The 57,671-nt window shown below is 59.7% G+C and carries 53 protein-coding genes (1 of these 53 running past the window's edge); 28 read left to right on the top strand and 25 right to left on the bottom strand.

Features of this window, described 5'->3' with window-relative positions; all coding sequences use genetic code 11:
- Positions 1–62, top strand: partial view of a DNA alkylation repair protein gene (locus J4E08_RS12125; RefSeq protein WP_502949268.1) — the end only. The gene continues 658 nt to the left of window position 1, outside the view; 62 of the gene's 720 nt are visible here — the last part of the coding sequence; its start codon lies beyond the left edge, outside the window; it ends in the stop codon at positions 60–62.
- Positions 63–98: 36 nt separating this feature from the next.
- On the opposite strand, the gene J4E08_RS12120 is transcribed toward J4E08_RS12125, so the two are convergent.
- Entirely contained in the window at positions 99–608 is a 510-nt protein-coding gene (locus J4E08_RS12120; RefSeq protein WP_349538716.1) for a hypothetical protein, read from the bottom strand.
- 97 nt (positions 609–705) lie between these two features.
- On the opposite strand from J4E08_RS12120, the gene moaA reads away from it, so the two are divergent.
- A complete protein-coding gene (moaA, locus tag J4E08_RS12115; protein WP_349538715.1) occupies positions 706–1,713 on the top strand; it encodes a GTP 3',8-cyclase MoaA in 1,008 nt (335 codons plus the stop codon).
- Between the two features lie 89 nt (positions 1,714–1,802).
- On the opposite strand, the gene J4E08_RS12110 is transcribed toward moaA, so the two are convergent.
- The gene (locus J4E08_RS12110) at positions 1,803–2,678 is read right to left on the bottom strand and encodes an NAD(P)-dependent oxidoreductase (protein ID WP_349538714.1); all 876 of its coding nucleotides are present in this window, start codon (positions 2,676–2,678) and stop codon (positions 1,803–1,805) included.
- Positions 2,679–2,780: 102 nt separating this feature from the next.
- Here J4E08_RS12110 and J4E08_RS12105 point away from each other — a divergent pair, with 102 nt between their 5' ends.
- Together J4E08_RS12105 and J4E08_RS12100 are read left to right on the top strand one after the other, a co-directional pair.
- Positions 2,781–5,255: a penicillin acylase family protein gene (locus tag J4E08_RS12105; RefSeq protein WP_349538713.1), complete on the top strand. Its 2,475-nt coding sequence runs from the start codon at positions 2,781–2,783 to the stop codon at positions 5,253–5,255.
- Complete coding sequence (locus J4E08_RS12100) at positions 5,252–6,112, top strand: phosphotransferase (protein WP_349538712.1); 861 nt, start codon at positions 5,252–5,254, stop codon at positions 6,110–6,112. Before J4E08_RS12105 ends, J4E08_RS12100 begins: the two co-directional genes overlap by 4 nt.
- Positions 6,113–6,343: 231 nt before the next feature.
- Here the strand turns inward: J4E08_RS12100 and hflX are convergent, their stop codons facing one another.
- From hflX to dusB, 10 genes are all read right to left on the bottom strand, one after another.
- Complete coding sequence (gene hflX, locus J4E08_RS12095; protein WP_349538711.1) at positions 6,344–7,597, bottom strand: GTPase HflX; 1,254 nt, start codon at positions 7,595–7,597, stop codon at positions 6,344–6,346.
- A gap of 17 nt (positions 7,598–7,614) precedes the next feature.
- Complete coding sequence (gene hfq / locus J4E08_RS12090; protein WP_005860899.1) at positions 7,615–7,851, bottom strand: RNA chaperone Hfq; 237 nt, start codon at positions 7,849–7,851, stop codon at positions 7,615–7,617.
- 126 nt (positions 7,852–7,977) lie between these two features.
- Positions 7,978–9,495 carry a TrkH family potassium uptake protein gene (locus tag J4E08_RS12085; protein ID WP_343055953.1) on the bottom strand — a complete coding sequence of 506 codons (1,518 nt, stop codon included), beginning with the start codon at positions 9,493–9,495 and terminating at the stop codon, positions 7,978–7,980.
- A gap of 39 nt (positions 9,496–9,534) precedes the next feature.
- Positions 9,535–10,911: a Trk system potassium transporter TrkA gene (gene trkA / locus J4E08_RS12080; RefSeq protein ID WP_183967501.1), complete on the bottom strand. Its 1,377-nt coding sequence runs from the start codon at positions 10,909–10,911 to the stop codon at positions 9,535–9,537.
- Positions 10,912–10,974: 63 nt separating this feature from the next.
- Complete coding sequence (locus J4E08_RS12075; RefSeq protein WP_349538710.1) at positions 10,975–11,583, bottom strand: hypothetical protein; 609 nt, start codon at positions 11,581–11,583, stop codon at positions 10,975–10,977.
- 27 nt (positions 11,584–11,610) lie between these two features.
- Complete coding sequence (gene ntrX / locus J4E08_RS12070; protein ID WP_183967497.1) at positions 11,611–13,029, bottom strand: nitrogen assimilation response regulator NtrX; 1,419 nt, start codon at positions 13,027–13,029, stop codon at positions 11,611–11,613.
- The gene (locus J4E08_RS12065) at positions 13,026–15,263 is read right to left on the bottom strand and encodes a sensor histidine kinase NtrY-like (RefSeq protein ID WP_349538709.1); all 2,238 of its coding nucleotides are present in this window, start codon (positions 15,261–15,263) and stop codon (positions 13,026–13,028) included. The genes ntrX and J4E08_RS12065 overlap by 4 nt, the downstream gene beginning before the upstream one ends.
- 195 nt (positions 15,264–15,458) lie before the next feature.
- The gene (locus tag J4E08_RS12060) at positions 15,459–16,829 is read right to left on the bottom strand and encodes a response regulator (RefSeq protein WP_349538708.1); all 1,371 of its coding nucleotides are present in this window, start codon (positions 16,827–16,829) and stop codon (positions 15,459–15,461) included.
- Positions 16,829–17,914, bottom strand: a complete 1,086-nt coding sequence (locus tag J4E08_RS12055; protein ID WP_183967493.1) for a two-component system sensor histidine kinase NtrB — start codon at positions 17,912–17,914, stop codon at positions 16,829–16,831. The genes J4E08_RS12060 and J4E08_RS12055 overlap by 1 nt, the downstream gene beginning before the upstream one ends.
- A complete protein-coding gene (dusB, locus tag J4E08_RS12050; protein ID WP_502949267.1) occupies positions 17,914–18,855 on the bottom strand; it encodes a tRNA dihydrouridine synthase DusB in 942 nt (313 codons plus the stop codon). Before dusB ends, J4E08_RS12055 begins: the two co-directional genes overlap by 1 nt.
- Positions 18,856–19,094: 239 nt before the next feature.
- On the opposite strand from dusB, the gene J4E08_RS12045 reads away from it, so the two are divergent.
- The 4 genes from J4E08_RS12045 (at position 19,095) to J4E08_RS12030 (ending at position 22,599) form a co-directional block, all read left to right on the top strand.
- Positions 19,095–20,225 carry a bifunctional 2-C-methyl-D-erythritol 4-phosphate cytidylyltransferase/2-C-methyl-D-erythritol 2,4-cyclodiphosphate synthase gene (locus J4E08_RS12045; RefSeq protein ID WP_349538706.1) on the top strand — a complete coding sequence of 377 codons (1,131 nt, stop codon included), beginning with the start codon at positions 19,095–19,097 and terminating at the stop codon, positions 20,223–20,225.
- Positions 20,222–20,704 carry a phosphatidylglycerophosphatase A family protein gene (locus J4E08_RS12040; protein WP_349538705.1) on the top strand — a complete coding sequence of 161 codons (483 nt, stop codon included), beginning with the start codon at positions 20,222–20,224 and terminating at the stop codon, positions 20,702–20,704. Before J4E08_RS12045 ends, J4E08_RS12040 begins: the two co-directional genes overlap by 4 nt.
- Positions 20,701–21,174, top strand: a complete 474-nt coding sequence (locus J4E08_RS12035) for a CinA family protein (protein ID WP_349538704.1) — start codon at positions 20,701–20,703, stop codon at positions 21,172–21,174. The genes J4E08_RS12040 and J4E08_RS12035 overlap by 4 nt, the downstream gene beginning before the upstream one ends.
- A gap of 246 nt (positions 21,175–21,420) precedes the next feature.
- A complete protein-coding gene (locus J4E08_RS12030) occupies positions 21,421–22,599 on the top strand; it encodes an ammonium transporter (protein WP_349538703.1) in 1,179 nt (392 codons plus the stop codon).
- 74 nt (positions 22,600–22,673) lie between these two features.
- On the opposite strand, the gene J4E08_RS12025 is transcribed toward J4E08_RS12030, so the two are convergent.
- Positions 22,674–23,219, bottom strand: a complete 546-nt coding sequence (locus J4E08_RS12025; RefSeq protein ID WP_349538702.1) for a hypothetical protein — start codon at positions 23,217–23,219, stop codon at positions 22,674–22,676.
- Positions 23,220–23,547: 328 nt separating this feature from the next.
- Positions 23,548–23,991, bottom strand: coding sequence for a type II toxin-antitoxin system RatA family toxin (locus J4E08_RS12020; RefSeq protein ID WP_183967478.1), 444 nt, complete (start codon positions 23,989–23,991; stop codon positions 23,548–23,550).
- A 79-nt stretch (positions 23,992–24,070) separates the two neighbouring features.
- Between J4E08_RS12020 and hpt the strand changes: the two genes are divergently transcribed.
- Together hpt and J4E08_RS12010 are read left to right on the top strand one after the other, a co-directional pair.
- Positions 24,071–24,613 carry a hypoxanthine phosphoribosyltransferase gene (hpt, locus tag J4E08_RS12015; protein ID WP_183967476.1) on the top strand — a complete coding sequence of 181 codons (543 nt, stop codon included), beginning with the start codon at positions 24,071–24,073 and terminating at the stop codon, positions 24,611–24,613.
- 137 nt (positions 24,614–24,750) lie between these two features.
- Positions 24,751–25,632 (top strand): c-type cytochrome, encoded by an 882-nt coding sequence (locus tag J4E08_RS12010; RefSeq protein ID WP_349538701.1) that lies wholly within the window; start codon positions 24,751–24,753, stop codon positions 25,630–25,632.
- A 55-nt stretch (positions 25,633–25,687) separates the two neighbouring features.
- On the opposite strand, the gene lipA is transcribed toward J4E08_RS12010, so the two are convergent.
- Complete coding sequence (gene lipA / locus J4E08_RS12005) at positions 25,688–26,647, bottom strand: lipoyl synthase (RefSeq protein WP_349538700.1); 960 nt, start codon at positions 26,645–26,647, stop codon at positions 25,688–25,690.
- Between the two features lie 293 nt (positions 26,648–26,940).
- Between lipA and J4E08_RS12000 the strand changes: the two genes are divergently transcribed.
- Complete coding sequence (locus tag J4E08_RS12000) at positions 26,941–28,434, top strand: catalase (RefSeq protein WP_349538699.1); 1,494 nt, start codon at positions 26,941–26,943, stop codon at positions 28,432–28,434.
- Positions 28,435–28,910: 476 nt separating this feature from the next.
- Here J4E08_RS12000 and J4E08_RS11995 read toward each other — a convergent pair whose 3' ends face one another.
- Positions 28,911–29,759 (bottom strand): DUF6456 domain-containing protein, encoded by an 849-nt coding sequence (locus tag J4E08_RS11995; protein ID WP_349538698.1) that lies wholly within the window; start codon positions 29,757–29,759, stop codon positions 28,911–28,913.
- Between the two features lie 522 nt (positions 29,760–30,281).
- On the opposite strand from J4E08_RS11995, the gene J4E08_RS11990 reads away from it, so the two are divergent.
- Positions 30,282–30,569: a DUF6477 family protein gene (locus J4E08_RS11990; protein ID WP_349538697.1), complete on the top strand. Its 288-nt coding sequence runs from the start codon at positions 30,282–30,284 to the stop codon at positions 30,567–30,569.
- A 70-nt stretch (positions 30,570–30,639) separates the two neighbouring features.
- On the opposite strand, the gene J4E08_RS11985 is transcribed toward J4E08_RS11990, so the two are convergent.
- Complete coding sequence (locus tag J4E08_RS11985; RefSeq protein ID WP_349538696.1) at positions 30,640–32,184, bottom strand: trimethylamine methyltransferase family protein; 1,545 nt, start codon at positions 32,182–32,184, stop codon at positions 30,640–30,642.
- A gap of 982 nt (positions 32,185–33,166) precedes the next feature.
- On the opposite strand from J4E08_RS11985, the gene guaA reads away from it, so the two are divergent.
- The 3 genes from guaA (at position 33,167) to bmt (ending at position 36,522) form a co-directional block, all read left to right on the top strand.
- Entirely contained in the window at positions 33,167–34,738 is a 1,572-nt protein-coding gene (gene guaA, locus J4E08_RS11980) for a glutamine-hydrolyzing GMP synthase (RefSeq protein ID WP_349538695.1), read from the top strand.
- Between the two features lie 50 nt (positions 34,739–34,788).
- Positions 34,789–35,415: a YdcF family protein gene (locus J4E08_RS11975; RefSeq protein WP_349538694.1), complete on the top strand. Its 627-nt coding sequence runs from the start codon at positions 34,789–34,791 to the stop codon at positions 35,413–35,415.
- 96 nt (positions 35,416–35,511) lie between these two features.
- On the top strand, positions 35,512–36,522 hold the full coding sequence (gene bmt, locus J4E08_RS11970; protein WP_349538693.1) for a betaine--homocysteine S-methyltransferase: 1,011 nt from the start codon (positions 35,512–35,514) through the stop codon (positions 36,520–36,522).
- A 22-nt stretch (positions 36,523–36,544) separates the two neighbouring features.
- Here bmt and J4E08_RS11965 read toward each other — a convergent pair whose 3' ends face one another.
- Complete coding sequence (locus tag J4E08_RS11965; RefSeq protein ID WP_349538692.1) at positions 36,545–37,630, bottom strand: PA0069 family radical SAM protein; 1,086 nt, start codon at positions 37,628–37,630, stop codon at positions 36,545–36,547.
- Positions 37,631–37,801: 171 nt separating this feature from the next.
- Here J4E08_RS11965 and J4E08_RS11960 point away from each other — a divergent pair, with 171 nt between their 5' ends.
- The 3 genes from J4E08_RS11960 to J4E08_RS11950 all read left to right on the top strand — a co-directional run bounded on the left by J4E08_RS11960 (position 37,802) and on the right by J4E08_RS11950 (position 39,429).
- Positions 37,802–38,506, top strand: a complete 705-nt coding sequence (locus J4E08_RS11960) for a cobalamin B12-binding domain-containing protein (protein ID WP_183967454.1) — start codon at positions 37,802–37,804, stop codon at positions 38,504–38,506.
- Positions 38,507–38,618: 112 nt separating this feature from the next.
- A complete protein-coding gene (locus tag J4E08_RS11955; RefSeq protein WP_183967452.1) occupies positions 38,619–38,792 on the top strand; it encodes a hypothetical protein in 174 nt (57 codons plus the stop codon).
- Positions 38,773–39,429: a DUF1638 domain-containing protein gene (locus tag J4E08_RS11950; protein WP_349538691.1), complete on the top strand. Its 657-nt coding sequence runs from the start codon at positions 38,773–38,775 to the stop codon at positions 39,427–39,429. Before J4E08_RS11955 ends, J4E08_RS11950 begins: the two co-directional genes overlap by 20 nt.
- Here the strand turns inward: J4E08_RS11950 and J4E08_RS11945 are convergent.
- Positions 39,426–40,871, bottom strand: a complete 1,446-nt coding sequence (locus J4E08_RS11945; RefSeq protein ID WP_349538690.1) for a divergent polysaccharide deacetylase family protein — start codon at positions 40,869–40,871, stop codon at positions 39,426–39,428. The genes J4E08_RS11950 and J4E08_RS11945 overlap by 4 nt on opposite strands.
- Before the next feature lie 172 nt (positions 40,872–41,043).
- On the opposite strand from J4E08_RS11945, the gene J4E08_RS11940 reads away from it, so the two are divergent.
- From J4E08_RS11940 to lexA, 8 genes are all read left to right on the top strand, one after another.
- Positions 41,044–41,625 carry an anthranilate synthase component II gene (locus J4E08_RS11940; RefSeq protein WP_349538689.1) on the top strand — a complete coding sequence of 194 codons (582 nt, stop codon included), beginning with the start codon at positions 41,044–41,046 and terminating at the stop codon, positions 41,623–41,625.
- Positions 41,622–42,638 (top strand): anthranilate phosphoribosyltransferase, encoded by a 1,017-nt coding sequence (gene trpD, locus J4E08_RS11935; protein WP_349538688.1) that lies wholly within the window; start codon positions 41,622–41,624, stop codon positions 42,636–42,638. The genes J4E08_RS11940 and trpD overlap by 4 nt, the downstream gene beginning before the upstream one ends.
- Complete coding sequence (locus tag J4E08_RS11930) at positions 42,635–43,279, top strand: uracil-DNA glycosylase (protein ID WP_349538687.1); 645 nt, start codon at positions 42,635–42,637, stop codon at positions 43,277–43,279. The genes trpD and J4E08_RS11930 overlap by 4 nt, the downstream gene beginning before the upstream one ends.
- Positions 43,276–44,079 carry an indole-3-glycerol phosphate synthase TrpC gene (gene trpC / locus J4E08_RS11925; RefSeq protein ID WP_349538686.1) on the top strand — a complete coding sequence of 268 codons (804 nt, stop codon included), beginning with the start codon at positions 43,276–43,278 and terminating at the stop codon, positions 44,077–44,079. Before J4E08_RS11930 ends, trpC begins: the two co-directional genes overlap by 4 nt.
- Positions 44,076–44,552 carry a cyclic pyranopterin monophosphate synthase MoaC gene (moaC, locus tag J4E08_RS11920; RefSeq protein ID WP_349538685.1) on the top strand — a complete coding sequence of 159 codons (477 nt, stop codon included), beginning with the start codon at positions 44,076–44,078 and terminating at the stop codon, positions 44,550–44,552. Before trpC ends, moaC begins: the two co-directional genes overlap by 4 nt.
- Positions 44,553–44,554: 2 nt before the next feature.
- On the top strand, positions 44,555–45,457 hold the full coding sequence (locus J4E08_RS11915) for a GIY-YIG nuclease family protein (protein WP_349538684.1): 903 nt from the start codon (positions 44,555–44,557) through the stop codon (positions 45,455–45,457).
- A complete protein-coding gene (locus tag J4E08_RS11910) occupies positions 45,454–46,629 on the top strand; it encodes a molybdopterin molybdotransferase MoeA (protein ID WP_349538683.1) in 1,176 nt (391 codons plus the stop codon). Before J4E08_RS11915 ends, J4E08_RS11910 begins: the two co-directional genes overlap by 4 nt.
- Before the next feature lie 99 nt (positions 46,630–46,728).
- Positions 46,729–47,424: a transcriptional repressor LexA gene (gene lexA, locus J4E08_RS11905; protein WP_349538723.1), complete on the top strand. Its 696-nt coding sequence runs from the start codon at positions 46,729–46,731 to the stop codon at positions 47,422–47,424.
- Here the strand turns inward: lexA and J4E08_RS11900 are convergent.
- A complete protein-coding gene (locus tag J4E08_RS11900) occupies positions 47,418–49,511 on the bottom strand; it encodes a ComEC/Rec2 family competence protein (RefSeq protein WP_349538682.1) in 2,094 nt (697 codons plus the stop codon). The two genes, lexA and J4E08_RS11900, sit on opposite strands and share 7 nt — an antisense overlap.
- A 90-nt stretch (positions 49,512–49,601) precedes the next feature.
- Here J4E08_RS11900 and gltX point away from each other — a divergent pair, with 90 nt between their 5' ends.
- Together gltX and gltA are read left to right on the top strand one after the other, a co-directional pair.
- Positions 49,602–51,008 (top strand): glutamate--tRNA ligase, encoded by a 1,407-nt coding sequence (gene gltX / locus J4E08_RS11895; protein ID WP_349538681.1) that lies wholly within the window; start codon positions 49,602–49,604, stop codon positions 51,006–51,008.
- A gap of 83 nt (positions 51,009–51,091) precedes the next feature.
- Entirely contained in the window at positions 51,092–52,387 is a 1,296-nt protein-coding gene (gene gltA, locus J4E08_RS11890; RefSeq protein ID WP_349538680.1) for a citrate synthase, read from the top strand.
- A gap of 578 nt (positions 52,388–52,965) precedes the next feature.
- Here the strand turns inward: gltA and J4E08_RS11885 are convergent.
- From J4E08_RS11885 to J4E08_RS11865, 5 genes are all read right to left on the bottom strand, one after another.
- Positions 52,966–53,742, bottom strand: a complete 777-nt coding sequence (locus tag J4E08_RS11885) for an enoyl-CoA hydratase-related protein (RefSeq protein WP_183967426.1) — start codon at positions 53,740–53,742, stop codon at positions 52,966–52,968.
- A gap of 130 nt (positions 53,743–53,872) precedes the next feature.
- The gene (locus J4E08_RS11880) at positions 53,873–54,340 is read right to left on the bottom strand and encodes a cytochrome c-type biogenesis protein (RefSeq protein WP_349538679.1); all 468 of its coding nucleotides are present in this window, start codon (positions 54,338–54,340) and stop codon (positions 53,873–53,875) included.
- On the bottom strand, positions 54,337–56,313 hold the full coding sequence (locus J4E08_RS11875) for a heme lyase CcmF/NrfE family subunit (RefSeq protein ID WP_349538678.1): 1,977 nt from the start codon (positions 56,311–56,313) through the stop codon (positions 54,337–54,339). The genes J4E08_RS11880 and J4E08_RS11875 overlap by 4 nt, the downstream gene beginning before the upstream one ends.
- A gap of 136 nt (positions 56,314–56,449) precedes the next feature.
- Complete coding sequence (locus tag J4E08_RS11870) at positions 56,450–57,025, bottom strand: holin family protein (protein WP_349538677.1); 576 nt, start codon at positions 57,023–57,025, stop codon at positions 56,450–56,452.
- Positions 57,016–57,636 (bottom strand): holin-associated N-acetylmuramidase, encoded by a 621-nt coding sequence (locus J4E08_RS11865; RefSeq protein ID WP_349538676.1) that lies wholly within the window; start codon positions 57,634–57,636, stop codon positions 57,016–57,018. The genes J4E08_RS11870 and J4E08_RS11865 overlap by 10 nt, the downstream gene beginning before the upstream one ends.
- Positions 57,637–57,671: the final 35 nt, after the last annotated feature.

Here is a 57,671-nt window from a genome sequence, read left to right as displayed (position 1 = left end):
GCAGCAAGATGAAGCCCTTCGCCCCAAAGGACGCTGCGCGCAAGTTGCCCGGCACAGCGTAGGGAGGACCGGCGCGCCCTCCCCTGGCCGGCCGCGTTTCAGCCGCCGACGAAGACCTGAACCGTGGGCAGGTCCGTGAGGGGCGCGCCGATCAGCTGCATCGCAGACAGCGACATGCGGCTGCCCGCCGTGGCCGCGCCATCAATAGGTCGCAACTCTATCTTGGCGCTCTCGCCCTTGTAAGCCACGCGACCCTGCTGCACGCTGGACACCAATGGTGTCTCCAGCCACAGCCCCGGCTTCGACGGATCGCCAAGCGACACCACCGTATCCCCCAAGGCGCGCTCGCCGGACGGATCAGCCGGGGCCGCCTTGGCTGCCTGCTTTTCCTCCTCGGACACCGTATCGAACTGCGCCGCCGTGCGTGCATTGGCCGGCGGCTTGGTCGCCGTCGACCCAGCGGGACGCGCTTCCGGGCGGCGTTGCTCCGCCGAGGCCTCCTGCACCGGCGCATTCTTCGGTTTGAACATGCCGCTGTCCGAACAGGCCCCCAGCGCGACCGCTGCCATCAGCCCAACCATCATTCCCGTCCGCATCGTATCCCTCATGTGCTGTTCTTGCGGTCCTCCATACACGTATCCGCCTTTCGTACACAATCGCGCGCAACCCCTTGCTCATAATATCGCCGAGCCCTACCTTGCCCTTATGACAGCACCCTTGATTGATCCGTTCCAGCGCCCGATCTCCTACCTTCGGGTTTCCGTCACTGACCGCTGCGATTTTCGCTGCGTCTACTGCATGTCGGAAAACATGACCTTCCTGCCAAAGAAGGAACTTCTCACGCTGGAGGAGCTCGACCGCATGTGTTCCACTTTCGTCCGGCTGGGTGTGGAAAAACTGCGCATCACCGGCGGAGAGCCCTTGGTCCGGCGCGATATCATGACCTTCTTCCAAAGCATGACGCGGCACCTGGACGCCGGCACGCTGAAGGAGCTGACGCTGACCACAAACGGCTCTCAGCTGGCGCGGTTCGCCGACGATCTTTACGCCGCTGGCGTGCGCCGGGTGAATATTTCGCTCGACACTCTCGACGAACAGAAATTCGCGGATGTGACCCGCTGGGGCCGTCTGCCCCAGGTGCTCAAGGGCATCGACGCCGCACAGCGCGCTGGCCTGCGGGTCAAGATCAACGCCGTCGCGCTCAAGGGGTTCAACGACGATGAACTGGTCTCCATCACCGAATGGTGCGCCGAGCGGGACATGGATCTGACGTGGATCGAAGTCATGCCCATGGGCGACATCGGCAACGAGGACCGCCTTGACCAGTATTGGAAGCTCACCGATCTGCGCGCGCAACTGGCGCAAAGCTATACGCTCACGGACCTGCCAGAAAACACCGGCGGCCCAGCCCGCTATGTGCGGCTTGAGGAAACGGGTCAGAAAATCGGCTTCATCACGCCGCTGACGCATAACTTCTGCGAAAGCTGCAATCGCGTCCGCCTGACCTGCACCGGTGAACTCTTCATGTGTCTTGGCCAGGAGGACAACGCAGACCTGCGCAGCGCGCTGCGCAACCATCCGGAATCAGATGCCGCACTGGAAGACGCCATTCGCGCCGCCATCCGGCTGAAGCCCCTCGGCCATGATTTCGACTATTCGCGTCAGACGGTCGACGGCCGCGTGTCGCGCCACATGAGCCATACCGGCGGATAACCAAGCCAAACCCGCAGGCTGTCAGGAAACGAGCGCCCCGCGCTCGTTTCTGTCTTTTAACATCCCAAAAGACGATCGCCCCTCGGCGCTTAGTCGGCCAGCTTCCGAAGCCGCGCAAACAGGCTCGACGTGTCCCAGCGTCCGCCGCCCATGTTCTGAACATCTTTGTAGAATTGGTCCACGAGGGCCGTCACCGGCAAAGACGCGCCGTTTTCCTCGGCCGTCTGCAAGCAGATTGCCAGATCCTTCCGCATCCAGTCGGTGGCGAACCCATGCTCGAAATGGCCGTCCAGCATCGTCTCAAAGCGGTTCTGCATCTGCCACGAGCCGGCAGCGCCGCCCGCGATCACTTCGACGACCTCGCGACCGTCCAGGCCCGCCTTCTCGGCAAAGTGCAGCCCCTCGGACAGACCCTGCATCAAGCCTGCGATGCAAATCTGATTGACGGATTTGCAAATCTGACCGGCGCCGGTCTCTCCCAACCGCTTGCACAGCTTCGCGAAGGCATCAATCATCGGCGCGGCGCGGTTGTAGGCGTCTTCGTCGCCGCCGCACATCACAACCAGTTGACCGTTCTCTGCCCCGGCCTGTCCGCCGGACACCGGCGCGTCGACAAAAGAGATCTCCGCATCTTTGGCCACCGCATACAGCTCTCGCGTGACCGAGGCCGACACCGTCGTGTGATCGACGAAAACGCTGCCCGCGCTCATCCCTGCAAAAGCACCGTCATCGCCAAGGCAAACGCCCCGCAGATCGTCATCATTGCCCACACAAGATAGCACGAATTCAGCACCTTGCGCCGCTTCGCGCGGGGTCGCCGCCATGGTGCCGCCGTGCTCGGCGACCCACTTTTCAGCCTTTGCCGCGGTGCGGTTATACACACAGACCTCGTGCCCTGCTTTCACAAGGTGTCCCGCCATGGGATACCCCATCACGCCCAGGCCCAAAAACGCCAGTTTCGCCATATCTTGCCTCCGTCGTGCTTCGGGCCCCGCCTCTTGGCAAGCTGCCCCCCGCAAGTTAAGTCCAGTGCCATCCCAATTACCCCAAATTGGCAGGAGAGGGAAATGGCCCGACTGTTCCGCTGGCTTCTCAGACTGACGACGGCGCTTCTGATCCTGTCCCTGCTGGGATTTGTTCTGGTGCGCCATCTGGCGCTGCGCTCCTTGCCCGAATACGACAAGACCCGCGCCGTTGCGGGAATCACAGCGGACATTGAAATCATACGCGACAACAACGCCGTGCCGCACATCATGGCGCTGTCCGACCGCGATGCGTTCTTCGGGCTTGGCTATGTGCACGCGCAGGACCGCCTCTGGCAAATGATGCTGATGCGCCGCACCGCCCAAGGGCGCTTGTCCGAGATCTTCGGCCAACGCACCGTGCGAACCGACACACTGCTGCGCCGGTTGGACCTTTACCCGCTGGCCGTCTCCTCGGTGCAGCATCAGGACCCGCGCACCCTCGACGCGCTGGAGGCTTATTCCGCCGGGGTCAACGCCCGCATCCAGGAGATCAACACAGATGCTTTGGGTCGCGGCGCGCCGGAATTCTTCCTGTTCGATTCCGCCATGGCGCCGTGGCAGCCCGCCGATTCCATCGCCATCGTCAAACTCATGGCATTGCAGCTGACCGGCCACCTGCGCGAAGAAGTGCTGCGGTTTCGCACCGCGCTGACGCTGGACGACGAGCGCCGCTTGTCCGACATCCTGCCGGATATTCCCGGCGACGGTGTGGCGGCCCTACCCGACGTGGCCTCGCTCTTGCCCGGCGTGGACCTCGACACCATCCCACGATACGCCGCCTCCGAGGCCGAAGACCCCTTCCTGCCGCCCAGCCCGCGCCGTGGCCTGTCTGGCGCATCGAATGCCTGGGCCGCCGCGCCGGGGCGCTCGGCGTCGCGCGGCTCGCTTCTGGCGAACGACCCGCACCTTGGCCTGACCGCGCCCGCGATCTGGTATCTCGCGCGGATGGAACTGCAATCCGGCGGCGTTATCGGCGGCTCGATCCCCGGCATTCCGGCGATCATGGTCGGCCGCTCAGAAAAGCTCGGCTGGGGGCTGACCTCCTCCTACCTCGACGATCAGGACCTGTTCTTTGAGGAGGTGAACCCTGACGACCCCGAACAATATCGCACCCCCACCGGCTGGAAACGCTTCCAGACCCGCAAGTCGATCATCGACATCGACGATGCACAACCGATCACCATAACCCTGCGCTTCACCGAAAATGGTCCCGTGCTGCCCGGCTCGCAGTTCAATATCGACAAGATCACACCGCCCGGCCACGTCGTATCCCTCGGCTGGACGGCGCTGTCGGGTGAGGACACGTCGATGTCCGCCGCGGTCGGGCTGATGATGGCCAGCGACGTGCCGGAGGCGATCGAGACCTCGCGCAACTTCGTCGCCCCCTCCCAAAATCTCACATTGGTGGATGCGGACACCGTCGCGATGAAGCTCGTCGGCCACATGCCCAAACGCGACCCGAACCATCAAAGTCTTGGCCGCATGCCCGCGCCCGGCTGGGTTGCGCAGAACCGCTGGCAGGGCGTGCTGCCCTATTCCTCGAATCCGGCCTTTATCGCGCCCGAGGGGGGCATCGTCGGCAACACCAACAACAAGGTCATCGACCGGCCGTTTCCCAATCACGTCTCCTTCGACTGGGGCGACAGCCAGCGCGTTCAACGCTGGCGCACCCTGATGCAGGGCCGCAAGGTCCACACCCGTGACAGCTTTATCGAAGGGCAGCTCGACACGGTCTCCACCGCCGCGCGCACCCTGCTGCCGCTGATCGGTCGCGACCTTTGGTACACGGGTGAATCCGCACCCGAAGGCACGCCCGAACGCCGCCGTCAGCAGGCGCTTGCCCTGCTCGCCGACTGGAACGGCGAGATGAACGAACATATGCCGGAACCGCTGCTCTACTCCGCGTGGCTGCGCTTCCTTCAGCAGCGGCTCATCCGCGACGACCTCGGCCCCCTGGCCGAAGAGTACACCCATATCGAGCCGCTTTTCATCGAGCGAGTGTTTCGCAATGTGGACGGCGCTGCGGGCTGGTGCGACATCATTCGCTCCGCCCGTATCGAAAGTTGCTCCGACATCTCTCGCCTTGCGCTCGACGATGCTCTGGTCTGGATCGACGAGACATATGGCACACAGCTTGAATCCCTGCGCTGGGGGGATGCCCATGTGGCGATTCACAAGCACACCGTACTGGCCGATACGCCTATTCTGCGCAGCATCGTGAACATCCGCCAGAACACCTCCGGCGGCGATTTCACCCTGCTGCGTGGGCGCACCGCCGGCACCGGGCCAGAGCCGTTCTCCAACGTGCATTCTGCCGCTTATCGCGGGGTCTATGATTTCGCCGATCCCGACAGTTCGGTGTTTATCACCTCAACGGGGCAATCCGGCCACCCACTGTCACGCCACTACGATGACCTTGGCCAACTTTGGCGGCGTGGCGAGTATATCCCCATGTCGCTCGACATCGACCTCGCTCGTGCTGCTGCTACCGGCATCACCCGACTTGTCAAACCGTGATAGACGTCGCAGCGGCCAACGCTCTGCTGCGGGAGGCTCTTTCCGTACAGGGCGTTACGGCGGAACCGCGCCCGCTTGATCCGGATCGGCCTCCGGCGCAGGCGCAACTCTTCAGTGACAGCAGAACCCTGTACAAGGTCTACGCCCCGGACGCGCTGCCCCGCGCCACAGCACAGGCGAAGGCACAAGCCAACGTCGCGCAAAGCGGCCTCGCTCCGCCAATCCTGTTTCAACAAAACACAATCCTCGCCATGCCCCACCTTGGCGGCCCAGATCTGGCGACCCTCTGGCAGAAGTCAGATGCGAGCGTCGCGGTTGAGGCAGGCACATGGCTGCGCGCCTATCACGGTCTGACGCTTCGCCGGTTTCCGTTCCGCCCGGCGGGGCATGTGAACTGGTTGGCCCGCCTGCTCGATCAGGCCGACAACGGCGAAAGGTACATCCCCGACCAAGCCGCCTTTCGTCAGGCCGCAAACCGTACACGGGAATACGCAGAGGCGGCTCGAAAACAAAAGGCCACCCGCGCCGTCACGCATCGGGATATGACCCTGTCGAACCTCGTCCGCGATGAGACACGTGTTCTAGGGATAGATTTCGAAAACATGCGCGAAGACGAACCCCTCCGTGACCTCTTCACGCTGGCATTGGACATCGCCACCATCGGAAATGCGTCGTCATTGGCATCTCTGCGAGCCGCCTACGCCGACCGCCACACCGCGCCGCCTGTACGGCTCTTCCTGCAACGCTGTTTCTGTCATTGGGTTTGGGCCAACACGTCCACCGTCCCGTCGCGGCGGCAAACCCGCAGGCTGGATTTTGCGCGCGGGCTTCTGGACAGCGATGACCTGATCCTCTGACGCTTGGACTGACCAGCATTAACCACTTTTTGCGTCGGTGGGATGCAAGTGTGAACAACCGACCGGTTAAGCGCCGGAACCGGTCGGTTCAGCCCTTACAGTTCGTTAAGACCAATGAAGAAAATCTTCCACGTGGTGTCGCACGGCTTGGCTTTCCCCAACATTTGGTAGGCAAAATAGAAGCGCGCGGTGGATTAACACCACCGCGCGCTGCCTTCATTCTGCCAAAGGTTAAAGCGATTCGAAGCGCGCCCGATCCCTCGCAGACCAGTTGACGGACAGAAGATAGCCGTCCTCATCCTGCGTTTCGGTTTCGACCAGACCCTTCTCGAACAGCCAGGCGCGTTGACGCCCCATGCTAAAGCTCAACCGCAGGTCGTCCTGCCGCCGTTCTTCGCCAAGCGCATACGTGACGGCCTCCAGAAAGGCGTCCAACCCAGCCCCTGTGATGGCGGAAGTGGCAAAAACCGTGTCATCACGGGCGGCCCGCGTCGCCAAAACTTCCTGAGCTTCGTCGTCTAACTTGTCGATTTTGTTCCACAATTCCAGTTGCGGCGTTTCCTCATTGACGCCGAGGCCGTCAAGGATCGTCCGAACGTCCCTCGCCTGCGCTTCCGTCTCCGGATGCGAGATATCTCGTACGTGCACGATCACATCGGCGGCCAGAACCTCCTCCAGCGTCGCACGGAAGGCGGCCACCAGTTCGGTCGGCAAATCACTGATGAAACCCACGGTATCAGACAGGATTACATCCGCACCGGTGGGAAGCTGTACAGCCCGCATGGTCGGGTCCAGCGTGGCGAAAAGCATGTCTTTCGCCATCACCTCCGCCCCGGTCAAACGATTGAAAAGCGTGGATTTTCCCGCGTTCGTATAGCCCACCAAAGCAACGATGGGATACGGCACCTTGGCCCGCGCCTTGCGGTGCAACTCACGTGTCTTAACCACTTTGTCGAGCTGCCGACGCAGGCGCACAAGCTGCTCATCAATCGCGCGACGGTCCGCCTCGATCTGTGTCTCACCGGGGCCACCGACGAAGCCAAGCCCGCCTCGCTGCCGCTCCAGGTGGGTCCAGGCCCGCACCAGACGCGTGCGCTGATAGCTCAGATGCGCCATCTCGACCTGAAGGACGCCTTCACGCGTCGCAGCCCGATCCGAAAAGATCTCCAGGATCAAGCCGGTTCGGTCGAGCAGCTTGACCTTCCATTCCTTTTCAAGATTTCGCTGCTGCACAGGCGTGACAGGGCCATCGACAAGAACCAGCTCGATCTCATTCTCCTCTAGCAAGGTTTTGAGTTCGCTGATCTTTCCGGTACCAAACAGATGCCCGGGATGCGGGTCGCGCAATGGAACAACAGTGGCCCCCACGACCTCCAGATCGGGGAGCGCCAAAGCAAGAGAAACGGCTTCTTCCAAGGCCAAATCGGCGGCGCGACGTGTCCCAGGAGCCTTGATATCGGGATGCAGGACCCAGGCGCGGGTCACTGGTGTGTCATTTTCGTTCAGTTGTCTTCACCGTCATAAAGGTTGATCGGCTGGCCCGGCATAATGGTCGAAATCGCATGCTTGTACACAAGTTGTGATTGACCATCGCGGCGCAACAGCACGCAAAAATTGTCAAACCAAGTGATAACACCTTGGAGTTTAACGCCGTTGATGAGGAAGACGGTGACCGGCACCTTTGTCTTGCGCACATGGTTCAGGAACGCATCCTGGAGATTCTGTCTGTCGGAAGCCATTGGTTTGCCTTTGTTCTTGCCTTTAGCCCGTCCCTCTGGGCCGCCCACGCGTCGGGGAGTATGTCCAACACGTGCCGGAGATACCAGACGAAAAATTAACCCTATATGGCACCTGTTGCCATAGGGTCAACTCCGCCAGCTGTCCGGGCTGAGCATGACAATAACCGCCAGCAATTCCAAGCGCCCCAGCACCATTGCCCCACACAGCAGAACCTTTGCGTGCCAAGCATGTGCGCTGATGTCCAGTGCAATCTGCGGCGCGACATCGATCAGTGGTCCAGTGTTGGCCAGCGTGGCAATTGTCACAACAATCGCGTGCTCGAAGGAAAATCCGTAAATACCTAGGATCATTGTCATAATTGCCAGCGTAACAGCGAAAAGCATAAAGAACACCCACGCGATAAACGCGCCCTCGCGCCGCAATCTTCGCCCCAAAAGGCCGGCACCGCCGATGGATGACGGATGCACCAATCGCTCTATCTCGCGTTTGCCATTGAGATAAAGCGCGTACACACGCAACAGCTTTACACCGCCTGCAGTGGTCGCAACTCCGCCACCCACCAATGCCAGGCCCATCAGGATGATGCCTGGTGTAGGCAATCCGGACCAGTCTTGCGCAGTGTCCCAATCGGCGCTGACAAACCCGTTGGTTGTCAGAAAGCTCGCCGCTGTAAAGAGCCCGCCCCACAGCGCGCGCAAACCGGCAAGCCAATTCTGCTCGTCGCCCACATCGAACGCCGCTGCCCAATGCCGCAAAAATAGCGCGATAGGCACGACAACTACGATGATAAGGCCCAGCCGAAATTCGGGGTCGTACCACAGTCCGCGCTCTTGCCGCGTGTCATTGGAAAAGGTCTGCCGGGACAGGGCAAAGCCCAGGAAAAGAAAGAGGATAACCTCGCCCCAAATGCCGCTGGGCGCAGTCTCGACACCGCCGAGAGGCGAAATGCCGGATGTGGAGAGCACTGCCATCGCGTGTGTCAGCGCGATCAGAGGCGGGTCGCCCGCCACCAGCAACATGACCGACAGGGCCAGCGTCAGGCCAAAATACAGCGGAACCAAAGCTTCGACACTGCGCCAAAGCCGAAACTGAGGGTCGCTCACACCGCTGCGCACCACTCCGGTCAAAATCGATTGACCTGGCTCACCACGCGCTGTCACCTCGAACCCGCCAAGCGCCAGAGGCGCCATGATTGCGGATGCCGCGACCCACATCAGAAGCCCCCCCATCCAGCCAACTTGCGCGCGCCAAAGATGTTCAGGCCCTGACAATCGCACCGGATCGAATAGGCTGGCACCGGTGGTGGTAAACGCCGAGACCATCTCAAAATAAGCACTGGCGAATGTTGTGGTGCGTACCGCCTCCTGGAAGGGGATCGCCATGAAAAGCGGCAGGAATACGAATGCTGCGGCGAGCGCCAGAAGCTGTCGCAAAGGGCTGCGGTTGTGGCTTCGGTTGGACAGGGCAATGCCGACCAGCACCGTTAAAACGCTGCCAATGATTGCACCGTACAGGAATGTACGCGCGTCGTGATGTTCTTCAATCGCTAGGGCAAACCCTGCCGGCAACAGCATCGACAAAGAGGCCAGTCCCATCAGGGACAAGAACAATGGAAGACGGGACAGCGTCTTCACCGCGGGCACACAATATCAGTAGCACACATGGGGTAACCCCTTCTGTGGTCAGAAGAAATCAATCGACACCTGCAGTAGACGCTCAACTTCGGGAACGTCACCGGACAGGCAGAACAAAACGATTTGGTCACCCTCATCAATGCGCAGGCTGCCTTTGGGCCTGACCACTTCATCGCCTTTGCGGACCGCGCCAACAAGCACACCTTCCGGAAAATCAATGTCCCGTATCAGCGCGCCGCTGATTGGCGAGGTCGAGAGCACTTCTGCTTGGATGACTTCAGCTTCAGCATCCCCGATGGAGTAGACCATACTGACCTTGCCGTGCCGTATATGCCGCAAAATCGAGGAAACGGTGGTGGAGCGGGGGTTGATATAGGCGTCGATACCGAGCGGTTCCATCAGCGGCACCAGAGTCGGATCGTTGATGAGCGCGATCACCATCCGGCATCCAGCGGCCTTGGCGCGCACGGCCGTCAACATGTTAACCTTGTCATCGTCTGTGACACACAGCGCAGCGTCGGCGCGTTCGATGCCTGCTTCGCTTAACAGCGACTGGTCCAAACCGTCGCCATGCAAAACGATGGTGCGCTCCAGGGCCTCTGCGGCCTGTTCCGCGCGCTTTCGGCTGCGTTCAATGACTTTGGCCCGGACCCGTTGCGTCCGTTTTTCCAGCTGGCGCGCCACGGAAAGGCCGACATTACCGCCACCGACGATAACGACACGCTCCAGTTTACGAACCTGTTTGCCAAAAATTTCCAGCGTTCGCTGCACGTCCTCCGCATGGACCATGATGTAACAGCTGTCGCCCGGGAATAATTGATCGGCGCTTTCCGGTGCAAACAAGGTCCCCTCGCGACGGACGCCAACGACCACGGCGCGAAGTGTCGAAAACAGGTCGGACAGCTGGCGAAGTGGCGTGTTGACGATGGGGCAATCATCTTCGATCGCCAAGCCCATAAGCTGCGCCTTTCCATCGAGAAATTTCTCGGTGTCAAAGGCCACAGGCGCGTAGAGGCGCTGCAAGGCGGCATCTGCCACCTCCCGCTCTGGGGAAATCACGACGTCGATAGGGAGGTGATCACGGCGATAAAGGTCTGAATAAATCGCGGTCAGGTAGCTTTGTGCACGCAATCGGGCAATCTTGCGCGGAACAGCAAACACCGAATGCGCCACCTGGCAGGTGACCATGTTCACCTCGTCCGAGAAGGTCGCGGCGATGATCATGTCCGCATCTTTCGCGCCGGCCCGATCCAATACATCCGGATAGGAGGCAAAGCCGCTAATGCCCTGAACATCCAGTGTATCGGTCGCGCGCCGCACAAGGTCGGGATTATTGTCGACGACTGTCACGTCGTTGCGTTCACCGGACAAATGACGAGCGATTTGCCATCCGACCTGACCCGCGCCACAAATAATGACCTTCATGGCCGCCTCCAGTTCTTTGGCTTGGCATTGCACGGGCACTCTGCGCCGTCAATATCGAGCAGGTCACCCACCTTCGGCCACGCGCGCCTGCCATTCCCTCTTCCAGGCAAAGACTTCTTCGCGCGCATCCCAATGATAGCGCGGGTCTTCTAGAACGGGCCCCCACCAAAGGCGCCCCAACCCTTGCCGCCAAGGATCTAGTACGATCCCCTGCTCCATCGCGGCATCCTTGGCAGAGACGATCAGAACAGAGTGCTCCAGCTTGATGTTCCGGGAGTTCGCGATTGCGCGATGCAAATCAATGGTTTGGAGATTAAGTCCCCACATGGCGACCTGAAGATCATCGGCCCAGTCCTTACACAAACCGCGTGGCCGCAGGCCGTGATTGACCTTCATGTTGTGGAGGAGTGGTGGATCTTCGACGTTCCATTCCTGGGCCCACTCGAGAGGCTCCATCACGGCGACTTCGGCGACACGCTGCGCTTCGTCCGGATCAACACCGGGACCAAGCGCCAGCAAATCCGCTTTCAGAGCCATAACCTTGGCCGCTTCCGGAGTTTGTTGCTCGGAAAACGCCAAATTCGGCATACTGGCGTCGGTCTTTGGCATGGTGCAGCCGGTTGCAAGCCCCGTCAGGGCGCAAAGCGATATGGCCAGTATCATCTGTTTCATATGATCTTTCCTGCCGGTTTTCGTGCTCTAACCGACTTCTTGAACGTGGTCGTCGTTGACGTGGGCGACCCTTGCGCCGGTTTTGGCGGAGGTGACAACCCCCAGCGATTTCAATTTGCGGTGCAAAGCAGAGCGCTCCATGCCAACAAATGACGCCGTCCGCGAGATGTTTCCGCCGAACCGATTGATCTGAGTCAGCAGATACTCCCGCTCAAACGCTTCGCGCGCTTCTCGCAACGGCAGTGTTGCAAGCGTCCCCGACAGCACCACACGCCCTTCTCCGGCCTCTTCGACACCGGCCTCCTGCGGCAGTTCGCGCGCCTCGATCGGGCCATTCCCATCCCCGAGGATCAGCACACGCTCCACCAGGTTTTTCAACTGCCGAACGTTGCCTGGCCATGTCATCGTCTGCATCAATGCGACAGCGTCGTCGGTCAGGTCACGCATTGGCAGCCCTTGGGAGGCATTGCATCCTTCGATAAAGTGACGCGCCAGAACCGGAATATCCTCGCGCCGTTCCGCAAGCGAGGGGACCGCGATCGGCACCACATTCAGACGGTGGTACAGTTCCTCCCGAAAACGACCAGCTGCGATTTCTTCTTGCAGATCGCGGTTGGTCGAGGAAATCACGCGCAGATCCACACGCACCTTGTCGTTTCCGCCAACCCTTTGAAATTGCTGATCGACCAATACGCGCAGGATTTTCGACTGGGTGCCGAGTGGCATGTCCGCGACTTCGTCAAAATAGACCACGCCGCCATGCGCCTGCTCCAACAGGCCCGGCTCGATGCCGCGCGTTGCAGATTCCTTGCCGAAGAGCATGGCCTCCATCATCTCCGGTTCGACACCTGCGCAATTCACGGTGACAAATGGCGCCGTCGCGCGCGCTGAATTAGAGTGAATGTAGCGGGCCGCCACATCTTTGCCCGCGCCGGCAGGACCCGTGAGCATCACGCGGCCGTTGGACTTCGTCACCTTTTCAAGATGGCTGAGCAGTCCACGGAAAGACGGGCTTTCACCGATCATTTCTGCCTGTTTGACTTCACCACGCTTAAGCTGCTGGTTTTCGCGCCGCAGGGTCGAGACCTCCATCGCGCGACGGATCACCACCAGCAACTGGTCAATATTAAAGGGTTTCTCGATGAAATCATACGCCCCCTGCTTGATCGCTGCGACCGCGATCTCGATATTGCCATGGCCGGAAATGATGACCACCGGGATGTCAGGATTGTCGCGTTTGACGGTTTTGAGAATATCAATCCCGTCCATCTTGCTGTCCTTCAGCCAGATGTCGAGGATAAGCAGCGAAGGCGGTTCCGCGTTGATCAAGGCCATGGCATCGTTGGAGTTTCCAGCAAGCCGTGTCTTGTACCCCTCGTCTTCGAGGATATCTCCGATCAATTCACGGATATCGCGTTCGTCGTCGACAATCAAAATATCGCTCATGCCGTTTTCTCCATGGTTTCGTTCTCAAAGTCGGTGTCTGGGTGCCCGGCAGCCGGTGTCAGAGGCAGCCGGATGGTTGCCATCGCGCCACGGTGGCCCCCCTCGTCAAAGGGAGGCGCGTCGTCCAAGCTCAGCGTACCGCCGTGTTCTTCTATGATTTTCTTGACGATGGGCAGACCAAGGCCGGTGCCTTCGCTCCGTGTCGTGACGTAAGGTTCAAACAAGGCGGCGCGATCCTCTGGCAGACCAATGCCGTTATCCATGATGCGGATTACCGCATCACTGCCATCAACCTCGGCCGCGATACGGATCTGCGCCTCATAATCCTCCGGCGCACCGTCCGAAATCAGACTTTGCGTGGCCTCGCCTGCGTTTTTGATCAAGTTGGTGAAAGCCTGTCCAATCATGCCGGCGTCCAACTCAGATCGCATCTGACCCTTTGGAATATCGCTGTGAAAGCGCACGTCTGGCTGTCCGCTGTCTTGCAGTAGAACCGCGCCGCGCAGCAGATCACCGATGTCTTCGGGACGCCGTTCGGGTTCCGGCATCCGCGCAAATTTGGAAAACTCATCCACGATTCGACGCAACCCATCCGTCTGTCGGATGATCACGCCAGTCATGTCTTCAAGTTTTTCTGCGTCCTCTTCGTCGAGTTGTCGTCCGAACTTGCGCCTGATGCGTTCAGCCGACAGTTGGATCGGGGTCAGCGGGTTCTTGATCTCGTGTGCGATCCGACGGGCCACATCGCCCCAAGCCGCCATGCGCTGCGCACTGACAAGGTCGGTCACATCGTCAAAGGCCATGACATAGCCTTCGAGGCTTTCGTCTCTGCGCCGGCGCGTGGACACCCGGACCAACAGGTTTTCCAGACGCCCCTCGCGCACGACTTTGATCTCCTGCTGAACCATCTCGCGGTTCTCGCTGCGTAGCTTTTCAAAAAGCTCGCCGAATTCTGGCACAGCCACCATGATCGGATCAGACCGGTGGTTGTCGTGCCATCCCAGCAATCGCTCGGCCGAACGGTTGACGAAAGTCACCTTTCCCATCGGGTCCAGCCCCACAACACCCGATGTCACGCTGGTCAGGACCGAGTCGAACAGGCGTTGGCGGCGCTCAATCTGGCGGGTGTTTTCCAAAAGCGTTTCGCGCTGCGCCTTCAGCTGATGGGTCATCTGGTTGAAGTACCGGCCCAGCATGGAGATCTCGTCGTCGGTCTCTTCTTCGAGCACCTGCACATCCAGATTGCCACGCCCGACCTCCTGCGCGGCACCGGCCAGACGCCCTACCGGTCGGGCTAGACGCTCTGCAAACCACAGACCGGCCAAGGTCGCAGCGAGTATCAAAAGTACGGCAAAGCCTAGATAAAGAAGCGCAAAGTCGAAGAGGCGGCGGCCTCGTTCGGTTTCCTGTTGCTGGTAAAAGCGCGCAGTCTCCTGCGTCTCGTCGAGCAGCTTCAGGATTTTTCCATCGACATCACGACTGACATAAAGGTAGCGATCGACGAACGCCTCCAGCGGGACCAAAGCGCGAAGCTCGTTAATGTCGTAATCAGTGACAAATGCGATGCCGTCGGCCTCGGCACGGGCGAAATCCTCCGGCCCGGGCTGTTCGTAGTCAAACAGGTAAGAGCGCTCGCCGCGGGCCCGGATGTCCCCTGCCCCATTGATTACGAAGGCCTCGCGCAATCCACGCTGGATCTGCCCCTGCCCCTGCCCCAGCAACCGCCTCAGCGCGCCATCGTCCACGATGACGGTCGCGCGGCGGTTCATATCAAGATACTGCGACAAGGCCTGAGCATCCTGCGCCAGCCCGTCACGGGTTTGGTCTTCGTAGGCTTCAGCGGCGGCGCGTGACGCGCTGACCACGTTTTGCACACGTGTGGAAAACCACGTTTCCAGACCGATGTTGATTGTGAGTACGGCAAAGACCGCGACCGTGATCGTTGGCAGAAGGGCCATCAAAACAAACGCTGCGGTCAAACGCAGGTGTAGGCGCGAGCCGGCCGACTGATTGCGCCGCGCAGACACCATGCGCGCCACGCGCGTCAGAACCAGTGCCGCCAGCAACAGCACGTAAACAAGATCCGCCAACAGCACCAGCCGAAGGCTAAGCGCCGAAGTGCCCCGGTCCAACGGCCCCAAAACCATGAAGGTCGCAAACGCCAGAACAGGCCCAAGCGCGACCAACAAAAAGGTCATGAGGTTGTTAAACCACCGTCGCCGGCGCATCCGCATGAGCCAAGCCCATGTCGGAGACCGGAACGAAATACGTGCCCGCGTGGCCACAGCCCACCCTCATCAATGTCGCGACAAATGCCTGTTTTCAGGTCATCTGCGCGAAAACCGCCATTTATCGTGCGCCTTCTCACCGCGCCGCCCGCGAAGATTTTCACGAAGCATTGCGGCGGGGTCACACTTACTGTGGCTGTTTTACATCAATTTGCGGCGCCGTGTCACGCGAATATCCAGATCTGTGATCTTTTTCCTGAGAGTATTTCGGTTGATGCCCAGCAGATCGGCGCATTTCGCCTGATTCCCGCCCGTCGCCTCCAGCGCGATTTCGATAAGCGGGGCTTCGACTTCGCGGATAATACGGCCATGCAATCCCGGAGGCGGCAGCATCGCGCCATGCAGATCGAAATAGCGACGCAAGTGGCGTGCAACGCTTTCTCCCAGCTTGTCGCTGTCACCACCGCGCAGAACAGGACCAGTTTCAGGCTGGTTGCCCAGAACCGCTTCGACCTCGTTGCGCGCGATTTCCTCGGAGCGGCTGGTCAGGCTGAGACGGCGCACGGCGTTTTCTAACTGGCGCACATTGCCCGGCCACGAATAGACGCGGAACAGATCCACGGCCCCTTCCGAGAGCCAGCGTTTCGGCGCACCCTCGCGCTCTGCACGCGCAAGGAAATGCTCCGTCAGCAGGGCGATATCCTCAACCCGCTCACGCAGGCTCGGCACTTGGATGGCGGCGCCGTCGAGACGGTAGAACAAATCCTGCCGAACCTTGCCACCTTCGATCAGGGTTTGCGGATCCATTTGGCTGGACGCGAGGAAGCGTGGCACATGGTCGCCCGGCACATCCATCATGCGCACAATGCGCGCCTGAATCTCATCCGGCACATCTGCGATCTCATCCACCAGCAGCGTGCCGCCCTTCACCCGCGCCAAGACACGAGCCGGACCGTCCAGGTCTGACAAATCACCTGCCGTCACAGTCACAAAAGGCAGAGTACGCCTGTCAGAAAAATCGTGCAGTGCCTTTGCAATCAATGACTTGCCGGTGCCGCTTTCACCCGTGATCAAAACAGGCAGATCGGTGTTCATCACCTTCGCCACCAGACGATACAGCGCCTGCATCGCAGGTGTCTTGCCCACCAATGGCAGTTCGTCAGGTTCGTCCGCGCCAACCACCTGCTCGTCACGGCGCGGCGTGCGGCCGCGGCTGTCCAAAGCCTTGGCCGTGCGCTTCATAAGGTCCGGAAGATCGAAAGGTTTCGGCAGATAATCGTAGGCTTCCGCCTCCGCTGCCTGAATGGCCGTCATGATGGTATTCTGGGCGGAAATGACAATGACCGGCAGGCCGGGACGATCCTCCCTGATCTTCGGCAACATCTCCAAGCCATTTCCATCGGGCATCATCACGTCGGAGATGACCACATCCCCCTTCCCTTCGCCAACCCAACGCATCAATGTCGTCAGCGAGGAGGTCGCGTGCACCTTGCATCCAGCGCGCGTCAACGCCTGCGTCAACACAGTGCGGATCGTGCGGTCGTCATCCGCGACAAGTACGGTGCCGTCCATCAGCTCTTCTCCTTATTCGCCTTGGGGGGGCGGGGCAGCGATATGCGAAACACCGTACGTCCAGGTACGGAGTCCACGGAAATCCAACCGTCGTGATCGGATATGATTTTGCTCACAAGCGCGAGCCCGAGACCCGTGCCGTTTTCCTTGCCCGACACAAAGGGGTCAAAGATGTCCCCCCTGATTGCGGGCGGCAGGCCGGGACCATCGTCAATGATCTCGAATTGCAGCGGCAGCGTCTGGCCGCTGCCATCGGCACGGCGCAGGCGGAAGCTGTGTTCGTAATATGTGTGTAGACGAATGGTGCCGCCGCTGATCGGATCAGCGGCCTCGGATGCATTCTTGATCAGGTTCAGCACCACTTGCAGAAGTTGATCGGGATCGCCCCACGCCATCGGAAGTGAGGGATCATAGTCTTCGATGATCTTCATATGTGCGCCGAACCCCAGCAAAGCGGAGCGGCGGGCGCGGTCCAGAACGTCATGTATGTTGACTTCGCGCCGGTCGGGAGCTGACAGGTTGCCGAATTGCTCCACCTGCTCCAGCAGTTTCACGATGCGACGCGTCTCGGCCACGATCAGATCCGTGAACTCCAGATCTTCCTTCGGAAGGTTCATGCTGAGAAGCTGCGCGGCGCCGGTGATGCCTGCCAGCGGGTTCTTGATCTCATGCGCAAGCATTTCGGCCATGCCAATGGCGGATTTGGCTGCGGATTTCACGCTGTGGTTCTGCGTCATGCGGCCCGCCAATTCGCGCGGCGAGATCAGCATGACCATCCACCCCTCGCGCCCTTGCAGCGGCGCAATTTGCAGATTGCAAACCAGGGGCGCACGGCTGCCGGTCCCGACGTAGACATCGTTCACAAACAGTGGCGTGCCATGCTCCCGCGCCCGGCTGAGGCTTTCCTCCAACGGATCATCGACAGCGAGGCGGTCCCAAATTGGCTGGCCCTGCAACCACTTGGCCGAATTGTTGAGAAAAATCTCGGCAGCCGGGTTCAAATCTCCGATCCGCTCCTTCTCGTCGATCAGAATGGCCGGAACGGGCAGCGACGACCAGATCGTCATGTCCTGTGCATTCTCCATCACGCGACCGCCTGCGCTTGCGCGGACAATGCATCCGGAATCAGCCGCAGAACCTTGGTAGTGTCCCGCTCCGTCAGCAGCGCCGTGCGCAGTTCCGGCGGCGTCTGCACGTGATCCATGTACCAGCCAAGGTGCTTTCGGGCGACGCGGTTGCCCAAGGTCGGACCGTAGAAATCCAGCATAGATTCGTAATGTTCTGAAACCATCGAAATCAGATCGTCTCCTTTTGGAATATCGGGGGGCGGCGCACCGTAGAGATCAGCCGCCACCTGAGCCAGAACCCAAGGCGCCCCTTGCGCGCCACGTCCGATCATCACTCCGTCGGCGCCGGACTGCTTCAGCGCCAAACGAGCCGTATCGGCGTCGATGATGTCGCCATTGGCCACAACCGGTATATCGACCGCATCGCGCACATCTCGGATGGCCGCCCAGTCGGCGGAGCCTTTGTAAAACTGGCAGCGGGTCCGGCCATGGATCACGACCATACGCACCCCGGCCCCTTCTGCCCGACGGGCCAAATCCGGCGCGTTGCGCGCTTCATCATTCCAGCCCAGACGTGTTTTCAGCGTCACCGGCAGATCGACCGCGTTCACAACGGCTTCGATCAAACGCAAGGCATGATCAGGCACCTGCATAAGCGCCGACCCAGACCAGCCGCCTGTGACCTTCTTGGCGGGGCACCCCATGTTGATGTCGATGAGTTTCGCGCCCATATCCGCGACCATGCGCGCGGCCTCTGCCATCGCTTCAGGCTCTCGCCCCGCGATCTGCACAGAGGTGTTTTCAATCTGCGCGCCCAATTCGGCTTTTTCTCGCGTGCCCGGACGCGCAGTGAGAAATTCGCCGGACGCGATCATCTCTGACACAACGAGCCCGGCGCCGAACCGCGACACCAAAGTGCGAAACGGCAAGTCAGTGATTCCCGCCAGCGGTGCGAGCATAACGGGCGGATTTATCGAACGGTTTCCTATGGAAAGGGCCAATTGCCTAGTCCTTGTGCGGAGGTGCAAAACTGCATCCTTACCTGTCCGAAGTAGACGTGCTCTTGTATTTGTTCAATGTTTTGCCGCCTGTTCTGCGTGCAATCAGAAAACTTCGCCTACTTTTTAATCACCCAAGCCGAGTGTTGCACCACGGCCTCCGCGCCCCTATTAAAAGGAAAGCGAAGGATATCAGACGCATGGACACGGCAATCGTCATCGTGGCCGCCGGTCGCGGAAAACGCGCAGGCGGCGGCGTTCCCAAGCAGTGGCGAGACGTCGCAGGCAAACCCGTTGCGCGCTGGACACTGGACACGTTGGCGCCCTTCGGGCGGTTGGTGATGGTCATTCACCCCGATGATCGAACAGACGCGGAAGCCGTATGTGACGGTCTGGATGTCCTGCTCATCGATGGCGGAGCGGAGCGCCACGTCTCTGTCCGGCGCGGGTTGGAGGCGCTGGTGGGGCAAAGCATTAAACATGTCTTGATCCATGATGTCGCGCGCTGCTGCGTGCCGCCGTGTATCGTGCAGGCCGTGCACCATGCGCTGACCACCCATCCCGGTGCCGCCCCTGCCCTGCCTGTCAGCGATGCGTTGTGGACGGGCACAGACGACATTGTGACCGGGACCCAGGACCGGAGCGGTCTATACCGCGCACAGACGCCACAGGGGTTTCACTTCGATAAAATTCTTGCGGCCCACCGTGCATGTGATTTCGCCACCGCCGACGACGTGGAGGTCGCCCGAGCCAGCGGTATGGATGTGGCAATCGTCACCGGCAGCGAAAGCAATCTCAAGATCACCGCGCCAGAAGACTTTCTGCGCGCTGAAAAACTGTTGCGAGGCAATATGGATGTAAGATTGGGCAATGGATATGATGTCCACGCCTTCGAAGAAGGCGACCATGTGATCCTGTGCGGTGTGCGCATTCCGCATAATCGCAAGCTCAAAGGGCATTCCGATGCGGATGTCGGGATGCACGCCGTGACGGATGCGCTTTACGGGGCCATGGCAGAGGGCGACATTGGCCGCCACTTCCCGCCGACCGATCCACAGTGGAAAGGCGCAGCATCCGAGATATTTCTAAGGCACGCGGTCGATCTGGCGGCGAAGCGTGGGTTCAGGATCGGCAATATCGACCTGACCCTGATCTGCGAGCGCCCCAAGATTGGTCCGCACGCGCATACGATGACACAGGAAATGGCCCGCATCATGGATCTCGACCCCGGACGCATCTCGATCAAGGCGACGACCTCCGAACAGCTGGGTTTCACCGGCCGCGAAGAAGGCATCGCCGCCATCGCAACCGCCACGTTGGTGGCATCGTGAGGTGGGTGGCCTCCGTCGCGGGCGTCGGATACTTGCGTCCAGCTCCTGGCACTTGGGGATCGCTTGCAGCACTGCCTTTGGGCTATTTCATCCATCAGCTTGGCGGTTTCGGCCTTCTGCTGGCAGCGGCCGTGCTTGTTTTCGGGCTGGGATGGTGGGCGACGAAGAAAGTCACTCAAGGTGATGATCACGACCCCTCTTGGGTGGTAATTGACGAAGTTGTCGGCCAATGGATCGCCCTTTTCCCCGTAAGCTACGGTGCGGGCATGATGGGGGTCGAGATCTGGCGTCTGTGGCCAGGCTGGATCGCAGGATTTGTGTTGTTCCGGCTGTTCGACATCTGGAAGCCGCTTTTGGTGGGATGGGCAGACCGGCGCGGTGACGCCTTGGGCGTCATGCTGGATGACGTGATCGCTGGCATCTTTGCCGCCGCTGTCGCCATCGTGCTCGCTGGTCTGGCGCATGGAGTGTTGATGTGACCCTTGCCGAGGATCTTTTGCAACGTGCCCGCGCGGCCTGTGCGATCGTGACCACCGCAGAAAGCTGCACCGGAGGTATGGTCGCGGCCGCCATCACCGATGTGCCCGGTTCGTCGGTTGTCTTTGAACGTGGGTTTGTCACCTACTCGAACGCCGCCAAGAGGGAGATGCTTGAGGTTCAGGAGGAGACGCTTGAAGCTCACGGCGCTGTGTCGGAAGAGGTGGCGCGCGAAATGGCAGAAGGCGCGCGACAGGCCGCCAAGGCGGACATCGCCGTGGCTATAAGCGGCATCGCGGGCCCCGGCGGATCAGAACACAAGCCCGAAGGTCGCGTCTGTTATGCCGTTGCCACGGCGTCCTCCATCTCGTCAGAGACCATCGACCATGGCGCTTTAGGTCGGGCAAATGTGCGCGCTGCAGCCACACAACATGCGCTGAAATTATTACGAGACGCGCTCCCGAACGGCTAAGGAAGGCCATCCCCACAACGGCAGAACGGATGCGATGAAGCACAGCGTCGGCTTTTTAAAAACGCTCAAAAATGATGCTACCCCTGAAAATACCGCCCTATCAGAGGGCTTTTGAAAAATCGCGTGATAATTAATCGCCCCAGAGCCCCTTTGACCATTTGTTCAGCACGGAAATTCTCCTAACCGCACGCGGACTGAAATTGCGGCCTACATAAAAGGCCGCGCGTCCGAGGGAAGGAGACCTTCATGGTTGGAGCGGATACCGCCTGGATCATCGTCGCCACAGCGCTGGTGCTGTTCATGACGCTGCCGGGGCTTGCATTGTTTTACGGTGGGCTTGTGCGTGGCCGAAATGTCTTGAGCGTGTTCATGCACTGCTATGCAATCGCGTGTTTGATGAGCATTCTTTGGTTTGCAGCCGGTTATTCCATCGCCTTTGGCCAAGGCAACGGGTTTTGGGGTGGTCTGGACAAGATGTTCCTGAACGGAATCGACGCCGAAACCCTCGCCGGCACTATTCCCGAAGTGCTGTTTTTCGCCTTTCAGATGACTTTTGCCATCATCACCCCCGCGCTGATCGTCGGCGCCTACGCAGAGCGGATCTCGTTTGGATTTGTCCTTCTGTTTTCCGGCCTTTGGATGCTGCTGTGTTATGCGCCCGTGACACATTGGATCTGGGGCGGCGGCATGATGGCGGACGGCGGCATTTTCGGTGAGGTCGGCGTAAAGGATTTTGCCGGGGGCATCGTCGTCCATGAAACCGCCGGTCTGGCCGCCCTCTTGATTGCCGTATTTCTCGGTCCGCGCAAGGAACACTCCAAACCGCCGCACAACCCGGGCTACGTTATGATCGGCGCATCAATGCTATGGGTTGGCTGGTTTGGCTTCAACGGCGGCTCCCAACTTGCAGCGGACGGCGGCGCAGCCATGGCAATGACCGTAACGCATATCTCCGCGGCGGCGGCCTCCCTCACCTGGGCGCTATGGGAGAAGATCAAGTTCGGCAAAGCCTCCCTGGTCGGCCTCGTCACCGGCACGATTGCCGGTCTTGCCTCTATCACGCCAGCCTCTGGATTCGTGACCCCGGTGCAAGCGCTGATCATTGGTTTGGTGGCAGGCGTGCTTTGTCAGGAAGCGGTGAACCTGATCCGTAACAGGCTGAAGATCGACGATACCCTGGATGTCTTTGCCGTGCATGGTGTCGGTGGCATCTTCGGCACGATCATGATCGCGGCCTTTGGGCTTGGTACGTGGACTGCGCAGCTTGGTGCGCTTGCGATCGTTGGGGGATTTACCATTGTGGTCACAGTGGCGCTGATCTTTGTGGTGCGGGCCATCACACCACTGCGTGTCGATGAAGACACCGAAGTCACCGGCCTCGACCTCGCAGTCCATGGCGAACGTGCCTACGATCACGCATCCTGATTAAGGATCTTCATGAAGGCAAACGGGCCCTCCGGGGGCCCCTTTGCCATCGACTGATTTCCAACATGAAATGATCAGGCGTCCATCAGCAGTTTGGCAGGCTCTACGCCGGATGTTGTCTCATTGGCATCTCTGTAGTTTTGAGCCGCCTGACGCGCCGGATCCTCTGCCTCAGAGGTGCCGACCGAGGCCTCCTCCGGGCCGCCAGCTTCGGTAATCTCCGAGCGTCGCTCGCGGAATTCAACGGATTGCTGATCGGTCCCACGCGGCGTGGCGCTTTCCCTTATGGCTTCAGACTGTGCTTCGCTGGCCTCTGCATCTTGCTCATCGGTTTCAACAGCGTCTTGCCGCGCCTGCATATCTATCACCAGGGCCGTCATGCGCCCTGTTTGCGATGTGGAAACGGCCGGCGTAGGAGCAGGTTCAGGCGTGACAGGGGTCGGTTCTGCCGTCGCCCCTGTGGCAGCGGGCAATCCTGCGCCCTGCGGCGACTCGCGGTATGAGGACCCACTCGCGGCCTCACGCGATTGCGCAGCGGGGGTCTGTTGCAGTTCCTGAATGGACCGTTGCGGCAGTGCCGCACCGGGCGTGTAAGTCGGTGCCGAAAAAAGTGAAGGCATCTTGGTCATCCCTTCGTAAGCTGTGTCACTTGTGCATTAGGGATGCCTTCAGAATCAGGCGAAACGGGGGCAAAGGCCCCGTGTTCCGCAGGAAACTTCCGTCGCTGGTTAACCTGATGTTCAGAGTCGAGCGAGTGTTGCCTGTCAGGCCGCCGCAACCACATAGGCAGCAGCGCGAGGGCTGCAAAGCCGAGCACTGACCACGCAAGTCGTTGCACTGACGAGAGGATTGATCTCACGAGACCCTCGGCGACAGGTCGGAGACCGGTGCAATGTCAAATGCAGCGGCACCTGCCTGTCACCTCTGATCGCGTGGTCGACAGTTCCCTTAGCCGTACAGCTCTGCCGCGCGTCGTTCGAACGCTCTCACGATTCGCTGCATGGCGTCGTTGAAGAACATGCTGGCAGCCCCCTGAAGGATGCGATTGCGGAATTCGAAATCGACGAAGAAAGACACCTCGCAGCCACCCTCCACATCCTTGAAGCCCCAGTTCGACACCATGTGGTGAAACGGACCGTCCAGATACTCAGTGTCGATGCGCATGTCTTCGGGATAGAGCGTCACGCGGGAGCCGAATTTTTCGCGGAAAACTTTGAACGATATGATGAGGTCCGCCAGAATGACCTCGTGGTCGCCCTCGTCTTGGCGTGACCGAATGCGAGCCGCAGCTGCCCACGGCAAGAATTTGGGATAGGATTCAACATCGGCCACCAGATCGTACATCTGTTGCGCCGTGTAGGGCAATTTGCGGGTCTCGGAATGGGTCGGCATCAGCTTGGCGGCGCGCTTCTTTCATGTGACAATACAAGATGGATGTCGTACGCCACGTACGGAAAATCAAGAGGTTGTGATGCCAGAGCGTCCTTATGTCGTAGACGAAATGATCACTGCAAAGGCCATCGCCGCGCGGGTCGAAGCTTTGTCGATGGAGATCGAGCGCGAATTTTCCAATACCGACAAGTTGGTGGTTGTGGGCCTGCTGCGCGGGTCGTTCATATTTATCGCAGATCTCGTGCGGGAATTATCCTTGGATGTGGAGGTCGATTTTCTCGAAGCCTCCTCCTACGGAAACGCCATGGAAAGCTCCCGCGAGGTGCGCATTCTGAAAGATCTTCGCTCCGGAATCGAGGGACGTGAGGTGCTGGTGGTCGAAGATATCGTCGACACGGGCCACACGCTGAACCACGTTGTGAACATGCTGCGCGCGCGCAAACCCGCACGGTTGAAGACCATCGCCCTCCTCGACAAACCGACGCGTCGTGAGGTGAATTTCCGCGCCGACTGGATAGGCTTCGACATTCCCGATGAATTTGTCGTGGGCTATGGGATCGATTTTGCTCAGAGTAATCGTAACCTGCCGTTCATTGGAAAGGTCCGGTTCACCGACGTCTAGGCGATTCACCCCCACCCGCGCGCTCGGCATGTTAGGATCATCGGTGAAGGCTCAACCTCTGCCCTGCGAATGAAGTCTCAACGGAGATACCTGATGTCCATTGCGTTTCCCTGCCCGTTTCTCGCTCAGGTGCAGCCATGAACCGGGCGCTGAAAATCCTCCTCCCGCTGGCGGTCCTCGGGGTCGGCGCAGGCGTCTGGCTTACAGCTCCGTCAAAAGTCGACGCCGCCAGGTTCGAAGCTCTCACCGGGGATGTTGAAGCTGGCAAGACGATCTTTACCGCCGCCGGATGTGCGTCGTGTCACCATGCCCCGGGCTCTGACGACAAACTTGTGCTGAGCGGAGGCCAGGCTTTTGCGTCTGCCTTCGGCACATTCTATGCGCCAAACATCTCCCCGTCAGACGCAGGTATCGGAGGCTGGTCCGTGGTCGATCTCGCCAATGCCGTGACGCAGGGCGTTGGAAAAGCGGGAGAACACCTTTACCCGGCCTTCCCCTACACGGCCTATACAAAGATGCTGGACCAGCAAGTCGCTGACCTTCACGCGTACATGCAAACTTTGCCACCTTCAGATACGACTTCACAACCGCATGATGTGGGCTTCCCCTTCAATATTCGCCGTAGCCTTGGCGGGTGGAAATTGCTCTTCTTCTCAGACGACTACGTCATGAGCGACCTGCCGGAGGGCGTGACCGAACGCGGGCGGGATCTGGTGGAAACCTTGGGCCATTGCGCCGAATGTCATACGCCCCGAAATGCGCTTGGTGGATTGGACACCTCCCGCTGGATGGCTGGGGCGCCGAATCCGTCGGGTCGCGGCGAGATCCCCGGACTGACGCCCACGCAACTGGATTGGTCAGCAACGGACGTGGCTTATTATCTTGAGTCGGGATTCACTCCAGATTACGACAGCGTGGGCGGACACATGGCCGAGGTGGTGGAGAATTTCTCCAAGTTGACCCCTGAGGACCGAGAGGCCGTTGCCGCCTACGTCAAGGCACTGCCCGCGTCCGACTGAAGAAAAGATGCGACTGTCAAAGCAGCCGCGTCAAAACGCAAATAGTCCTGTCAGATCAGGCGGGCGTTCGGCCTGCCAGCTTGGCCTTGCGCGCGTCGCGCAGACGGGCGAAATCGTCACCGGCATGATACGAAGAGCGCGTCAAAGGCGTGGCAGAAACCATGAGAAAACCCTTGCCATAAGCGGTCTTTTCGTAACCTGCAAACTCCTCCGGTGTCACGAAACGGTCCACCCGGTGATGTTTTGGCGTTGGTTGCAGGTACTGTCCAATGGTCAGGAAATCCACATCCGCCGCGCGCATGTCGTCCATGATCTGCGAAACAGATTGACGGTCTTCACCAAGACCAACCATGATTCCGGACTTTGTAAAAATCGACGGATCCAGTTCTTTAACCCGCTGCAAAAGGCGTAGCGAGTGGAAGTACCGCGCGCCCGGACGCACCGTTGGATAAAGTCCCGGCACGGTTTCTAGGTTGTGGTTGAAAACGTCCGGCTTTGCGTCGACGACGGTTTTCAGAACCTCGGGCGCACACTTCAGGAAATCCGGGGTCAGGATCTCGATCGTGGTGCCCGGTGCACGGTGGCGCACGGCGCGTATGGTCTGGGCGAAATGCTCTGCCCCGCCATCGTCCAGATCGTCGCGGTCCACGGAAGTGATCACCACATGGTTCAGACCCAGCTTTTGCACTGCATCCGCCACTCTGCCTGGCTCGAACACGTCAAGGGTGTCGGGGCGGCCCGTCGCCACGTTGCAGAACGTGCATCCGCGCGTACAGATCTCGCCCATGATCATCATGGTGGCGTGTCCTTGGCTCCAGCATTCGCCGACGTTCGGACAGCCCGCTTCCTTGCACACGGTGACGAGGTTGTGCTCATCCATGATGCGCCGTGTCTCGGCATAGCCCGCGCCGCCGGGCGCCTTGACGCGAATCCAATCCGGCTTCTTGGGCTGGGCATTGTCGGGGCGGTGCGCCTTTTCAGGGTGACGTTCGCCGGGGATCTTAAGATCGCGCATGGCTCTGGGCCTTTCGCAAAGACTGGGTTGCGGATGTATCTACGCACATATGATGTGCTTTTCCACCCTTGATCGCCTTGCATCCAATGCATGGCGGCTGTGCGTGGGCGTCGACCTCAACTTGAGATGTTCCACGTTCGACGGCTACAGCGCGACACCCTCTTCGCAACCGCAACACTCATCCCCCTCATACCGATAATAATAACTTATCGCACACCACCGAAACTATGATGGAACCACGATGCGGTCGGCCCGTTGAACCCATAAGATCTCAACCTCTACAGGAGGACCTCATGTCCCAACGCCAGACCACCACAGCCGGCGCGCCCGTCCCCACCAACGAAACATCGAAAACCGCCGGTCCTCGCGGTCCAGTCCTTCTCGAAGACTACCAACTGATCGAAAAGCTCGCTCATCAAAACCGCGAGCGCATCCCCGAACGGACTGTGCACGCCAAGGGTTGGGGCCTGCAGGGCACATTTACCGTGACGCACGACATCACGAAGTACACCCGCGCGAAGATTTTCTCTGAAGTTGGTAAAAAAACCGATGTGCTCTCTCGCTGGTCCACCGTGGCTGGGGAAGCCGGGGCCGCCGACGCCGAACGCGATGTCCGCGGTTTCTCGCTGAAGTTCTACACCGAAGAGGGCAATTGGGATATGGTGGGCAACAACACGCCCGTCTTTTTCGTTCGTGACGCCTACAAGTTTCCGGACTTTATTCGCACGCAGAAACGTCACCCCAAGACCAACCTGCGCTCCCCCGAGGCGATGTTCGATTTCTGGGCCGGTCAGCCCGAATCCGTACACCAGGTGACGATCCTGATGTCAGACCGGGGCATTCCTCAGAACCCGACGCATATGAACGGCTACGGCTCGCATACGTTTTCCATGTGGAACCACGAGGGCACGCGCTACTGGGTCAAGTTTCACTTCAAAACCCATCAGGGCCACGATTACTACACCAACGAGAAAGCCAAAGAGCTGATCGGTCAAACCCGTGAAAGCTATCAGGAAGATCTTTGGAACATGATCGAAGCGGGCAAACACCCGAAGTGGACGCTGAAAATCCAGGTGATGGAAGAAGAACAGGCCGCCAGCCTCGACTTCAACCCGTTCGATGTAACAAAGGTTTGGCCGCACAAGGATTTCCCCTTGATCGAAGTGGGCGAGCTGGTAATGCACACCGTGCCGGAAAACTATTTCCAACTGGTGGAAAACGCAGCTTACTCGCCGTCCAACGTCGTTCCAGGCATCGGCTTTTCGCCGGATAAGATGCTGCAAGCGCGCGTTTGGTCCTATGCCGACGCACACCGCTATCGGTTGGGAACACACTATGAAGCGCTGCCAGCCAACGCTCCGAAGGCCGCGTCCGTCGCGCACTATCACAAGGACGGCGCAATGCGCTTCTTCCAGAACGATACGGGGAATTCGAACGCCTATTACGAACCGAATCAATACGAAGACGCACCACGCCCCGACCCGTCCGTCATGGAACCTCCGCTGAAAATTGATCCGGAGGCCTACCGCTATCCACAAGAAACGGAAGAGGTGGACTTTGTGCAGCCGCGTGCTTTGTACAAAGATGTTCTGACCGACGACGAACGTGTCCGTTTGCACCAGAACATGGCTGGGGCCATGGCACCATGCTCGGACAGTGTAAAGGAACGCTGGTACGCGGTGCTGGAACGGGTCCATCCTGACTACGCCAAAGGTGTCCGCGAAGCGGTCGAGAGCGCTCCGGCCCTACCAGTGACGGATGACACACCGGTCAAAGCAGCTGAATAGAAACTCAAAAGGCGGCCCTGTGTATGGGGCCGCCCTTTACAATTTCAGATGCAGGCCGATCGCCCTAGCGATGCATCGCCTCCCATCCGGTCGAACCACAGAGGTTTAACGAGAGACGACGGCTTTCCGGTAACATTTCCGATCAAAACCAATAAGATGCACAAGATTCCCGATATCGACGGGCTCAAGCCCCGAAGGCGACGATCCTCTGGCCAGCAGAACAGTGCGCAAACAATTCTCCCCATCCCCCTCCACAAGATTCTCGCCGTGAACGCTCCTGAGGCGGTTTGCAGCCCCCTTTGCACCTGACCATGCTCTCTCGGTACAGTCGCTTCCGAAATGTCCTTGTTAAGTATCCCCCTGCGGCTGAAAGCACTCCAAGTCTTTAATACATCAAGCGTTTCGCGGAAATCATGCCACTGAAGATGTGGAATTTTGCAGCCTTTCATCGAATATAAAGGGTGAGTTGATCAGCTTCAGGCGATCAAATCACCACCTACGCGACCACGTTCCTCGTAGTGGCGGCGCAGCCTTTGCAAGGCAATGCGCAAGACGATCTTCCCGGATCGCGCGGACCACCCAAGCTGTTTTTCCGCCGTTTCCAACCCTTCAAGGTAACAGCAGCAGCGCAGTGCGACGTCCCCTAACCCCGCACCCAAATCGCGCAAAGCCAACTGCAGTCGCTTTTGTGCCTCCGTGGCGCCATCCTCACCACAGTACAGCGATGTCGTAATACCAGAGGTTAGAAATTGATCCCAATTTTGCGTTGTGCGAGGCCCGATCTGTGCCAACTCGAAATCCTCGCGCAACCGCTCGCCTGCGCTGATCAGCTCCTCTGTCAAAAAAGGCTGACCATCTCGGTCACGACGTCTGCCCAACGCGGTGAGAGGGCTTTCAGCCAAAAGATATCGGCCCTTGCGCACGCGTGGATCGCGATCCACCTCGTCCAATGCCGCTTCGGCGGCGCGTCCGTTGTCAAAACCCGCCTGCGCTTCGGCAAAGCCGCGCACCCGATTTTCCTGCTGCGCCACCATTTGGTTCAACGCTGACCGCCCGCCGGAGGTAATCCGATACTGGGAAATGCGCGCGGGGCGATCACAGGTGATCCATTCCCTCAGCGCCATGGCCTGCGCAATGGACATATCGGTGACAGCGGTGCGCGCGCTGCCCCCGTCGCCGGTGTCCCGCACCACAACCGCTTTTTCCATCTCCGCGGCGACGGCAAGAATGGCGCCCGGTTCGCACAGGCGGCGCAGAATGCGACGCGCTTCACGCGTCAGAGTGATCTCATCCGGCAGAGCCGGCATATTAACGGCAGCAGTCATAAGCTCATCGTCCTTTCTGGTCGTTGATGCCAGGTTCCAGTCCCCGGCTGCCCCCAGGTTGCATAAAGCTGCATCAACAAGAGGATCGTCCCTTCGCGACTCGATTTTCCGGACTTGCCGCGAAATAGTCGACGGATACTGTGCCGATTGACGCGCCAGTTCCCGAATGGACCGTCCAAATTCGGTATGCTCCATGTAGAGGCGCACCTCATCAGGTACCCATCTAGGCAGCAGTCGATCCGAGTTATCAGACGGCGTTACCTTCATTTGAAGCATCCCGTCCGCGGAAGGTTTTGCACAGACTTATCCCCATTTACTAAATCGCAACCTATGGGTGTTCAGGTTACTCTTTGGTTAACAGTATTTCTCGAGTCTGATCTTTCCTAACAATAGATAATCAAACGTAAATCACTCGAACGCAGCAGTCGGTGTGTACGCAACACCCATTCCGGGTGTGCCTATCTTGGGTTGAGGTCGGGCTGTTTTCCACAGGAAGACGGCCCCACAACGAGGAGGCTGAAAATGAAAGATCTGCTGGGTATACTAAATGACTTGCGCCGACCAAAACTGTTGATCCGCGCAGCGCGGATCGGGGTGCGGGACTACCGTCGCAGTTCATGTTTGAACCGCATACTAGGCCAGGGTCAGATGCCCCGACCCGGTGAAGCTGTCATGCGTTTGATCGAGATCGAAGCAGACATCGACGAACAACGTCGCACCGCCGATGCCAGCTACAGCGTCACCCGCCATGTCGAGGTTCTGACAGCCATGATGGGAGAGGCCCGTCTGCTCGGAGACACGGCACGCTGACGCTTCATCTACATTGAGGTCATGGGCGGCCCAGCAGGGCCACACCATGCGATTTTTGCGACACGCGCTTTTAGGTGAAGCTATCAGGCATGGAAGCCTTCTTTTCCGCTACATAGTCATGCAAGGCTTCGCGCACTGCGGGATCCATGGCGGGCTCCACATAGCTGCTCAGCAGCTTCTCCATCCGCGCTTGGGCAAGAGTGGCCGTGTCACGCCCACCTTCTTCTGACCATGTCTCAAACGGTTTGTAATCAAGGACTTCTGAGCGCCAGAAGGCGCTTTTGAAGTTTGCTTGGGTGTGCGCGCATCCCAAGTAGTGACCGCCAGGACCAACTTCACGCAGGGCATCCATAGCCTGCGCATTTTCGTCCATGGCGACGCCTTTAGCCAGTCCGTGCAACGCGCCAAGCTGGTCCGCATCCATGACGAATTTCTCAAACGAGGCCACCAGCCCACCTTCGAGCCAACCACACGAGTGCAGCATGAAATTGACGCCCGCAAGCAGCCCCATGTTGAGCGAATTTGCAGTCTCATAGGCGGCCTGTGCATCCGGCAATTTCGATCCGCAGAACGACCCAGCGGACCGGAACGGAAGTCCCAATCGGCGCGCCAACTGCCCTGCGCCGTACGTGATATGGGACGCCTCTGGCGTACCGAAGGTCGGAGCACCGGAATTCATGTCGATCGACGTCACAAAAGCACCGAAGATCACGGGCGCACCGGGGCGGACCAACTGGCTATAAGCCACCCCCGCGAGCACCTCTGCCAGAACCTGTGTCAGCGTTCCCGCGATAGACACAGGGGCCATGGCACCGCCCACGATAAAGGGCGAAATAATGCAGGCTTGGTTGGCAGCTGCATAGACTTCGAGCGCCCCCATCATCGTGTCATCAAAGGTCAGCGGCGAGTTAATATTGATCAGCGAAGTCATTACCGTATTTTCGGAAACAAACTGTTTTCCGAACAAAATCTCACACATTTCCACGGAATCCGCCGCGCGACTCGGTTCGGTCACCGAGCCCATGAAGGGTTTGTCTGACAGCGTCATGTGTGCCAGCATCATGTCCAAGTGGCGCTTGTTAACTGCGACGTCCGTCGGTTCGCAGACTGTTCCCCCAGAGTGATGCAACCATTTTGACTGCTGACCAAGCTTCACGAACTTGCGAAAATCTGCGATCGTTGCGTAGCGCCGACCACCATCGATATCACGCACAAAAGGTGGGCCATACACAGGCGCCAGCACGAGGTTCTTTCCGCCGATTTCGACGTTTCTCTCAGGATTGCGAGCATGCTGCGTGAATTGCGACGGCGCAGTAGAGGCGAGTTTGCGCGCCAGCCCTCGCGGAATACGCACTCGTTCACCTTCGATCGTCGCACCTGCGGCGCGCCAACGTTCAAGCGCAGCGGGGTTGTTTACAAAATTTACCCCTATTTCTTCGAGAACCGTTTCCGCATTTTCTTCGATGATCTGCAGAGCTTCTTCGTTCAGCACCTCGAAGTTGGGAATGTTGCGTTCGATGAACCGCGCCGTGTCGATCACCGTGGATGTGCGCTCCGCCCGACGCGCCGCGCCACCGCCACCTTTGCCCCGCTTGCGCGCTGCTGCTTCTGCCATCTTTTCATGCCCTCGCGGCTGGCCGGGGGGCGACCGTCGTCCCCCGTGATTAAGCCTTTTGTAACGACTGGACCACTCCCGGCCTTGGACGTTTCCGGCGTGTCAGACCTGAAAGCGACATCGAAAAGCCGCCAGCGCCATCGAATCCTGTATCAACCATGTAAGCACGCAAATTTCAGGTCGCCTCTCGATGCCACAGAAATCTTTCCAGATGCTTGATGCCATGATTTCTCGGTGCCCGTTTTCCAGAAAACCTTAGCAAGCATTATGGGAAAGCTTGTCATGGCACTGCCACATGCGACTACTCCCCAGTCCATATGCATGGCAAATCAGCTTGGAAAGCACGCCGCGGCCATAGACTGACAGCGTTGCGCGACTTGCCATCCCCAGGCCCGCTGGCTTCGCTTGCGCAGCCGAGCAGGGAACTTAGCAGTGAGGATGGTCAACAACCGGTCTACGATGATGATAGTCAGGTTTCGGACCGCTCTTTAAGCTGTAGCGTCTCAGGGAGACCGTACAGAAATGACCGAATGAAAACGCTATTCGTCAGAGTTCAGATCGAATGTTTCTCCAGAGGCATTTAAGTGACCCGTGAAAACAATAGCTTGTCCGGTTGCCCAAGTTATGGCCATGGGTTCGAGCACGATGGGCGACGGTCAAAGAACAGCGACGCGCGGGACGAGCGCCCCCCATTAGGCCAAGGCAGGTCCAACCTGCACCGGGCTCCCTGTGGCGTTCCATGGTTCAACCGCAGCACCGAAACACCGTCAGGAGATATGCCTCCACGTCAAGTCACATGGCCGGTACAGCCGATCTTTGCCCGTGTCGACCCAACCTCGCTGCATGCCTGGACAGAACGCGGCAGTGTTTTCCGAGAAGACCACAGCCACGGCGTGCGCCAGAGCGTCTCTCGCCGTTGAACTGATGCCAGGATACCGCCTGCCTCTTGCGCGCGCGTGACGTGCGGCCTATGGCATGCGCCATGACTCAGATCCAGCACCAGCGCCTCCTTATCATCGACTTTGGCTCCCAGGTGACGCAGCTCATCGCGCGCCGCCTCCGCGAACTGAACGTCTATTGCGAAATCCATCCCTATCAGAACGTGACAGACGCGTTTCTGCGGGACTTCGCCCCAAAGGCCGTCATTTTTTCCGGCGGCCCTGACAGCGTGACCCGAGACGGGTCGCCACGTCCACCAAAATCCGTTTACGCCCTCGGCGTGCCGATCCTTGGCATCTGCTATGGCCAACAGGTGATGATGCAAGACCTCGGCGGCCGCATAGAAGCGGGCGAGAGCCACACAGCAGAGTTTGGCCGCGCATGGGTCGCACCGACCGAGCGCACAACCGACTTCTTCAATGGCTGGTTCCTGGACGGCACCGGCCGCGAACAGGTTTGGATGAGCCACGGCGACCATGTCGCCGAGCTGGCACCTGGGTTTGAGGTCTACGGCACCTCGACCGGTGCGCCCTTCGCCATGACCGCTGACCTGGATCGACGCTTTTACGCCGTGCAGTTCCATCCCGAGGTGCATCACACACCGAACGGCGCAACGCTGTACGAGAACTTCGTCAAGCTGGCTGGCTTCGACGGCGACTGGACCATGGGCGCCTACCGCGAAGAGATGATTGCGAAGATCCGCGAAGACGTGGGCGACAAACAGGTGATCTGCGCGCTGTCGGGCGGTGTTGATTCCTCTGTGACCGGCATTCTGCTGCACGAGGCCATCGGTGACCAGTTGACCTGCGTTTTCGTCGATCACGGCCTGCTTCGGCAGAACGAAGCCGAACAGGTTGTCGCTATGTTCCGCGACAACTACAACCTGAACCTGATCCACGCTGATGAAAGCGACTTGTTTCTCGGCGAACTTGAGGGCGTTTCTGACCCCGAAACCAAGCGCAAGATCATCGGCAAGCTGTTCATTGACGTCTTCCAGAAATACGCTGACGGCATTGAAGGCGCTGAATTCCTGGCTCAGGGAACATTGTACCCTGATGTTATTGAATCAGTGTCGTTCTCCGGTGGTCCCTCGGTCACAATCAAATCGCACCACAACGTCGGTGGCCTGCCAGAGAAGATGGGTCTCAAGCTGGTGGAGCCCCTGCGCGAGCTGTTCAAAGACGAGGTCCGCGCGCTGGGTCAGGAACTTGGCCTGCCCGCGTCGTTTATCGGCCGGCACCCCTTCCCCGGTCCCGGCCTTGCGATCCGTTGCCCCGGCGAGATCACCCGCGAAAAGCTGGAGATCTTGCGAAAGGCCGATGCCGTCTACATCGACCAAATTCGCAAACACAATCTGTATGACGAAATCTGGCAAGCCTTCGCCGCAATCTTGCCCATGCGCACCGTCGGCGTAATGGGTGACGGTCGGACTTACGATTATGCGCTGGCGCTTCGGGCTGTGACCTCGGTCGATGGGATGACTGCGGATTACTATCCGTTCACCCATGATTTCCTTGGCGAGACCTCCACTCGGATCATTAACGAAGTGCGCGGAATCAACCGTGTGTTCTATGACACCACCTCGAAGCCCCCAGGGACCATCGAGCTGGAGTAAGAAACCTGAGACCCGGCTCACCGCCGGGTCTTTTGTTTTAGGGAACGACCATGCGTCTTCTGATCAAACTGTTTGCCGGCTACATCCTGCTTTGCACATCCTTGGTTCTGCTGTCGATCAATCTGGTCCAGCGGTGTGATGCGGTGCGGTCGCATTTCGACGTGGCCGTGGTTCTTGGTGGCGGAAGCACAGCCGACGGTTTGTCCATCGATTCCGCCGCGCGGGTCATAGCGGGCGTACGGCTTTACCAGACCGGAACTGTCGACAGCCTGTTGATGACTGGGGCCGGCGCGCTGGGTCAGGCTTCAACCGCCAAAGCCATGGCAAGAAAAGCACGCGACATGAGCGTCGATTCCGAGGGCATCCTTGTTGAAGCGGCCTCGCAGTCCACGCTGCAAAACGCCCGCTTCAGCCTTGAGATCCTGCCGGAAGATACACGCGTTATCGTCGTCACCGAACCGTTTCACGCGCTTCGAGGGGCGGCATCGTTCCTTTGGGCCGGAAAAGCGGTTGCCGTCTGCGCCACCCCCAAAGTGCCACGCCCCGGCCAAGGCACCCTCCGCGCGCGTGTCCGAGAAGTGGCCGCGTGGGCCGTAAACATACCGCGTGCCGCTGGCTGGACCATGGCGGCCTGGCTTGTGCCCGAGGATCGACTGCCCCTGTGGACCTTGCAGTAGGCCATATCAACCTCATGACAATGATGCAGATTATGCATTTGCGTCATGCAGCCCGATGTGGAACACGACTTGTCAAAGCCCCGAGGAGCCTTTCACATGACCAATGCACTGTCCCGTGCTCTTGAAACCCGCGACTGGCTGCTGGCCGATGGCGCAACCGGCACCAATCTATTCAACATGGGGCTGCAATCTGGCGATGCGCCGGAGTTCTGGAATGAAAACGAGCCGGAGAAAATCCGTACACTTTATCGCAACGCCGTGGAGGCCGGGTCAGATCTTTTCCTGACCAACTCCTTTGGTGCAAATGCCTCGCGGCTGAAACTGCACGACGCGGGCCATCGCGCCTATGAGCTGTCCAAGATCGCCGCCGAATTGGGCCGCGAAGTGGCAGACGCCGCAGGCCGTGAGGTCATCGTCGCGGGCTCCGTCGGGCCGACGGGCGAAATCATGGGGGCCGCCGGATCGCTCGGCCACGCCGACGCGGTTGCGATGTTCGAAGAAACCGCAAAAGGCCTGATGGACGGCGGCGCCGATGTGCTCTGGGTCGAAACCATTTCCGCCCCCGAGGAATACAAAGCTGCAGCCGAAGCCTTCAACAATATCGGAGCGCCATGGTGTGGGACCATGTCCTTCGACACTGCAGGCCGTACAATGATGGGGATGACGGCCCCTGCGATGGTTGAGATGGTCGAAGGATTGCCGACACCGCCCATTGCCTTCGGTGCCAACTGCGGCGTCGGCGCGTCCGATCTCATGCGCACCGTCTTGGGCTTCACCGCCACCGGAACGAAACGCCCCCTGATCGCAAAGGGCAATGCTGGCATACCGAAATATGTCGATGGTCATATCCATTACGACGGAACGCCAGAACTGATGGCCGAATACGCCTGCCTCGCGCGGGATTCCGGTGTCAGTATCATCGGCGGCTGCTGCGGCACCCTGCCCGAGCACCTCAAAGCCATGCGTGAAGCGTTGGAAACGCGCCCCCGTGGCGCTGGTCCCTCGCTGGAAGAGATCTCTGAAAAGCTTGGCGGCTTCTCCTCAGACAGTGACGGCACCGGCGAGCCGACCAAAACGCGCGAGCGTCGCGGTCGCCGTCGCAGTTAAACGAGACTTGGACCCAAAGCGATCAGAAGAGTTTCAGCTGGTCACCTTTCCTGGGCGGCACACGAAACAGATCGCATCGCAGCGCTGGCTGTGCCTCATCCAGACCAAGCGCCCGAGTCACACGACGAAACCTCTGCGCGATCAAATCTGCGTAAACACCCTCGCCTTTCATCCGGTGGAACCACTTCGCCGAATAGACTTCACCCCCGTGCATGTCCCTGACATGCCCCATCACGCGCTTAGCACGGTCCGGATAATGCTCCTCCAGCCACGTCTGCCACAGATCAGCGACCTCGCGCGGCAACCGCAGCATGATATAGCTGGCGGAGGTCGCCCCGGCGTCCGCTCCGGATTCAAGGATATGCTCCAACTCAGGATCAGTGAGCGCGGGCACCAACGGCGAGGCCATCACCCGCACCGGAATGCCAGCCCCCACCAACGCCCGGATTGTCGCCAGACGGCGCGCGGGCGCGGGGCAACGCGGCTCCATCCGACGCGACAGATCCGGGTCCAGCGAAGTGACCGAAATGCCGACACGCAGCAATCCCTCTGCTGCCATGGGCGCGAGGATATCCAGATCCCGTTCGATCAGCGTGCCTTTGGTGACGATGGCGACCGGATGGCGAAAATCCCGCAGAACCTCAAGGCAGGCTCGCATCACACCCTCGTTCCGCTCGACCGGCTGGTAGGGGTCCGTGTTCGTACCGATGGCCAGAGGTGCGACGCTGTAGCGCTTGGCCGACAGTTCTCGCGCCAAGACTTCCGGTGCGTTTCGACGGGCGGTCAGCTTGGTTTCGAAATCCAACCCCGGCGAGAGTCCCATGTAGGCATGTGTCGGCCGGGCAAAGCAGTAGATGCAGCCGTGCTCGCAGCCCCGATAAGGGTTCAGCGAACGGTCAAATGGAAGATCCGGCGAGCGGACGTAGTTGATGATCGTCCGCGCCTGTTCGGGCCGGACTTCAGTGCGCAGCACACGCTGCTCTTCGGGGATATCCCAACCGTCACTGCAACCTATACGGCTAAACCGTTCGAATCGACCGGTTTCGCGGGTGGCTGCCCCTCTGCCGCGCCGTTGCTCGGGCGCTATGATCCTCTCTTCATGGTCCATTCTGTAAAACTAGAACATAAATGGAACATTTACAATCTCTGCCTAATCTCCGTGCACAAAGTCGGATTGGCCTTGTCCCATGTCGCAATCTGCCAATTGAGGCAGGGGAAAAATGACAACTAATCGCAGAACAGGTCTATGACCGCTGCGCCCGCAGAAAGGAAACGCACAATGTCCGACGAAGAAGACGACATCATCCTCTCCGAACTCGATGACGAGGAGCTTGTCCAACAGATGTTCGACGATCTCTACGACGGTCTCAAGGAAGAGATCGAAGAAGCGGTCAACATCCTGCTGGAGCGCGGCTGGCAACCCTATGACATCCTGACCAAGGCCTTGGTCGGCGGCATGACGATCGTCGGTCACGACTTCCGCGACGGGATCCTGTTTGTTCCCGAGGTGCTGCTGGCCGCCAATGCGATGAAAGGTGGCATGCACATCCTCAAGCCGCTTTTGGCAGAGACCGGCGCGCCCAAACAGGGCAAGATGGTCATCGGCACCGTGAAGGGCGATATTCACGACATTGGCAAAAACCTCGTCTCCATGATGATGGAAGGCGCCGGGTTCGAGGTCGTCGACCTTGGGATCAACAACCCCGTTGAAAACTACCTTGAGGCCATCGCCAAGGAGGAGGCAGACATCCTCGGCATGTCCGCGCTGCTCACCACCACCATGCCGTATATGAAGGTCGTTATCGACACGATGATCGCGCAAGGTATCCGCGATGACTACATCGTGCTGGTCGGCGGCGCACCGTTGAACGAGGAGTTTGGCAAGGCAATCGGCGCTGATGCGTATTGTCGCGATGCCGCCGTGGCTGTTGAAACGGCCAAGGAGTACATTTCCCGCAAGCACAACCAGATGGCCGCGGGCTGACGCTCCTTCGCCATGACGTCGCGGAAAATCATTACAAAAGGTCCCTTTTCGACTTAGGGACCTTTTCCTTTTTCCACCTTTGCACCATACTCATCAACAAGAGGAGAACGGTATGCCTGTCACGTCTTTCGCCCTTCTGGTCCTGTCGGCCTTGGTTGCGCTTGTTCTTGCGCTCTGGGCGCTATCGAGCTGGGGTGCGTTAACTGTACTTGGTGTGATCCTTGGACTGGTGCTTTTCGGCCTGTGGGCCGCGGCTCCGATGCCAAATGACGACAGCACAACATAGCCCGCTTCCCACCGACAGCACCCTGACGACCCAAGGAATGGCACCCTCTGGCGATGGGCGCGTTCTTCTCATCGCATGCGGCGCCTTGGCACGAGAAGTCGTGGCCTTGGTACGTATGAACGGCTGGTCTCAGGTCGACTTAACTTGTTTGCCAGCCATTCTGCACAATCACCCCGAGAAAATTACTGATGCGGTGCGCGATGCCGTGGCGCGCCACAGAGGTAACTATCGTCGTGTGGCCGTTGTCTATGCCGACTGCGGCACAGGCGGGCTTCTTGAACAGGCCTGCAATGAAATGGGCGTCGAAATGATTGCCGGCCCACATTGTTATGCCTTCTTTGACGGGCTCCACCGCTTCGCCGCCCGCGAAGAACTTACTGCGTTTTACCTTACCGATTTCCTGACCCGACAATTCGACGCTTTTGTTTGGAAACCATTGGGTTTGGACCGCCATCCAGAGCTTTTGGATATGTACTTCGACCACTACGAGACGCTCGTTTACCTAGCACAAACCGACGATCCGGTCTTGACCGCCAGCGCCCGACAGGTCGCAGATCGAATGGGCTTAGCGTTCGAGCGGCGCTTCACCGGATATGGGGAGCTCGCAACCACTCTGGAACGCTGGGCAGTGCCTTAATTTGAAGATACGTTCTTGACAGATTCTTGCAGGATCGTTGAGATCGGCACCAAAGTGATCGTGTTACCGCGATCCTGAAGGCCCCAAAGCAAAAGCGCAGACACCGTATCCGCCCGGATACGGCCTAGCATGACAGCCTCACCTTCCTGCCGTGCACGAAACGACGCCTGATCCAAGGTGCGTCGGATCAGCGCCTGATCCTGCCCCTCTCCGTCCAGATCACGGAACAAAGAAGCAGAAGGCACTCCTTCCTTAGCCGCCAATTTCTGCGCAGTGTTCAGCCCATTCTGCTCCATGACCAAACCGTGGCCAGACGCACCTAAAAAAGCCGCGGCCTGAGACGCAATAGCTCGGCTGCTCTGCAAGCCCCCCGAGGGCCCTTCAAGCACGCCGACCGCTTCAGGCACAGTATCGAGCAATCCTGCCAAGGTCACCTCAACATCGGATGGCTGAGCGCCATCAGGCATATCGGCCAACGCGAGAACCTCGAAACCACGTTCGCGGTAGCCCCGTGCTGCCTCCGCAGGGTTCGGGTGCGCCGGGTCGATGGCAAACGTCACCGGAAAGGGGAACGTCTCCAATTCGGCCGGGCCCATAGGACCGCTGCCGTCGTCGATCAAGACGATCGCCATGCGCGGGACGCCATCCTCAGGCTTGAAAGGCACCGAGAATTTTACCAACGGGCTATCATCTGACAAGGCGCCTAGCGTCGCAGGTTCACCAGAATCCGGTGCTTCGTCCTTTTCAGAGGAAGAGGTCACAGCGGGCAACCGACCTTGCGGCACTGCCGGGTCACGCTCTGTCAAAGACGCGGCGGGCTTTCCGATGCGTGGCCGATCAGAAACCTCGTTCACCGCAGCGCGTGGCGCATCCTCGGGAGCAGGTTCCGGAGCAGGCGCTGGCGCCTCTACACTGGGTGCGTTGTCAGCCTCCGCATCGGGCGCGACAGGTGGCGTGTCAAGCTCCACCACCTGAACCGTTTCCGGGGCTTCTTTCGAGGTTTCCACTGGTGCGCTTTCCTCTGCGGCGTTGGGCTCCACGTCGGCTGAGGGCATGTTTGGCACGACTTCCAGATTATCTTGCACAGTAGGCGCATCATCCTCTGTCACAACCATGGCCACATCGTCGCCGATGGGTTGGACCTGCGCAAGCGCCTCAGCGGTATCGCTGACCTCAGGCACAGGCGTCTGCGCCGCCGGCTTTGGCGTTTCGTCTCGCGACATCTCTCGCATGCTCTCAGGATCTACCGCCTCGGGAGCATTGTCCTCATTTATGGTGATCTGGACCGGTCGGACGCTTTCCGGGTCAGCCACGTCCGGAGCTTCGGTGACCACATCTGGCCCCGACGGGACAGAGCGATCGACCATCAGAGACAGTGCGCCGGCCCCCGCTGTGGTCACCACTGTTCCCCAGATCACACCTGCCAGAAATCCGCGTGCCATACCCTGTGCTCCCTACCGCTCGTTCACTTTGGCGCTGCGTGAACAGGTTTCGGCTTCGTCCTCCGTCCCTGGTCCGCCCCGGTGACACTTGACCTCCCAAGCGCCGCCTGCGCATGTATACCGCGACCGGGGGCCTGCCCGCCAGCCCCAGTTCCTCTGAGAAAGGCTCATCATGCTGCTTCTGATCGATAATTACGACAGCTTCACCTACAACCTCGTGCATTTCCTTGGAGAGCTGGGAGCAGAGGTTCAAGTCTGGCGCAATGACGCGATCGATGTGCAGCAAGCGATCGCCATGAAACCCGCAGGCATCGTACTGTCACCCGGGCCAGGCACTCCCTCTCAGTCAGGCATCTGTTGCGCCCTTACAGAGGCTGCCGCAGAAACAGGCACTCCGCTCTTTGGGGTCTGCCTCGGCCATCAGACCATAGGCCAAGTTTTTGGCGGGACCGTGCAGCGACATACCGAAATCGTGCATGGAAAGATGGGGGCAATCCAACACGCTGGAAAATCCGTGTTCAAAGGCCTTCCTTCGCCCCTGCAAGCGACCCGCTATCACAGCCTCGTAGTGGACCGCGCGTCCCTGCCCGACGACCTCGAAGTCACCGCAGAACTTGAGGATGGCACGATCATGGGTCTGCAGCACAAGAGCTTGCCAATTCATGGGGTACAATTTCACCCCGAGAGCATCGCATCGGAGCACGGTCACGCCATGCTCCAGAATTTCCTCGATATCCTGAAGGTGCCCGCATGAGTGACGCCATGAAGCCCATGATCTACGCTGCCTCCGAAGGCCCGCTAAGCCGCGCTCAAGCCGAAGCCGCATTCAACCTGTTATTCGACGGAGAGGCGACGCCCTCGCAAATCGGCGGCTTGCTCATGGCCATGCGCGCGCGAGGCGAATCCGTATCTGAATATGCTGCCGCGGCCTCTGTCATGCGCGCGAAGTGTACACCGATTACGGCGCCTGACGGCGCGATGGACATCGTCGGCACTGGCGGCGATGGCAAAGGTACCCTGAACATTTCCACTGCGACGGCCTTCGTTGTGGCCGCCGCGGGCGTACCTGTGGCCAAGCACGGTAACCGCAACCTATCGTCCAAATCCGGCTCTGCTGATGTGTTGAGCGAATTCGGCATCGAGATCATGTTGCCCGCCGATAAAGTCCAGAGTGTGATCGACACCTGTGGCATGGCCTTCATGATGGCGCCAATGCACCACCCTGCGATGAAGCATGTCATGCCCACGCGCACGGAACTCGGCTGCAAAACGATCTTCAACATTCTTGGGCCACTGACAAACCCTGCAGGTGTCAAGCGTCAGCTGACCGGCGCTTTCGCCATCGACTTGATCTTTCCCATGGCGGAAACGCTGCAACAGCTCGGGTCCGATCGGGCGTGGCTTGTGCACGGTTCCGACGGTACGGACGAGATCACCATTTGCGGGCCGACGTCGGTGGCCGCGCTGGAAGACGGGCTGATCAAGTCGTTGGAAATCCACCCCGAAGACGCCGGTCTGCCAACGCACCCATTCTCGGCTATCCTTGGCGGAACGCCCGCCGAGAACGGCAAAGCCATGCGCGCGCTATTTGAGGGGGAGAAATCTGCCTACCGCGACGCCGTGCTTTTCAACACAGCCGCCGCGCTGATCATTGCTCAGAAAGCGTCCAGCCTGCGGGAAGGCGCGGAAATCGCCGCCGAAGCCATAGACAGTGGTTCCGCTCTGGCCAAGGCCGAGGCGCTGGCGAAGGCCACGCAGGGGGCATGAGACCTCCTGCCGATTGGCAGAATCTGCCATTTTTCGAGCATGATCTGCCCCGGATCGAAGGCACTCTCGCCGATGAAGCCAATATTCTGCCGCCTGCAAACCAACGGTTCGCTGCCCTTGACGCCTGCTCGCCGGAGCAAACTCGCGTCGTCATCCTTGGCCAGGATCCATATCCCACGCCGGGTCACGCCCATGGCTTTGCCTTCTCGGTAGAGCCTGAGATCCCGCTGCCGCGCTCCTTGAATAATGTTTTCAAAGAGATGGACGCGGACATCGGGGCGCATCCAGCGACAGGAGATTTGCGCCATTGGGCCGCGCAGGGTGTGCTTTTGTTGAACACTTCGCTCACCGTGCCGGCTGGACAGGCAGGCGCGCACGCGAAATTGGGGTGGTCCGCCTTGACCGCACAAGTGCTCGCCAGCCTGTCGGATCGACCGCGCGCTTTTTTGCTCTGGGGCAAGCATGCGCAATCGTTTGCCCATCATATCGAGGGCGATAATCACTTGATCCTGGCGACGGCCCATCCTTCTCCGCTGTCGGCGCGACGCGGTTTTTTCGGCTCCCGCCCCTTTTCGCGCATCAACGACTGGCTTATGACCCAAGGCCAACCCCAAATTGATTGGACCGGAGAGGTGCCATGACCAAAACGATCCTCGACAAAATCAAAGCCTATAAGCTGGAGGAAATCGCCGCCGACAAGGTCGCGAAATCCCTCAGCGACGTCGAAGCAGAGGCACGCGCCGCCGCCCCTGTTCGCCCCTTTGCAGACGCGCTGATCCAGGCTGCGACCGCAGGCTACGGGCTGATCGCGGAGGTCAAGAAAGCCTCCCCCTCCAAAGGTTTGATCCGCGACGATTTCGAGCCGGCGGCGTTGGCGCAGGCCTATGAGGCAGGTGGTGCGTCCTGTCTTTCAGTTCTGACGGACACACCCTCGTTCCAGGGCGCCAAGGATTTCCTCGTACGGGCCCGCGCCGCGACCTCGCTTCCCGCGCTGCGCAAGGATTTCATGTACGACACCTATCAAGTGGCCGAAGCCCGTGCGCTCAACGCCGACTGCATCCTGATCATCATGGCTTCAGTGTCGGACACGCAGGCCGCCGAACTGGAGGCCGCCGCCTTCGAATGGGGTATGGATGCTCTGATCGAAGTGCATGACGGCCCAGAACTGGACCGCGCCCTGGCCATGAAATCCCCGCTGATCGGCGTGAACAATCGCAATCTCAAAACGTTTGAGACCACGCTGGACACCACGCGCGAGTTGTCAAAACGTGTGCCTGATGGCCGCTTCTTAATCTCTGAATCCGGACTGAACACGCCGGCAGATCTTGCTGACATGGCCAGCTACGGTGCACGCGCCTTTTTGATCGGGGAAAGCCTTATGCGGCAAGAGAACGTGCAGGAAGCGACGAAAACCTTGCTTAAAGATCCGGTGCTCGCATGAGTGACCTGACGCATTTTGACGCCTCCGGCGCGGCGCACATGGTCGACGTCTCGGACAAAGCCGTAACCTCACGCGTTGCCACAGCTGTCGGCTGGGTCAAGATGGCGCAAGAGACCTTCGACATGATCACCTCCGGTGAAGCCAAGAAAGGCGATGTCATCGGCGTCGCGCGTTTGGCGGGGATCATGGGGGCGAAGAAGACCCCAGATCTGATCCCGCTCTGTCACCCGCTGCCGGTGACAAAAGTCTCTGTTGACCTGACACCCGACCCCGACCTTCCTGGCCTCCAGATCGAGGCCACAGTGAAAACGACCGGTCAAACCGGCGTCGAGATGGAGGCGCTCACCGCAGTCTCGACCTGTGCGCTGACGGTTTACGACATGGTGAAGGCGGCGGACAAGGGCATGGAAATCGGCGGCATCCACGTGACCCTCAAAGACGGCGGGAAGTCAGGGCGATACGAGGCCGGCTAAGCATGAGTACCGGCCGCTCCCTTGAATTGTACTTTGTTGATGGCAAGCCCGATGGGATGCTGACTGCAGAAGTCTTCAATTGGACCGGCCATGTGCTCAGGGTCCCCAAGGTCCAACTGACCAAAGGTTTAGCGCGCCCGGAAGCACGACAAACCGGCGTCTATATCCTGTCCGGCGAAAATCAAGATGGCCCACTCGCCTATATCGGCGAAGCCGAGGACATGGCAAGCCGGTTGAAAGACCACGCTGCCAAAAAGGATTGGTGGGACACAGCGGTTCTCATCACCACAGCGGGAGACGCCCTGCACAAGGCGCACGTCAAATATCTTGAAAGCCGGCTCGTGGAAATCGCCAAGACAGCAGATCAGTGCTATCTGGAAAATGGAAATATCCCGCCTCGTTCCAGTTTGAACGAAGCAGCCACTGCAAACATGGAGAGTTTTCTCGACACTTTACAGATGGTGCTACCAGCGATCCGGCTGGACCTTTTTCAAAGCCTGCGACGCACGCCACCTCCAAAGGCCATAGACACCGCAGAAGAGACACTTTCCCTGATCCTGACCTCCCCCGCGAAAGGGCTGACCGCACGTGCTCGATCGGTCGACGGAGAGGTCATCGTCGAGGCCGGATCGCAAATGGTGACAGACTGGGTGGGCAGTCGGAAGCACAGCGTCGGCTATCAAAAACGACACGCTGACCTGATCGGTTCAGATGTTGTGAGCCTGGGCAGCCCCCTCTCTTCACTCCGAACAAACTACGCCTTCTCCAGCCTGTCCACCGCAACGACAGTCATACTGGGCCGATCCTCTAATGGGCGGACCGAATGGAAGCTACCAGACGGTCGCAGCTTCGCTGAGTGGGAAGACGCAAAACTCTCGGCTATCACACGCGGAGCCCCATTATGATCACAGTCACAGAGGCCCTCGACCAGTTGTTCGCCCTTGCCAGACCCACCGGCGTGGAGGAGGTTCCGCTGATAGAGGCCGCCGGTCGCATCCTCGCGCGCCCTGTGTCGGCGCGCCGGACGCAGCCACCCTTCGCGTCCTCCGCCATGGATGGCTACGCAGTGGTCTCTGCGGCTCCCGGGGATCGGTTGACGGTGATCGGTGAAAGCGCGGCAGGCCATCGATTTGACCGGCCCGCCGCACCCGGTGAGGCCGTGCGCATCTTCACCGGAGCGCCTGTGCCCGCCGGTGCAACCCGCGTCGTCATCCAGGAGGATGTCACCCGGCAGGACAGCACCATTCTGATCGGTGATCGCCTCGATTCCGGTGACAATATCCGGCCTGCGGGCGGCGACTTTGCCGAAGGTGCCCAAATTGATGCGCCACGCAAACTCTCCGCCAGTGACATTGCTCTTCTGGCGTCTATGAACATTGCCCGTGTTCCCGTGGCACGGCGCCCGAAAGTCGCTCTCATTTCCACCGGTGACGAATTGGTCATGCCGGGCGAGACGCCAGGCCCGGACCAGATCATTGCGTCCAATACATTTGGCCTTCACGCGCTGCTTTCCAGCGAAGGCGCGGACCCGCGTTTGCTGCCAATCGCGCGGGACAATCAAACCTCTCTGAAACACGCCTTCAGCCTTGTGGATGACGCCGACCTCGTGATCACCATCGGCGGAGCCTCGGTGGGCGACCATGATCTGGTCGCGCCTGTGGCTGAGGAATTAGGCATGCAACGTGCCTTTCACAAGGTTGCCATGCGTCCCGGCAAGCCGCTGATGTCTGGTCGCCTCTCGGGCGAACGCAGGGTCATGATGATCGGCCTGCCGGGCAACCCGGTTTCCGCCATGGTCTGCGGCCATGTGTTCGTCCTCCCCGTTGTGCGCGTGATGCTGGGCCTGCCGCCCGTTGCCGCGCCGCGTCTGCGCGCACCACTGGCGCGAGTACTTGGCCAAAACGGCCCACGCGAACACTACATGCGCGCCACCTTGACGGAGGAAGGGCTGATCGCCTTTGATCGCCAGGATTCAAGCCTTCTGAGTGTTTTGGGACAAGCCAACGCGCTGCTCGTGCGACCTCCGCATGATCCCGCACGCGCCAAAAATGATGTCGTAGACTACTTGCCGTTGTAATTTGGCGGCGCAGCGCAGTTGACACAAAACAAGAACAGGCGTAGAACAAAACACGACACCTGCCGATCATTCAGGCAGCGACTGTTCACGGGGGCGCATATGCTGACTAAGAAACAACTCGATTTGTTGAATTTCATCAACAAACGGATGCAACGAGACGGCGTGCCGCCTTCCTTTGACGAAATGAAAGACGCGCTGGATCTGCGCTCCAAATCCGGAATCCACAGGTTGATCACAGCGCTCGAAGAACGTGGATTTATCCGGCGCCTCGCACATCGCGCCCGCGCCATCGAAATCGTAAAACTTCCAGAAAGCCTTGGTGGACAGCCTTTGGGCTTCTCACCACAGGTGATTGATGGCGACCGCCCGGATCGCATTCCAGGCTCCGCAGTTGAGGTGTCGTCGTCCGGTGTCGCCGAATTGCCAATCATGGGCCGTATTGCTGCAGGTGTGCCCATCGAATCGATCAATGAACAGCCAGTTGGGATTGCGGTGCCCGGTTCGATGCTGAAGGGCAACGGCCATCACTACGCGCTTGAGGTGAAAGGCGATTCAATGATCGAGGCCGGCATCAATGACGGTGACGTCGTGGTGATCCGTGAAACCTCTGACGCGGAAGAAGGCGACATAGTCGTCGCGCAGATCGAAGGCTACGAAGCTACGCTGAAACGCTTCCGCCGCAAGGGCAATATGATTATGCTCGAAGCCGCGAACCCCGCCTACGAACCCCGCATTCTGCCAAGCGGCGACGTCAGCATCCAAGGTCGTCTGGTCGGGTTGATCCGGACTTATTGATCGATCCTCGCATGGCGCAAAGCACCGTCGTCGTTGGTGCGCTTTTTCGGAATGTCGTGCCATAGCCTGTCGCCAGAGACGTCGGTCGCCGTGACCATCACAAGGCCGTTTTCGGTTTTCCAGAATGCGATAGACCCTGTGCGTTTCAAACGCTCTGGGTCGAAGATCAAACAATCGCCCTCCAGCAACAGCGGTACACTGGATACAACGATTTGGACGGCTTCACATCCGCTGATCAGCCGCGCCGCGCGCTTTCCTTGAACGTGCAAAATCTGCCTGCCCAACACAGACGCCTCGGCGAGACGGGACTGCACCACACCCGGCCATCTCGCGGCCGCCTGTATCTGATCGCCGCCAAAACCATCGTTTTCCAACCAATTGTCCGCAATGAATCCTGAGCCAGTCTCCCGTGACAGGCCACGTCCTTGCGCCGTCATAACCCCCACGAGCGTCCCTGTATCCGAAATCAGGATCTCTGGTCGCGCCGCGCCATTCCACAAAAAAATCCCGAGTAGCAAAGGCAAAGCGCCAGCCAAGCGCCCCCATCCACGCCAAAGACACAGGATCAAACCGCCCGTTGCGATGATCACAAGGACCCCTGTCCCCGGTGCGACGACCGGGCGTACTGCGCCCTCCCACTGCGCCACGTGCTGCGCCACAAGCAAAATCCAGTCTAATCCCAAACCCATCACCCAAAGTGGCGCCCACTCCAACCCGAGCGGCATCAGCAAGACCGCGACGACTCCAAATGGGACCACCAAGGCCCCCATCACAGGCACAGACACCAGGTTGGCCAACAGTCCGTAGACCGATGCCTGGTTGAAATGCGCCATACCCACCGGCGCCGTGGCGGCACCCGCAACGGCGGAGGAAATTATGACGGAAAGCACCGCCGAGACCCAGCCCGGCAAACGGTGGCCGCGTTGCACAGTCGTGACCTGCTCAAAGGCTGCCACCAGCGCGACGGTGGCGGCAAAGCTCATTTGAAATCCCGGTCCCAAAAGGGCTTCCGGCATAAAGACCAAGACAATCAATGCGGCCATCGCGACAGAGCGCAACGAAAGGGCACGTCGGTCAAGCATCAGTGCCGTCAGGGCAGCGGCCACCATGATAAAAGCACGTTCGGTTGCGACGTTGCCCCCGGACAGCGCCAAGTAGCCGGCCGCTGCGCCCAAGGCACCCACCGCTGCGAGCTTTTTCACCGGCCAATAATGTCGGCACCGGGGGACCAACAGCAGGCCAATCCGCAACGACGCATAAGCAAACCCCGCCAGCAACCCCATATGCAGTCCGGAAATTGCCAGCAAATGCGCAAGATTGGTGTCTCTCAATGTGCTGAGCGTGCCCTGCGCCATGCCTGAGCGGTCTCCGCTCATGACGGCAGCGGCAAACGCTCCGGTCTCTCCCGGCAACTGATCCTGAACCCGCGCCGACAAAGACATACGCGCCCTGAAAACGTTAAGCCCCGGACCGGGTGGCTCCAACATCAAAACAGGCGTCCGGGTGTATCCCACAGCGCCAAGACGCAGGAACCAGGCATGGCGCCGAAAATCAAAGCCACCCGGCTCGACCGCGCCGCCGGGGGGGCCAAGGTGCCCAGTCAGGATTACCATCATCCCCGGCTGCGGTGAGATGTTCGGCCCCCCGTGCAAAGACACTCGAACCCTGACTGGAACACGCGCCGGGTCCATATCCTGCAAAACCACCTGATCCAGCGTCAGCCGCACTGCGTCAGACGCGGATCTGTCAATATTTACGACGCGGCCCTCGATTGGGCCATAATATCGGAAGTGCAAAACTGGTCCGGCCACTTGGTGCGCTCGCAACCCGGCCAATCCAAAGCCCCCGCTGATGAGACCCAGCGCCACCACAAGCGGCCCAAGAACAGGCCGCGGACCGATCAGCGCCTGCGCGGGCACGAACACCACAGCCAGAAGCGCGGTCCACAGCATCCAGACCGGCGGCTCCCATGTCAGGGTGAAATAGATGCCGATACCACAGGCCAGCAGAACAGGCGTCCATGCAAACAGATGCCCACGCTGATCGCCCACCAAAGCTTGCGGCAGATCCAGCAGGTAACGCACCATGACACCGGCCCTCCGCTTGCCCCGATGCGCGGGGCTGGGTATGGAACCATCAAAGGCTACCTTGCCACCGTTAGAAAAAGGTTAACCAAGATGACCCAAGTCGTGACCCGCTTTGCGCCCTCGCCAACCGGCTTTCTGCACATTGGCGGCGCGCGCACCGCCCTGTTCAACTGGCTCTACGCACGTGGGCGTGGGGGAAAGTATCTGCTGCGGATCGAAGATACGGACCGAGCCCGCTCCACTCCAGAGGCAACGGGAGCGATTCTGAAAGGTCTCGATTGGCTCGGCCTTGACCATGACGGAGAGGTTGTCAGCCAATTCGACCGCGCCGACCGCCATGCCGAAGTGGCCCACGCGTTGCTCGCCAAGGGCGCGGCCTACAAATGCTTTTCCACGCAGGAAGAAATCGAAGCCTTCCGCGAAGCGGCCCGCGCCGACGGGCGTTCGACCCTGTTTCAAAGCCCGTGGCGCGATGCTGATCCCGCGACCCAACCGGATGCGCCCTACGTCGTGCGCTTAAAGACCCCGAAAGACGGGGAAACGACCATAAACGACGAAGTGCAGGGCAAGGTGGTGATCCGCAATGACCAGCTGGACGACATGGTGCTGCTGCGCTCTGATGGGACGCCGGTCTACATGCTTGCAGTGGTTGTGGACGACCATGACATGGGCGTGACACATGTGATCCGTGGGGATGATCACCTCAACAATGCCGCACGCCAGATGGGGATCTACACCGCTATGGAGTGGGACCTGCCCACCTACGCGCATATCCCGCTGATCCATGGACCCGATGGCAAAAAGCTGTCCAAACGCCATGGCGCACTTGGCGCGGATGAGTATCAAAAGATGGGCTATCCGGCCGCAGGTATGCGTAACTATCTTGCGCGCCTGGGATGGAGCCACGGTGATGACGAATTTTTCACCGATGCACAGGCAAAAGAGTGGTTCGATCTCAACGGAATCGGCAAGTCGCCCGCACGGTTTGATTTCAAGAAACTGGAAAACCTGTGCGGCCAGCATATCGCCGTGGCCGAGGATGCCGCGCTGCTGCAAGAAATAGAGGATTTTCTTGCTGCTTCCGGTGGCACTGCGTTGACACAGGCGCAGCGCGACGGTCTGGGACGCGGCATGTACTGCCTGAAGGAGCGCGCGAAATCCTTCCCGGAACTTCTTGAAAAAGGTCACTTTATCTTAACGGAGACCCCGATAGAAGCCGACGAGAAGGCCGCGAAAGCGCTTGACGCTGTATCCCGTGGTATACTGGGCAAGTTGACGCCGCATCTGCATAATGCTAGTTGGACGCGAGAAGAATTGGAGGCGGCGATGGCCCGCTTCTGCGACGAACAGGGGACCAAATTCGGCAAGCTTGCAGCGCCTATGCGGGCCGCTCTCGCTGGTCGGGCCGTGACACCCTCCGTCTACGATATGATGCTGGTACTGGGCCGCGACGAAAGCCTCGCGCGTCTGTCCCAAGCGGCCGAGATCCCTGCCTGACCGGCACGGCTCGGTCATGTGCGATGACCTGTCGGGCCGCGCGGCAGCGGCCCGGCCCCACCGATTCAGGAAGGATGACAAGCATGGCTGAGACCCCCAAAAGCGCAACACTCACGATCGACGGCCAAAGCTACGATCTGCCGATCCACACGCCCACGGCAGGCCCGGACGTCATCGACATCCGCAAGCTCTACGGCCAGGCGGGCGTGTTCACCTACGATCCCGGCTTCACCTCCACCGCGTCGTGCGATTCCACGATCACATTCATCGACGGTGACAAGGGGGAGCTGTTGCATCGCGGCTATCCGATCGACCAACTGGCCGAGAAATCGCACTACCTCGAAGTCTGCTTCTTGCTGCTCTACGGCTACCTGCCGACCTCCGATGAATTGGAAAGCTTCGAAAGCACGATCACACGCCACACCATGATCCACGAACAGATGGTGTATTTCTTCCGTGGTTTCCGCCGCGATGCCCACCCAATGGCCACAATGGTGGGCGTGGTTGGCGCGATGGCGGCCTTCTACCACGATTCCACCGACATCTCGGATCCGCGCCAGCGCGAAATTGCATCGCACCGTTTGATCGCCAAGATGCCGACGATCGCAGCGTGGGCCTACAAGTACTCCATCGGCCAGCCGTTCGTGTATCCGCGCAATGATCTGACCTATGCCGAGAACTTCCTGCACATGTGCTTTGCCGTGCCAGCGGAGCAGTACAACGTGAACCCGGTCTTGGCGCGCGCCATGGACCGTATTTTCACGCTGCACGCCGACCATGAGCAGAACGCCTCGACCTCGACCGTGCGTCTTGCGTCTTCCTCCGGTGCAAACCCGTTCGCATGTATCGCCGCTGGCATCGCCTGCCTTTGGGGGCCGGCGCATGGCGGTGCGAACCAGGCGTGCCTCGAAATGCTCAAGGAAATCGGGTCTCCCGAGAACATTCCCGAGTACATCGCTCGCGCCAAGGACAAGAACGATCCGTTCCGCCTGATGGGCTTCGGTCACCGGGTCTACAAGAACTTCGACCCGCGCGCGAAGGTCATGAAGCAGTCCGCAGACGAGGTGCTCGATCTGCTGGGCGTCGAAAACAATCCCGTGCTCGCAACCGCGAAAGCTCTGGAAGAGGCCGCTCTCGCGGACTCCTACTTTGTAGACAAAAAACTGTTCCCGAATGTGGACTTCTACTCGGGCGTCATCCTCGAAGCGATGGGCTTCCCGACCTCCATGTTCACGCCGATCTTTGCGCTTTCGCGCACCGTCGGCTGGGTGTCGCAGTGGAAAGAGCAGCTGAACGATCCGCAGATGAAGATCGGTCGCCCGCGCCAATTGTACCAAGGCGAAACAGAGCGCGACTATGTAGATATCGAAAACCGCTGATCGTTGGAACGGCGTTGCTTTGAAGGCCCCTGGTGCTCTGCACCGGGGGCTTTTTTGTCGGTATCGTCTGCTCCGTCCAATGATTTTAATTGAAGTTTTTCCACAGAACTTCAGCATTTAGCAGTCGATTTTCGGAAAATGCAGGACGCTCGATTACAGGATTCCATGCCCCGATTGTTTGCAGCCTAAGCTGCCAAGTGCAGGATCAGAGTTCAAAACACCGTATCGCTCGCGAAAGCTGTGCGGCCCGCAAAGAGAAAGCACTGTCTCCTCTGCTCCATCAATGGATTTCAGTTTCACCCTAAGACGCAAGCTGTGGCGTTGGGGCGAGCCGCTCCCATGATAGCCTACCCAGGCGCGTGCCCACAGCATCCTCACAACCTCTTGTCCAACCGATGCTGAACGCCTCGATCAAAACACCGGCACGAGAACTCTCGTTGCCGTTGGTCGGCTGATTTGTCGGTGGAAGAAGCAGGCCTTGGATGACTCTGCAGCGTCATTCAGACAACCGCCAAGGGTTACACCAAAGAACGGACCGATATCGGTCCGCCCCTTCGCACGACTGCGTACTCTGGCGCTCAGCGTCCCTCGTATACTGGCGGGCGCTTTTCCATAAAGGCAACGACGCCTTCCTTGAAATCGCGTGTCTTGCCGCATTCACCCTGCAGTTTCGCTTCCACGCCAAGCTGCGCCTCGAGGGTGTTGTCCTGTGCCGCAAACATTGCCTGCTTGATCCTAGCATAGGCCATCGTCGGCCCATTCGCCAAATGCGCCGCGCGTTTGCCAACGTGCGCGCGGAACGCCTCATCCGGGACGTGCTCCCAGATCATTCCCCAGGCATCCGCCTGCGCGGCTGATATCCGGTCCGCGAAAAGCGCCGCGCCCATGGCCTTTGCCATCCCCATTTGCCGAGGCAAAAACCACGTGCCGCCTGCGTCCGGGATCAAGCCAATCTGCGTAAATGCCTGCATGAAGAAAGCGCTTTCCGTGGCAATGACCACGTCAGCTGATAGCGCAAGGTTCGCCCCGGCCCCCGCCGCAGGCCCATTCACGGCGCAAATTGTTGGGACAGGGCAGTCGTAAATCGCCTTCAGCATCGGCACGTATTCATCGCGCAAAACACGCTCCAGATCGAGGTTCGCAGCGGTTTCGCGGTCGCCCAAATCCTGGCCGGAACAAAAGGCCCGCCCCTCCCCGGTCAGCACCACAACGCGCGCCTCTCGTCCGCCGCGGGCCACGGCATCGGTGATCTCCGCCCGCATCTGCGTGTTGAGCGCGTTCATCTTGTCGGGCCGGTTGAGTGTCACAGTGGCGATATTCTCCGCCACCTCGTAGGTGATGGTGTCATAGATCATGGGGTCTCCTCTCCCGCGCGTAGGGACAGCGCTTTGGCGCTATGAAACACCGCACAGACACCGGGAGCAATGTGAAACCCTGCCCCGCTACGCTACGTCCAAAGCGCAGCCATGTGCCCGCTTCGGAGGTTCACCTCTTGAGCAACGCGTCAAGGCGCTCTTGTTCATCGGCGCTCAGACGCTCCGCCGGGGCGACCGCCTTCGAACGCCGGCGCACGTACACTGCGCCCAAGACGACGGCGATGAGGAACATCCCCGGACCAGCCGCCCAGAGCAGCCAATTCCAGCCCCCTGTGGTAGGCTTCAGCAACACGAATTCACCGTAGCGGGCCACGATGTACTCAACCACCTCCGGGTTTGTGTCGCCAGCCACCAGCCGTTCACGCACAAGCAGTCGCAGATCTTTCGCGAGCGAGGCATTGCTCTCGTCGATGCTTTCGTTCTGACAAACAAGGCAGCGCAGCCCAGCAGAGATCTCACGAGCCCGCGCTTCCATAGCGGGGTCGTCGAGCACCTCGTCTGGCTGAACCGCCAAGGCCAGCGTCGCCACCAGCGAAAACACCAGCGTCAAAACACCGTGGCGCAAAAAGCCCATCATTCTGCAGGGACCCCTTGCACAGATGCTGTCTTGCGCGCGCCAGCGGCCACGCGATATCTGCGGTCAGACAAGCTCAAAAGTCCGCCAAGGGCCATCAGGATACATCCGCCCCAGACCCAGTTGGCCAGCGGTTTGATATAAATACGCATGACCCACCCGCCGTTCGGCTGTGCATCCCCCACAACGACGTAAACATCGCGCAAAAACCGATAGTCGATCGCGGCTTCTGTGGTGGGCATCTGCTGCACCGGGTAGACGCGCTTTTCCGGGTAAAGATGCGCGATTTCACTGCCATCCCCACCCGCGGGACGCACGGAAACCTCTCCGCGCGTCGCGGTGTAGTTCGGACCCTGCTCTCGTGTCACGTCAAGCAATTCGAATTCGAACTTGCCCACCTGCCAGGGAGCCCCAATCTGCACGGTGCGGATGTCTTCCTGTTCCCACGCCATCAGGCCCGCGATACCAAGCATCGTGATCCCGAGCCCCGAATGCGCGACAGTCTTGCCCCAATCCGCGCGCGGCAGCCGCAGCAGTCGGGTCAGATCGCGATTGCGACCGGTCCGTGTCCAAAGATCGGTCAAGGCTCCGGCGATCAACCATGTGCCCAGAAACACGCCAATCGGGCCCAGCATCGAACGCTCTGTCTGGATCGTCCAGACAAGACCGGCCAGCGCCAATGCCAGGATAAGTGCCGGCACCAACTGCCGTGCCACACGCGACAGCGATCCGCGCTTCCAGGCCAGCATTGATCCAAGCGGCAAAACCAACCCGAGCAAAACCATGAAGGGGGTGAAGGCCATCTCGAAAAATGGCGGCCCCACTGACAACTTCCGGTCAAAGGCCATCTCTGCCACCAGCGGCCATATCGTGCCGACAAACACCACGAAAGACGCCACCGCCAGAAGGATGTTGTTCACCACCAGCGCGGATTCGCGGGACACCACGCCAAAGACGCCCTTGGCTTCCATCGCGCTGGCCCGTGCGGCAAACAGCGTCAGCGCCCCGCCGGTAAAGAACACGAGGATCATCAGGATAAAGACGCCCCGCTCCGGGTCGTTGGCAAACGCGTGAACCGATGTCAGAAGGCCGGAGCGCACGATAAACGTCCCGATCAGCGAGAAGCCAAAGGCCAGGATGGCCAGCAAGATGGTCCAGCTTTTCAGTGCCTCGCGCTTTTCCACCACGATGGCAGAGTGCAGCAGCGCGGCAGCAAAGAGCCACGGCATGAAGGAGGCATTTTCCACGGGGTCCCAGAACCAGAAACCGCCCCAGCCAAGCTCATAGTAGGCCCACCAGGACCCGAGCGCGATGCCAATGGTCAAGAAGATCCAGGCCGCCAGCGTCCATGGGCGCACCCACCGGCCCCACGCCGCATCTACGCGACCTTCAATCAGGGCGGCGACGGCAAAGCTGAAGCAGATGCTCAGGCCCACATAGCCGAGGTACAGGAACGGTGGGTGAAATGCCAAACCGGGGTCTTGCAGCAATGGGTTGAGATCCTGCCCGTCCATCGGAGGTATCGCCATGCGCAGAAACGGGTTCGAGGTGAAAAGGATGAATGCATAAAACGCCGTCGCCACAAGCGACTGAACCGCCAGAACGCGTGCGCGCAGCGTGGGCGGCAGATTGCCGCCGAACCACGCCGCCATCGCGCCAAACAGGGCAAGGATCAGAACCCAAAGCAGCATCGACCCTTCGTGATTCCCCCAAACGCCGGAAATCTTGTAGAGCATCGGCTTGGCGGAGTGTGAATTCAGCACCACCAGCCGCAAGGAGAAGTCAGAAACCACAAACGCATAGGTCAGCGCCGCAAAAGCCCCCAGAACCAGCACGAATTGCGCTGTCGCGGCGGGTTCTGCAACGGACATCCATCCCGGCCATCGTTTGTGCGCACCGATTAGCGGCACGACCGCCTGAACGAGTGAGACGAGAAAGGCGAGGATAAGGGCGAAGTGGCCGAGTTCTGCTATCATATGCAGCGTTATAGATAACAGGTGCATTTCGGCCAATGGAAATCGCCACCGCCGGGTGTTCACTTTGTCGCGGGGCACCGCAACGTCCGACGCGTCCCGCGGGTTCAGGGCGGGATCGACCCCCGCCCCTCTTCATTTACGCCTGGCCGCGTCGCCAGTCGATCAACGCGGGGTTCCCACCCGCTTCGGCAAAGCTCTCGGTCTCCACCACCGGTCCCGGCGTCACATCGCGCAGTGCCTCTACGTCGCGCAGTGCCTCCACGTCGCGCACCGTTTGCACGACGCCCGGCACAGCCGCCATGGTGGCGGCGACTTCGCGCTGGAAATCCTGCCCTTTCGACTGATGCCGCGCGCCGAAATAGAACGACACGATTGCCGCCAGCAGCCACCACAAGGGTTCCGGCACCAAAGCGATTCCCGCCATGCGCGCCGCAAACCACACCGGGTCCACCATCGCGGAGACAAACAACGCCAAAGTCCCAAGCGCCATCGCGGGACGCGGAATGCGGTTCAGCGCATCCATCACACGGTCGAACACAGACCGCTCCGTCACGCGAAACTCCGCCCCGAATTGCGACAAGGCCGCCGCCTGCGCCGTGGCGCCGCGCATGGCCTCCTTTTCTGCGTTGACGCGAAACACTTCCGCGGTTTCCGTCACCACGTTGCGGCCCGAGCCGAACAGCAAACCAGTGAGAGCCTGAATCATTCCCATGCCGCCACCCGCGCGCTGAACTCCCCGTCCGTCATGTGATATTTCGGAGAGATGAATTCCTCCGCGCGCTTGATCCAACCGCCTTTGCCCCCGGCCCGCGTACGCGCATACTTGCGCGAAGCCGGACGCTGATCTGCAAGGCGGAAGTAATAGTTGCGCCGGGCGATCCCGTAGGCATCTGCCATGTGATGCGGCGCCTTGGCATAGGCTCGGGCACAAGCGCCGATGGTCTCTGGCCCGATGCCACCATCCACGCCGCAGCGTTCGCCCATCTGGTTCAGCAGCCGTTGCAGGATCTTCACTGCATTGCTGCCCGCGTTCACATACATGTCAAAGACCGTCGCCTGCAGGGCCTCCGGCAGCTCCGCAATGCGTGGGCGCAAGAAATAGTGGTCAAGGTACAGGTCCACCGCCTGTTTGCGCGTGATACGCTTGACGTCCTCGACATCGACGCGCCCGTTGCCGTCCAGATCCAGACCCAGCCGTCGCATCGTGTGGATCGTCACCCCGTATTTGGTCGCACCACCGGGATCGTCGGGATCGTTGACATAGCCGCCCTCCCGGGCAACGATTTCTTCGGCCATCTGCCGAACGTGATGTGTCGTGGCCATTGTTTCAGCCTCCTGTTCTGCTCGTCGAGCCGCGC

It is taken from the genome of Sagittula sp. NFXS13 (genome assembly GCF_040148795.1).
Classification (GTDB): Bacteria; Pseudomonadota; Alphaproteobacteria; order Rhodobacterales; family Rhodobacteraceae; genus Sagittula; species Sagittula marina.
The sequence above is the reverse complement of the archived record's forward strand: the minus strand, read 5'-3'. Positions and strand labels throughout refer to the sequence as shown.

Coding starts and splice junctions, on each gene's coding strand:
- J4E08_RS12120 (WP_349538716.1), bottom strand. CDS start 608: ATGAGGGATACGATGCGGACGGGAATGATGGTTGGGCTGATGGCAGCG.
- moaA (WP_349538715.1), top strand. CDS start 706: ATGACAGCACCCTTGATTGATCCGTTCCAGCGCCCGATCTCCTACCTT.
- J4E08_RS12110 (WP_349538714.1), bottom strand. CDS start 2,678: ATGGCGAAACTGGCGTTTTTGGGCCTGGGCGTGATGGGGTATCCCATG.
- J4E08_RS12105 (WP_349538713.1), top strand. CDS start 2,781: ATGGCCCGACTGTTCCGCTGGCTTCTCAGACTGACGACGGCGCTTCTG.
- hfq (WP_005860899.1), bottom strand. CDS start 7,851: ATGGCTTCCGACAGACAGAATCTCCAGGATGCGTTCCTGAACCATGTG.
- trkA (WP_183967501.1), bottom strand. CDS start 10,911: ATGAAGGTCATTATTTGTGGCGCGGGTCAGGTCGGATGGCAAATCGCT.
- J4E08_RS12075 (WP_349538710.1), bottom strand. CDS start 11,583: ATGAAACAGATGATACTGGCCATATCGCTTTGCGCCCTGACGGGGCTT.
- ntrX (WP_183967497.1), bottom strand. CDS start 13,029: ATGAGCGATATTTTGATTGTCGACGACGAACGCGATATCCGTGAATTG.
- J4E08_RS12065 (WP_349538709.1), bottom strand. CDS start 15,263: ATGCGGATGCGCCGGCGACGGTGGTTTAACAACCTCATGACCTTTTTG.
- J4E08_RS12060 (WP_349538708.1), bottom strand. CDS start 16,829: ATGGACGGCACCGTACTTGTCGCGGATGACGACCGCACGATCCGCACT.
- J4E08_RS12055 (WP_183967493.1), bottom strand. CDS start 17,914: ATGGAGAATGCACAGGACATGACGATCTGGTCGTCGCTGCCCGTTCCG.
- dusB (WP_502949267.1), bottom strand. CDS start 18,855: ATGCTCGCACCGCTGGCGGGAATCACTGACTTGCCGTTTCGCACTTTG.
- J4E08_RS12045 (WP_349538706.1), top strand. CDS start 19,095: ATGGACACGGCAATCGTCATCGTGGCCGCCGGTCGCGGAAAACGCGCA.
- J4E08_RS12030 (WP_349538703.1), top strand. CDS start 21,421: ATGGTTGGAGCGGATACCGCCTGGATCATCGTCGCCACAGCGCTGGTG.
- J4E08_RS12025 (WP_349538702.1), bottom strand. CDS start 23,219: ATGCCTTCACTTTTTTCGGCACCGACTTACACGCCCGGTGCGGCACTG.
- J4E08_RS12020 (WP_183967478.1), bottom strand. CDS start 23,991: ATGCCGACCCATTCCGAGACCCGCAAATTGCCCTACACGGCGCAACAG.
- hpt (WP_183967476.1), top strand. CDS start 24,071: ATGCCAGAGCGTCCTTATGTCGTAGACGAAATGATCACTGCAAAGGCC.
- J4E08_RS12010 (WP_349538701.1), top strand. CDS start 24,751: ATGAACCGGGCGCTGAAAATCCTCCTCCCGCTGGCGGTCCTCGGGGTC.
- lipA (WP_349538700.1), bottom strand. CDS start 26,647: ATGCGCGATCTTAAGATCCCCGGCGAACGTCACCCTGAAAAGGCGCAC.
- J4E08_RS12000 (WP_349538699.1), top strand. CDS start 26,941: ATGTCCCAACGCCAGACCACCACAGCCGGCGCGCCCGTCCCCACCAAC.
- J4E08_RS11995 (WP_349538698.1), bottom strand. CDS start 29,759: ATGACTGCTGCCGTTAATATGCCGGCTCTGCCGGATGAGATCACTCTG.
- J4E08_RS11990 (WP_349538697.1), top strand. CDS start 30,282: ATGAAAGATCTGCTGGGTATACTAAATGACTTGCGCCGACCAAAACTG.
- J4E08_RS11985 (WP_349538696.1), bottom strand. CDS start 32,184: ATGGCAGAAGCAGCAGCGCGCAAGCGGGGCAAAGGTGGCGGTGGCGCG.
- guaA (WP_349538695.1), top strand. CDS start 33,167: ATGACTCAGATCCAGCACCAGCGCCTCCTTATCATCGACTTTGGCTCC.
- J4E08_RS11975 (WP_349538694.1), top strand. CDS start 34,789: ATGCGTCTTCTGATCAAACTGTTTGCCGGCTACATCCTGCTTTGCACA.
- bmt (WP_349538693.1), top strand. CDS start 35,512: ATGACCAATGCACTGTCCCGTGCTCTTGAAACCCGCGACTGGCTGCTG.
- J4E08_RS11965 (WP_349538692.1), bottom strand. CDS start 37,630: ATGGACCATGAAGAGAGGATCATAGCGCCCGAGCAACGGCGCGGCAGA.
- J4E08_RS11960 (WP_183967454.1), top strand. CDS start 37,802: ATGTCCGACGAAGAAGACGACATCATCCTCTCCGAACTCGATGACGAG.
- J4E08_RS11955 (WP_183967452.1), top strand. CDS start 38,619: ATGCCTGTCACGTCTTTCGCCCTTCTGGTCCTGTCGGCCTTGGTTGCG.
- J4E08_RS11950 (WP_349538691.1), top strand. CDS start 38,773: ATGACGACAGCACAACATAGCCCGCTTCCCACCGACAGCACCCTGACG.
- J4E08_RS11945 (WP_349538690.1), bottom strand. CDS start 40,871: ATGGCACGCGGATTTCTGGCAGGTGTGATCTGGGGAACAGTGGTGACC.
- J4E08_RS11940 (WP_349538689.1), top strand. CDS start 41,044: ATGCTGCTTCTGATCGATAATTACGACAGCTTCACCTACAACCTCGTG.
- trpD (WP_349538688.1), top strand. CDS start 41,622: ATGAGTGACGCCATGAAGCCCATGATCTACGCTGCCTCCGAAGGCCCG.
- J4E08_RS11930 (WP_349538687.1), top strand. CDS start 42,635: ATGAGACCTCCTGCCGATTGGCAGAATCTGCCATTTTTCGAGCATGAT.
- trpC (WP_349538686.1), top strand. CDS start 43,276: ATGACCAAAACGATCCTCGACAAAATCAAAGCCTATAAGCTGGAGGAA.
- moaC (WP_349538685.1), top strand. CDS start 44,076: ATGAGTGACCTGACGCATTTTGACGCCTCCGGCGCGGCGCACATGGTC.
- J4E08_RS11915 (WP_349538684.1), top strand. CDS start 44,555: ATGAGTACCGGCCGCTCCCTTGAATTGTACTTTGTTGATGGCAAGCCC.
- J4E08_RS11910 (WP_349538683.1), top strand. CDS start 45,454: ATGATCACAGTCACAGAGGCCCTCGACCAGTTGTTCGCCCTTGCCAGA.
- lexA (WP_349538723.1), top strand. CDS start 46,729: ATGCTGACTAAGAAACAACTCGATTTGTTGAATTTCATCAACAAACGG.
- J4E08_RS11900 (WP_349538682.1), bottom strand. CDS start 49,511: ATGGTGCGTTACCTGCTGGATCTGCCGCAAGCTTTGGTGGGCGATCAG.
- gltX (WP_349538681.1), top strand. CDS start 49,602: ATGACCCAAGTCGTGACCCGCTTTGCGCCCTCGCCAACCGGCTTTCTG.
- gltA (WP_349538680.1), top strand. CDS start 51,092: ATGGCTGAGACCCCCAAAAGCGCAACACTCACGATCGACGGCCAAAGC.
- J4E08_RS11885 (WP_183967426.1), bottom strand. CDS start 53,742: ATGATCTATGACACCATCACCTACGAGGTGGCGGAGAATATCGCCACT.
- J4E08_RS11880 (WP_349538679.1), bottom strand. CDS start 54,340: ATGATGGGCTTTTTGCGCCACGGTGTTTTGACGCTGGTGTTTTCGCTG.
- J4E08_RS11875 (WP_349538678.1), bottom strand. CDS start 56,313: ATGATAGCAGAACTCGGCCACTTCGCCCTTATCCTCGCCTTTCTCGTC.
- J4E08_RS11870 (WP_349538677.1), bottom strand. CDS start 57,025: ATGGGAATGATTCAGGCTCTCACTGGTTTGCTGTTCGGCTCGGGCCGC.
- J4E08_RS11865 (WP_349538676.1), bottom strand. CDS start 57,636: ATGGCCACGACACATCACGTTCGGCAGATGGCCGAAGAAATCGTTGCC.